A 57,671-nucleotide genomic window follows, 5' to 3' on the forward strand; every position below is an offset into this window, starting at 1 on the left:
CGAAAGATGAAACGCACCTTTCTTATGATCCTTTAGATGACACAAAAGTATGGGATGAACAGACGTATCCTCTCATACCAGTCGGGAAAATGGTATTAAATAAAAATCCTGAAAATTTTATGGAACAAGTAGAAAAAGTCGCCTTCTCTCCTTCTAATTTGCTAGAAGGCGCTGAGTTATCAGATGATAAAATGCTGCAAGGGCGCGCTAACATTTACAGTGATTCACAAAGAAGAAGAATTGGTCCCGAATTTCGCAAATTAACGATTAACCAGCAGCAAGATTGGACACCTGCTAATCAAATTACAACCGGTGAAGGAAGGTACGTTGAAGGTAAACTTGAAAGAGCTTCTATAACGAAACAGGATGACTTTACACAAGCTGGTGAATTTTATACGAAGTTACAGCCAATAGAAAAAGAACATCTCGCTGAAAACTTAGCTAGTGATTTGAAAGTTATATCCGATGATATTAGGGAGATCGTTTTGGGGTATTTCAATCAAGTATCAACTGATTTGAAAACAAGCATTGAGACAAAAATGAAAGAGCATTAAGAAGATTAAAACATGCTTTACGAATGAGAATTCAAATCTATATTAATTATTTTCTTATCAAAATCCAATGAGGTTATTTAATTTAAAAATATAAAGCCAACATATCCCTGTTCTAATTAGAACAGGGATATGTTGAATTAGTTTAATGTTTAACATTAAATACTTTATTTTGCTAAAAAATGTAATAAGTAGCCTTTCAAAACAAACTATAGTAAACTATTTTACTTGTACCGTATAATTCCCTGTTCCACCACCATACTTATATACACTTAAGTAATATTTCCCTGGCTTTGCATTATAATTTCCAAGCAATTTGTTTCCATCACGTTTTGTTGCATAAGCTACATAATTATTTAAATCTGATTCAGAATATAATACCCAGTTCAGTCCAAGATTTTGTTCGTTCGTAACAGAAATTTGTAAATCTTTTTGATCCTTTACATCAATAACAAATTTATCCCCCTGATCTTGATTGCTCAAGGTTCCTCTTAACAAAATATTCAAAGATAGTGGGTTTGCTGTTTCAAATGAATTATTTGGTTCTTTTTCTACAGCCGTACCTTCTTCCGTATTCACTCCGCTAAACACAACATCATATTCAAATTGCCCAGCATTATTTACACGGTAATTTACAAAATAAGCAGTCAATGTTTTATATCCAGTCCACTCTTTTCCTGAAAGACGTTTCAACATATCATTTGTTGCTTCATTCATCACTTTCCAGTCCTCAACTTCTCCTTTAGCCACACTTCCTGTATATGTACCCTGTAGTGTAAATGTATTAAAGAATTGTGATGTATTCTTTGTTACTTTCACATCTTTTAATTTCGCTTCATTCGTAATATCTGAAGTAACGTCCGAAAGCGATTTTGGATCATGCTGAGTTAAATACTCATCTGATACTTGTGGAATTGTATACTTATCGCGATTATCAATAAGCATTTGCATATAAGATTGATATTCTTCATTTAACTGATTATCTTTGCTTAATGTAGCACGGTATGCATCGTAACTTGAAACATCATTTGCACGAATTAAATCATGTACTTTATCGAACATTTCTGGACGCTTATTATACATATATGATTGCAGTGCAAACGAATAATTATAAAAATCCCACGTTCCATATTTCGCATTTAATGTTTGTGATGCTGTATAACGTTTTGCAGGATCATTAGATAACCCACCAATTATACTTTTTCGCGGTACTACACTATCTAATCGCGTTGCACCTGCAAAGAACTCTGCATTCCCTTCTTCAAACCATGTTAAACGTTCATTTTGATACATTTCCCCTTGGCCCCATAATCCCTGAACTTCGTACCTTCCCTGTAAGTAGTGCGTAAATTCATGGCGGAACAATTCTTCCAGACTATAAATACTTTGCTCTGGTGTACGTTCATATGTAAAGAAAGTCCCTGTCCCTTCAATATAAATCCCACCATTATTCGTTTCATATCCGTACAGTTGACGATTAAATTGATACTCATCTGGGCTATTATAAATAACCATCGTTAACACATCATCAGCATGTCCACTTTTCAAGTGGTTTATCGCTACCAACTGTACGATAAAATTGAGAACGCACCTCTTTTGCCGCCCAGTATAGACGTTTAATTTTCTCTTCGCTAACTTTATCCCCAGCTTTAAAGACAATTGCACCATCATCAAACGTATACGTTTTCGGTAAATATTTCTTTTTACCCTCTTCTCGAATTTGATCTAAATTTACAGTTTTTCCATTCGCATCTATTCCTCCATAATTTGTAGTAATTTGTTCTGCCGCAACAAAGTATTGCTCTCCTAAATATGGATAAATTCGCATTGCATCTGTAACAACTTGTTGTCCTTTTGTGGGCGTGCTATGAAGCTTGCCCAATCGGCCAGCATAGTAAATTCCATTATTAATTAACCATCCGTTTTTATTTGTTACTGTACCAAGTAGTGCAAAACGATTTATTTCATTAATAAAGTTATCAATATTTCGAAACCACATCGTATCTTTTGGCTCTTTTCCAGTCGTGTACATATCCGTCTGAATATCAAAGTCAATTCCCTTCATCAACTCATATATAGCGTCTCCTTTTGTTCGGTCTTCAATGAAAGTTGCAAGATTATCGTTATATTGTTTAAAAATTTCACCTGCATATAAAACCGTTTCAACATCTGCTGATGCATTTCCAATTAATTTTCCATATGATGCAATTACTTTATTTTGTTCTGATGTACCAAGTTTGAAATTTGGATTTTTTGCAATTGTTTTTAAAGCTGGTAAACATTTATCATGGTAGCTACGCTCATTTAGTTTGCTTAATTCATCATGGTAAAAACCTAAATAAAACGCTGCACGTAGAGCTTCTACTAATGTTTCAATCCCTTTTGAATCATCTTGCGTATAAGCTTGTCCTTGTTCTGCTAGTTTATTAATAATCGCTTGCATTCGGCTATCATCTTGATAGAATTTAAGACTATCACTATTAAACTGAAATAATTCTGGAATTTGATACCATTTAATTGTCACAAGAAGATCAGTTAATTGTTTATTATTTAATTGATTTAACTCAGCCATCGAATACTTTTTTTCTTCAGCTAACGGCTTAATATTATCGGTTGGTGCTAGTGGACGCTGCGATAAATCCGCTAATTTTAACCGTTTTGTAAAAGATTCATTTTCTTGTACTTTTGAAGGGTGCGCCAATTCATCAACAGATTTCTGTATTCCTACCGGCTCCATTTGTAATACGTTCTTCACATTTTTCTCTTTTGTCTCTGCTTGAATTTGCAAACCATTACATGTTATTGTCACTAGTCCAACACCAAGAATCCACTTAGAAATTTTCGAATATTTAACCATACCATTGCCCCCTAGTTATTTAAATGAAAATTCAGAATTTTAAAATCAAAAAAACCACTTATTTGTATGTATTTACAGTTCCCCTATAAATACAACTATGATTAATAATGCAATAGTAGCTTGTTTTATACTATTACGAGTACAGATTCCTTACATACAATCTCCCTTCCTTACATGTAATACAAGCAAAAACCGTGCCAATCATATTTCTTATGAATAGCCAACATTCTTTTATAAATACTGTAGAATAAAATATACATAGGTGTTTCGGCAATGTATAAATCATTTGACACAAAATCTAATGTTTATGAAGAACAAATTCATTGAATGTTATAAATTCATTAGGCAGTAAATAATCCCCAATTATTAAATCTCTCAAAAAAAGGTAAACAAACATATTCCATAAAGCTAATATGTTCGTTTACCTTTTTCTATTTCAAATCAACAGCAAAATATCGTTGAATAAAAACAGCATGAATAAGTATTTTGTTATTCATTTCTCTTTTTCATATAATCTTTTTCACATTGCAACGGCTTAAATTTCACTTTTTTCCCTTTCTTCTTTTTCGTTTTTATAACGAGCCATTCCCCTTTTTCAACGTCTAGTTTTAGGCGTTTCATTACATTGATATTATCTTTTTCTTTATAAAGTAAAAATGCTTCTTGTGCCCTCACAAATAAGCTGGGCTGTTCGCTAAATCCACCACTATCATAAATTTTAGTTAGCGAATTATAATAAGAATCATTTTCCTTTCCACCATACATCAAATGAGCAGCCTCCAGATCTCTTTTACTTACTTCCCAAAAACTATGTTCATCAATATTTAAATTAAATGTGGATTTAATGTCCTGTATTATATTCTTCACATGCTTTTCATCTCTAACTTTTCTTTCTTCGAGACAATCCGAAGATAATTCTGGTGCATCTGATTGGGAATGTACAACGTGTTGTATCGATACACACAGAATAAATACGCTTAAAATGTAAAATATTTTTTTCATATTTACATATCACCTCAAATGATTTAGATACTATATCATTTGAGGCTTACAATATTCTTATGCTAATAATAAGAAAGATCCTATAAAATAAAATTTTTATAGGATCTTTCCTTTTAATATTGCTTTATCAAATTCACGGGCGGGGCAACTACCTTACTACTTTTCACATCATATAATCCTATAGGTGTTACTCGTATAAAAGGCAAGTGCGTCGCAGAAAAGAATAAAATTGTAAATGCTGGATCATCATGCGCGTAGCCACGCTCTTGTAGTAATTTCACCATCTGTTTCTCTTCCTGTATTAATTCTCTCATTTTTAAATTAGACATAATCCCGAGCAATGGTAATGCTATTTCGTGTAATACTTCATTCTTTTCAGCTATTACCATTCCCCCGCCAAGCTCTTTTACTCTACGAAAAGCTGTAAGCATATCTTCTTTTCTTTTTCCGATAAGAATGATGTCACCTGTACCAGAATAAGAGCTAGCAAGCCCACCTAGTTCTTTCGCAAAACCTTTCACAGCTATATTCACTTGCCAACTGCCATCACGAGCAATCATCATAAAGAAACATTCATCATGATCTGTGGACAATTCATCACAGTCTATATTGATTTCACTAGTGTATGGTTTTGTAATAACGTTATTTAATAAGTGTATCCCCGTTTTATTAGAGAAAATCATATCCTCTTTTTCTATGGACCAATCTAATGATAATGGAGTTACTTTATGTTTACTCCAGTCTATATGTAATGCTTCATGTGTATTTACACCGTCACGCTTCACCCATTTCCCCTTTGCAAGGACACTGATTGGTACTGGGTTTTCTTTACTTTCTAAAATATTGATATTAGCAATTCTACCTGTCGCAATCGAACCATGTACATGTTCCATATTATAATAGCGAGCAATATTATAACTTGCCATATCGTATGCATCTATTACTGGTACTCCTTGTTTTATCGCGGTAGAAATCATAACGTTTGTCATTCCATTCTCATAAAACGAAGGATGTGAGCCGTCTGTTGTAAAAAAGAATCTATCAAACTGCTTTACGCCTAGTTCCAACAATTCTTTCAGTATAACTTCTAAATCTGGGCGGATTGAAGAATTTCTTAAGGAAACAGTGTAACCTTGCATAAGACGAGTGAAAGCTTCCTGCCCTGTCATCGCTTCATGATCACAATCTGTACCTAACAGTTTTAACTTCGCTAAAGTCGTTTCAGATGCACCCGGAAAATGTCCTTCTACTTTCTTTTGCAATCGCTTCGTTTCCTGCACCCAAGTTAACATTTCATCATCGCCATGTAATAGTTTTGGCCATGCTGTTAGCTCGCCACCTTGAAGAACCGCTTCATGCTGCAGCCACTCTATTATTTCTTCACTATTAAACAAAGATTCCCCGTTTTGCAATTCAGTCTGTCCGTCAAAACGGCACCACCAATACATACTTGCTGGAATCTTATTGAATTCATCTAATAAACGAAATGCTTCTTCACGCTTTAATGTGAAAAATAAAGTTAAATTATCATTAATAAAAGTTGTTGTCCCAAACTGCATCGCATGATTCGCTAGCGTCTCTGGGTTATACAACTGATACGGATGTGCATGTGGTTCTATGTAACCGGGTACGACATACTTTCCTTCGCAATCAACAACTTCACACTCCGTTAATTGCTCTGGCAGCTGCTCCCCTACGTATACAATTCGATCATTATATATCCAAATGTTCGCTGTCATCCACTCGCGCATATAAGAATTTAAATATGTTGCATTCTTTAATAATATGTGTGTGCTTCTCTTACCATCTAGTACTTCAACATGTTCTCGTAATTGTTTATTACTCCATTTATAATGATTTTTCCCCATTGTATTCAACTCCAAATCAACTCATAATTATTTTGATTAAAACGAGTAATATTTAACTAACTAAAGTATTTTCCATTCATAACTCCCCTATTGGTGCCCCTATATCCTTCATTATATGTAAAAATTTAAAAAATAACAATTTTCAGAACTATATGCATACCTCTTTTATCCATAATAAAAAGAATGTCATGTAACTGACATCCTTTTTTATTTTGTCGTAAGCATTAAGATTGACTTTCACTTTGGAATACACTTGATGTCATATCATAAATGCAACTACTGTCCATAGTTGCGAACTTAAAAAAGCACCTCTTTTAAATATAACTATAACAAAATTCCATTCACTTTCTTTTCATCTATTTATTAAATTCAATTTGCATCATTTTATTAAACTGCGGAACAATATCGACCCCACCTATAGAGTTGAGACTGATAGCCAATGTATGTTTGCCTCCAATTACTCCCCCAGCAAAAGTTGTAAATCCAGGAATTCCTCCTCCATGCCCCCAAACTGAAACACCGTTTGGAAGTTTAGTCTCATAGATTCCAAGACCGTATGCGTCACCAACCCCTTTTCCTTCTATAGGAACTGTAGTAAGCATTTCTTTTAGCTCGCGTTCCTTCAGTAACTTACCACCGAGTAAAGATGAAAAGAACTTATTTAAATCATCCGCATTAGAAATCATATCTCCAGCTGCATTAGCTAAACTCGGATTATAATACGTAATGTCTTTCAACTCGCCTGTTCCTTCCATTTTCACATATCCACGAGCATGATTCTTTCCTGGGATGACGGGTGAATTTCCTGGTAAAAACGTATTTGATAGGTCTAAAGGTTCAATAATTCGCTTTTCGATTTCTTCCGCATAACTATTTCCAGTTATTTTTTCAATAAGCATTCCTAGTATTACGTATCCTGTGTTTGAATACAACCAGTCTTTACCCGGCGAGAAATCTGGAGGCAGCGAAAGGCCTATTTTCACTATTTCTTCTGCTGTATACGTTTTTTTCGAATTCATTATGTCCGCGTCTTTTGACTTTAAGTATTCAGCGATACCACTCGTATGATTCAAAAGTTGTCGTATCGTAATTTGATTACCATCATACCCATTTCCTTGCACGAGACCCGGTAGCCACTTTTCAATTGGATCGTCAAGTTGTAAGCGATTTTCTCCTACTAATTGAAGAATAGTCGTGGCAGTAAACGTCTTCGTCACACTACCAATCCGAAAGCGATAATCCGAATTCACCGGTTTCTTTGTACTTAAGTCCGCCACGCCTGCAGTAAAACTATTAGTTTTTCCGTTATTAGACGCCTTAGCTAATATTCCTACAGCACCAAGCTGTACTGTTTCCTGCATTACTTGTTTCCAGCCATTACGATTCTTTTGATCATGTACTTGTGACGAACTAGAAATATTTTGGGTTGACTCTGCAGTCACAGTAAAACCAGGTGTGAATAGAGCAGTACCCGCTAATAAAACTGCAAAACTTGCTAACTTAATTGAATTACATTTTTTCATAAGGCTTTCTCTCCTCCATTAATATCGGATTGATTCAGGCTATACTTTCATCCTATATGATAAATCTCTCTTTTTTCTTATCCATTCCTTACGAAATACTTACGTTTAAATTTAAATAGGGTAAACTGAGGAAGAGTTATGCATGCAAATAAAAAGAGAACATGTTTTCATTTTTTATGTAAACATGTTCTCTTAAACATTTAAAATTCTATATCAACTTTTCATCCTATTCTTTACACAACTAATTTATATTCCTTTTTACCAGCCCGCACTAGCATTCATACCATTTCCAATAATAGAAAGTAATAGCGGCCATAATACTGGTCCCAATGTAAGAAATACATTTAGAAGTATGAGCATTCTATATCCACCGGTGAAATTGTGATTTTTACGATTAACAAATGCTAAACTGATTAATGATATTATAGTTGTTAAAAATAATACTAACATTAGCAACCAATACCACACCATTAAACTAAGACTCCATGGTGTTAATAGCTCATGTATGATACAAAATGAGATTCCTAATACAGAAAAACTAAAACTAGTCACCGCTGTTTTTATAAGCCATTTATTTATTTTTTTATCGTATGTATTTTTACAATATAAATCTATTAAAGTATATAAAGATAAATATGCCATTAATACACCTATCCAAGACAATAACCAGTCTCCGTCCCCTTTGAATAATACGTACAGTAACCAACACATACCTACTGCAGAAAAAACAAAGGAAATAAGTATGCTTTTTAATACCGATTTCATTACATTTTCACACCCTTAAAAAACTTAAAAATTAATTATAGTTTATAAAAATTAAGTATAGGTTAACATGTAATGAAGTATAAGTAAATAATGTTAATTTTGTTTACCTATTTAAATACGGTTTCATATAAGAAAATAATTCATGTTAATCAAATTTCCGTATAAAAAAAGAAAAGGTGGATATTTATGTATCCACCTTCCCATCTCCCTCTACCCACTTCATTATTTCTTTCACATCTAAATCCGTATACGTCTTTTCCCCATAACGAACAGACTCATATAACGAGATAATATCCCTTGTTCTACAAATTCTTTTTAACCATTGTTGCATCGTTTCATAGGACCTTCTCTGTTCATGAAATGGTAATGTTCTTTCCCATTCAACTAACGTTTTTCTTATCTTATCTGTCGGTAACGGCTGTTCTAACTGATGAATGACTTTTTCATTCTTTATGCTTCTTACCGCAGTTTGCTTTGTGATCGATTCTTTCTCCTGTACTATTTCTGTTTTCGTCAATTTTTTTCCTAATATACTTGTAGATGGCATATATTTATTGATATTGCGATTATCACATAAAAAACTATTGTAATCCATACATTTGAAAGAACAAAAAAGCACGTCATTCCATAGACCTTCTCTTTCGAAAGGTTTGAAATTTTTTACCCCGTTTTCGTTCTTATACCTGTATCTTCTACTTCTTCATATTCATCTTCATCTATTTTGGAATCATCAAAATTTTCACCTATACTAGTAAAGTCATAATTTCTTTCCGATATTGTCTTAGTCTTACTGAAAAAACGCTCTTTTACTATGTCTTGTACATACACAACACCTTGTGATAACGTTATCGCACTAATCGCAAAGAAAAGTATGATTAAAGTTCTTACACTCCATAACTTCACTTTCATATGCCGCTTTTTATTCACCATGACATAAGCCCCTTCTTATTCTTTCATTACAATCCATTTATTCGTTCTACTGTATTTCTTTGGTGAAGTACCAATAATTAAAGGAACCGCATCCAGTTCCTTTCGACGAAAGCCTGCTGTGTAAAAGTAAGAAGAAGATATAGGCGTATCTTGGTCTGATATCGAGGCAAGTACCTTTAATACATTTTGCAAATGTTTCCGATTATCCCCATTTTTTATATGTAGCAAACCGTTATCTTTTACACTATTGATCCATACTTCAAACGAACAGTTTTGCATAAGAAGTTGTTTGCATATACCTGCTGTTAATTCAATTAGTTCCTCTATATCATTTCGCAAAGAAACACCACTTTTATTTTGCAAGTTGAGATAAATCGCGTATTTATCACATTGTGTTCGCTCATACTTTTTCGCAATTATTGTCCCTGTTTTCGCTGTTGCACTCCAGTGGATGGAACGAAAATCTTCATTTTCATAAGACTTTACTCCCATTACTTTCGTTTCATCATATAAGGGTGAAGACATCGCTTTTCGAAATCCTCGTGACCATTCTTGTAATTCAGGAACTTGTATTTTCGGAACAGCTGGTAAAACTAAATAAGAGGGCGTATCAACTTGTTTATATGTTATATGGTTCGTTATAAATCCAAAGAGATCAGTAATAACAATTTCAACTTCTTCCCATTTCGCGATGCCTCTTTTTAACGCTACAGCTTGCAAATCAAATGAAACTGACTCCCTTCCTTTTAAATTAAAATTCATATAATAATTTGAACCTGTACTATGATTTTTGTTTATTTCATCATGATTCCAAGTTAGCTTATTTTCACATTTAAATCGAAATACGATATTAAGAATAGGAAATATCGACTTGTTTGAAATTTTCATTTTGCACATATTCGTTTCACCTATAAAAACATTCGAATTCCCTTGACTGTATTCCCATTCAACACGAGATACTTTACGTATATATACATGCATAGCACCTATTAAAATTACATATAAAAATACGAGAGATAAAAACAGTAGATTACTTGAAAATACACTTAAAATAACGGCTACAACTGACATAACCCCCATTACGAAAGGCTCCGCTAAAGGTGTATACACAAGCTGTTGATTCATCGTACATTCTCCACTGGCACACTAATCGTATGAAGAATTTCTTTCATAATTTGTTCTTTCGTCGTTTTCATCTCTCCCTCAATTGTTAACGTTAAACGATGAGCACAAACGGATGCAGTGAGCGTCTTAATATCATCTGGCGTACAGTAATCTCTTTCATTTAATATTGCCCGTGCTTGAATCGCTCTCATAAATGCCAACGTTCCCCGAGGGCTTACACCAATTTCAATTAACTCATGGTTACGAGTTGCTTCAATAATTTCAAGAAGATAATCTTGCACATCATTCCCTACTAACACTTCTCTTGCACGCTTTTGCATCGTAATAATTTCTTCACTTGAAATAATAGAGTGTAATGTTTCTAACGGATCATTCATTTGAAACCGATTCATCATTTCCTTTTCAGCTTCTCTCGTAGGATAACCTTGGCGAATCGTAAGTAAAAATCGGTCTAATTGAGCATCTGGTAAAGGAAATGTGCCCGCTGATTCGAGTGGATTTTGCGTTGCTATAACTAAAAAAGGTTCTGGTAATGAATGTGTCTGTTTCGCAATTGTAACCGTACGCTCTTCCATAACCTCAAGTAACGAAGATTGTGTTCTCGGTACAGCTCGATTAATTTCATCCACTAATACGATATTTGCAAAAATGGGTCCTAACCTTGTTTTAAAATCCGATTCCTTCACATCAAAGTATTCAAGGCCAATAACATCTCCAGGCAAAGTATCCGCTGTAAATTGTATTCTTTGAAATTTGGCGTCCACACTTTTAGCCAAACTTTTCGCTAATGTTGTTTTTCCTGTCCCAGGTACATCCTCTAATAAAATGTGTCCTCTTGCTATAAGAGCTATAGCTGCCAGTTCAATCGATTCGTCTTTTCCTATAATAACCTTCGAAATATTATTAGTAATTTTCTTTAAATGTACTCATATATTATCTACCACCTTTTAATTATCTAAAAATTAAGAATATATTTTTTCCAAATTTTAACATGTAATTCGAAGATGAAATAGAGTGAAAATGAATCTTTTATTTTTTCTTCATTGCACGCAAAAAAGCACCTATTGTCGTATATTGACAATGAGGTGCTTAACTCAATCCAACAGCCTTCTTTCCCTCTAATTTTTAGTAACAATACATCCTTTTTACTCCCACGCATACATTGTTTTCAATTAACTAGTAAAATGCATTCTAATATTACATATAATAAAAACCATTTCGATTTGTTCGTTATAGAACTTCCTCTACATCGACACTCTCAATCTTCACTTCATACATATTTGGGATGCTTGCTTCTTTTGGTACCCATGCATAATAATTTTGATCATTTTCTAATATAAATTGAACTAACTTTGTTTCTGAAACATTCCAGAAATTTTTAAGATTATCAATGTAGTCTTCTAAATCGTCTTTATAGTCCAGTTGTAATATATAATCTCTTACCGTCAGGGCAAACACAATTAAACTTCCTAATAGATTTTTTTGCTCATTTTCTTCTTCATACTCTTGTGGTAAGAACCACACTTGACCTATTCCTATCGTTTTTTTGTATTTTTCATAAAAACTACTATCATCCATATTCTCATAATCATGTATTAATTCATTGACCAATGAATGCCATTTTGGCGGAATAATATTTTCCAATGCAGGATTATGTTCAATTCCTTCTACTATATCCTCGATTTCTTCTGTCTCATCTTCATAGTGATATTCACTTAGGTCTATATGCTTGAATTTCATTTCATTTTTATAATGTGCCAAATCATATGGATAATGATTATTATCTTTTAAACTTGTATCATCAAGTCCGAGTATCTTTACTATTGCAGCTGTCTCAAAGCTCCAATACCCCACATATCCAGGTTCTTTATGTGCATTTTTCCATTCATAATCATAATGGCCTTTAAACCATTCTTTCTCCATGTACGTTTGCAATCTTTTAGACGCTTCTTTTTTATCTGTTTGTGCAAGTTCTATAATCTCTCTCGTTTTTGCATATGGATTTTCTTTATAATATCTATTCGTCATTTTTGTGTATCCAATATCACTAGCGCATAAGAGGAAATCAATTACTGCGTCGTTCATATTTTCCTTCTCAACTAGTTTAGCTAAACTTACAAGATTCTTTTTCTCCGTCTCTAATAAAATCCCTAGAGATATCATCCAAATTAGATTTAAATATCCAACTTCTCTTTCCCCTATATGCCCCAAATCAATGAGGGCATTCTCAAAATCTGCTTCCATTGTATGGATATTTTCTCCTAAAGAGTATTTCGCAATAATATCATCCAACGCATAATTAAAATTTGATAGATAGGTTCCTTCTATAATACTATTATTGTCATTAGGATACCTTTGAATACCATTTTTTTCATCTTCTTTTAAACTTTTAATTTTAACTCTATTTTTTTCAATAAACTTTTTATGATATTCTATTCCTTTTTTACATTTTTCTTCTATACATAAATGATCTCTCATATCATTCAATTCCCCCTAGTTTTTAAAATTATGGCCATTCTCCAATTATGTCTCCCTTTGTATCTATTCTAAATGTTTTCACATTCCCACTACTATCGACTTTTGATAGTACTCTTTCTACTGCACCGTTTTCCAATGCATCCTTAATCTCTTCTGCTAATACTTCATCTCCATCAACAGCCTTCAATATCCTACTTTTTCGCGTCTTCGCACCATTCAACCAATCATTTGACATTTGTCGTCCATCTTTAGTTTTTCCTAATTGTGAACTACCAAATTTAGCTTCATCTATAACGTATTTGATCTTTGATTCTGCATTTGTATTTTCGTATAATCCATCAATTCCTTTTACTATTTTATCATTTATGCCTGATGGTGCACTTTTTCCGACTGGCTTTAAATCAAATCCAGCTTCTTTTAAACTTTGATTATTCAATAAATTGTCACTAGATTTTATTTCACCATAATTACCTTTTTGCTTATTTGTAGCTGTTTTTGCATCAAAATTATCTACATTTGTATTTTTGTTACTGCTAGGTTTACCCTTACCACCATCTTTAGACTTCGCAAACTTATAATAAGCTTCTATTAATTCGCCTTGAGGTATTTTGGTTACGATAGTTCCACCAATACTAGAGAATGCATAGGAAGCCTCTCTCTTAAATGATTGTAACATTTCAAGCGTAGGCTTCAATTCTTTTGCTAGTTTTACTGCATTAGCAAATGTACTTACTCCACTTGATGCTTTTGCTCCTTTTGTGATATGGCCTACTTTATTTAGTGCCCTATCGCCTAATATTGTGGTAGCTACTTGTGTTAATCCATAGGTAGTCAATTCTGTACGACTCTCTGCATCTCCCTCTATCATATCTCGTTTTATTTTATTTGAAAATGCATGCCACATATTTTTTGCAGTTTCATCCAAATGGAAAAGTGCATAGGTTACATTAATAAAAGTTCCTATGTCCATATTACTTAAAGCTATTGCGGACTCGATTTCATCACCAATAGCTTTCCCCGATCCTCTTTGAATAGCTTCCCACATCTTTTTCGCTGTTTCAAACGTGCCAACTATACTGTCTGTCGCATCGTCCCAAGCATTTCTAACCGGAGATTTCTTCTCAATTATGTTATTTGTTTCTATATCATTAATTGACTGATCATTTTTTCGAGCTGTTTCTTCTATAATCCCCTGAATCGAACTCACCCAATCCATATTCAACCCTTGTGTACTAAACGTACCACTCACAGGACTAAATCCTTTCCCGCTTTGCACTTCAGCGAGTCCGGCTGTGATGCTAGCTGCTAATTGGAGAGCGGTGCTGTAGTTGTTGCTGGATGAATGATTGAATTCATATAAATGCTCTAGTTTTTCTTCCAGTTTTTTTCTCATTGCTCTTAATACCGTTACAATTGCACCTACTCCGGGCATTGGTGTAAGTACTTCTATTGCTTCTATACTTGTAATCGATTGATTAATTCCCCTTATTTGTTCTCTTATTTCTTGTTCAATCACATCTGTCGAAGCAACTTTCGCTTGGAACTCATTTGGAAATGCTTCGTTTTGGCGAATTAATTCTTCACATAAGCATATAATTCCTTGCGCTAATGGCCGAAATGTTTGGACAAGGTAGGATTTTGCACTACTGTATGTTTGTCCTTGTAATACTGTGTCTATCGCAAAGGCATCAATAGATTGAATGACTTGTTCCATACTTTGAATCGTAGCATTACATATAGCGTTCATACTTTGAGTTTGACTTTGTACTTCTCCCAAATACATGTTTAAACTCATGTATTGGCCTCCCTTTGTAGTTGCTGCTGTTCATAGGAAAGGTCGTTTTCTTTCTCACTGAGATGCCGTTTTTCTTTAAGCAACGTCTCTTTTTCATTTTCTAATTCGAATGTAAGTTTTCTTTCATACTGTCCGATTTCTTGCCGCATATTCGTAAAAAGGTGAAACACTTCTTTGTCGCCGTGCCAAGTTTCTAGTATTCGGTTAAATAAACGATTACTTCTATTTTTCCATTCATGAAAACTAGCCTCAGCTCGTTCTTGATTTTGCAGCGCGATTCGGTTTTCATTTTGTTCTTCAAATATAATTCGTAATTTTTGATTACATTGATTGATTTTCGTTTCAATTTCTTGACTCATCTTTTCCCCCTACCTTTTCCCCTTTACGTAGGTTGTTACATTATTGAAAAGTCTTTTGAAGTCCTGTATCCATTTTCTCAAATTCATTTGCTACGGAATGGATATTATCAATTGTTTGTTGAAAAGCAGTACAAAATTGTTTCGTGATCTGTAAATTTTGTTGATTTGCTTCTTGTGCCTTGAAGTTCACAGATAGTGTAGTACGCGTTGCCTTATTTATAGAGCGACTAGTAGCACTTTTCATTCTATCTGAAGCATTTCTCATTTTCGTTGCAAGTTGCGTTGCCGTATGCAAATTACTTTGAAATTCTCCCATTACTTGCTCCTCTCTACCTTTTATTTACAAGAAAATTATACCACGGAAAAATATCCCAATAAACCGAATGTTCGAATTTAACATACAATTCAGCACTGTTACTGAGGATACGAGCAACGCTTATCTATCAACATAACTGATTCCAAAATGGATTCTACTTATACAAAAAAGATGACTTCAGCCATATGCTAAAGTCATCTTTTTCTACCTTATTATTTTACTAACTCTCCATTATAAGCTTTTATATCAAGAGGAGCAGTTAAAAATTGTGCTGCTTTACTAACGAAAGATGTGAAGTGTTCACTCGTATTATGGCTCGCAACTGCTGCTTCATCTTTCCATACTTCTACCATCGTATAAACACTTTCTTTTTCTGTATCTTTATATAAGTCATAAGATACATTGCCACTTTCTTCTCTTGAACCATGAATGAGTGGCTGAATTTCTTCTAAAAATGCTTGTTGTTTTGCTGGGTCTACTTGAAATATTGCGTGAATAATAATCATGGTGCTTCCCCTCTCATCTTTCACTTATTGAAGTTCTTTTATAAAATTATTTCCACTCTGCAACTTTTTCAATTGGAAGACGTACTGATTGGTAACCACTGTCTGCAGCTTTCCCGATTGAAATTAACATAACTGGTACATAGCTTTCTTTATCTAGTCCAAATGCTTCTGCGATTTGATCTTTCTCAAATCCACCAATTGGACAAGTGTCATAACCGTGCGCACGAGCTGCTAGCATAAATTGCATTGCTACAAGACCACCGTCAATTAATACCGTATCTTTCATTACTTCTGGTGTAACCATAGAGAAGTAAGCTGAAAGTTTTTTCATTTGATCTTCTTTTACTTCTGCTGGCATAAGTCCACGCTCTACTGCTGTACCGTAAATTTCTTCTGCGTTATCAAAGTTGTTTAAATCACCAAATAAAGCAATCATTGCTGAAGACGTTTCTACTTGAGATTGATTGAATTTCGCAAGTGGCGCAAGTGTTGCTTTCGCTTCGTCACTTTCAATCACTACGAATCTCCATGGTTGCATGTTTACTGAAGATGGTGCAAGTGTTGCTTCTGTAAGAATTTCTGTCATTTCTTCTTTGCTAATTTTCACTGAAGGGTCGTACTTACGAATTGAACGACGTCCTGTTAAAATTTCGTTAAAATCATTTGTTTTTACTGAGTTAGTCATAGTTGTATTCTCCCTTTTTTATAATTCTTTTATATTTTCTTGAATGTGATTTAACATATTTAAAAGATTATCGCGTTCTTCCTCACTTAATCCTTTAAATGCAGATGCTGCAAAACGTTCTTTTTCTTCTTGAAACGCCTGAATTTTATTTCGCCCCTCTTCAGTAAGAGAAACTAACGTAATTCTGTTATCATCTGGATTTTTACGTCTTACAATCATTTCATTGGCCTCAAGCTGCTTTAAATGCCTTGTTATCGCAGCATTATCAATATTCACTTCTTGCTGAAGTGCTTTTTGACTAATTTCACCTACTTCAAATAATTGAAGTATAAGCTCTAATCGAGACTGGCTCATACCCGTACACCCTTCAAATTTCGAACTTACTTCTTTATTTAGAAAGTGTAATTTATATACAATAATCGCTTCTTTTGAGCATGAACTTGTCAAATTACCCCTCCTTTACAATCAAAATAAAAACATTTGATGTATCAATAGTTGATATGTCAATTAATATAATCTATATCGATTTAGAATGCAAGCATTTTGTTTTCATTTTATTTTTTCCAAATTAAGGCGCTTTGTAGCGTTACAAATAATGTTAATTGCACTATAATAGTAATAATTTAAATGACTGGAGAGTGATTGATAATGCGGCAATACACAAATAGAAATGAGGAAATGAAAATGGAAAATGAAATGAGGATATTCATAAATGACAACAATAAATATAGGGATTGTCGCGCACGTAGACGCTGGCAAGACGAGTTTGACTGAGCGTATTCTTTATGAAACGAATGTGATTAAAGAAATTGGCCGAGTAGATAGTGGTAATACACAAACTGACTCAATGGAATTAGAAAGACAACGCGGAATTACGATTAAAGCATCTGTCGTTTCTTTCTTTATTGATGATGTAAAAGTAAATGTCATTGATACACCTGGACACGCTGATTTTATCGCTGAAGTGGAGCGATCATTCCGCGTTCTAGACGGTGCGATTTTAGTTATCTCTGCCGTTGAAGGTGTGCAAGCACAAACAAAAATTTTAATGCGAACATTACAGAAACTAAACATACCGACTATTTTATTCGTTAATAAAATTGATCGTAGTGGCGCAAACACTGAAAAAGTTATGAAACAAATAAAAGAGGTTCTTTCAAATGAAGCATTCCCCTTCTATTCTGTTCTAAACGAAGGAACGAAAGAAGCCCAGATCATTGAATACAAATCATATGACGATTGTATGGAACTGTTAGCACCATTTAATGAATCGTTACTTGAATCATATGTAAATAACGAAATAATACCGGACGCACTATTAAGAGAAAAACTAGAACAGCAAATACAGCAAGCAAATGTGTATCCAATCTTTTTCGGTTCAGCAATGACAGGTATAGGAGTTTTTGAAATACTTGAAAAACTTCCGGCCCTAATGCCAGCTCTTACATCGGCACAAGAGGAACCATTATCTGGTGTTGTTTTTAAAATTGAACGTGAACCTTCTGGAGAAAAGGTTGCGTATATAAGAGTTTTTTCAGGTAGCTTACATGTTAGAAAATATGTTGATATACAGCGCGATGAGTCTCTACCACATAAAGAAAAGATTAAAAAAATGTGTATGTTTCATAGCGGAAATGCTGTTCAATCTACTATCGTTCCTAGCGGAGAATTTTGCAAAGTGTGGGGACTGAATGATATAAAAATTGGTGATATTATCGGTGAACGTACGGATTATATAAAAGATATTCACTTTGCCGAACCACAAATGGAAGCAGCGATTGATGCGGTACCTAAAGAGCGAATTCATGATTTATACGCTGCACTTATGGAACTCTGTGAAGAAGATCCACTCATTAAAGTGTGGAAAGATGATGTTCATAATGAACTTTATATTCGCCTTTTCGGTGAAGTACAAAAAGAGGTTATCGAAACAACACTTTATGAGAAATATAATTTGCAGGTTACTTTTTCAAATACGCGAGTTGTATGTATCGAGAAACCAATTGGCGTAGGCAATTCTGTTGAAGTAATGGGTGAAAAAGAGAATCCATTTTACGCAACAATCGGATTCAAAGTTGAACGTGGTGAACTTAATTGCGGCATAACATATAAATTAGGTGTTGAGCTCGGCTCACTACCTTTAGCATTTCATAAAGCGATTGAAGATACGGTATTTCAAACGTTAAAACAAGGATTATATGGATGGGAAGTTACAGATATTATCGTCACGTTAACACATACTGGTTATGCTAGTCCTGTTACAACAGCGAGTGATTTTAGAAACTTAACACCACTCGTACTAATGGGTGCTTTAAAGAAAGCTGAAACATATGTATATGAACCAGTAAACGAGTTTGAATTAACTGTACCGAAGCAGGCAATTAGTACCGCAATGTATAAGCTCGCTGCCGTTCCAGCAACTTTTGCAGAGCCTATATTATATAATGATTCTTACCAATTAACAGGATCATTACCTGTTGCGAAAACAGAGAATTTTAAACGCATGCTTCATTCATTTACAGAAGGAGAAGGCATATTTACAACGAAGCCAGCTGGTTTCACAAAGCTTATGGCTCCCTTCCCTACTCGAAAACGTGTTGATTATAATCCGCTGAATCGTAAGGATTATTTACTTCATGTTTTGAAGGCTTATTAAAGTAAAAGAGGTGCAATTCGCACCTCTTTTGCATGTATTAATAGGTTAGTTTGTCCTAACAACTTCTTTAAGTTTTCCTATTATTTTCGCTATAGCCTCAATTGAATTTTCCGTTTCATATCCCCCAACATTTACAGAATGATTTGCATTTTTGACAACTTCAATCTGTAAATTCGTTTTATGTAGCTGATCAACTTGATCTGCATTGTATTGATGATCTTTATCCCCCATAACTAAAAACCCTTCGTGATTACTATGCAAGATAGAATCAAAAATCGTATCAAACGTCAGTAACGGTGTCAGTAATATCATTTTCGACTGTAAAAACTCTTCTCTCTTCATTAAATCATTCGCAATTGGAATTGTTCCGAGTGACTTCCCTAAAAATATAGTATCGTTGTATTGCTCAGCTTTTAATACTTCCTTCATTACAGGATTAATATCATCCATCATTATTTTTGTTACTTCTTCCATTGGTTTATTCATTACTTGTTCGTCGTAAGAATAATGAATATGTACAACATCAATTTTATGTTCAAGCATAAGCATCGTCGCGTAATAAAATAACGGCTTATCATAATTGTATCCTGAACCTGAAAACATAAAGCAAACCGTACTAGAACCTTTTTCGATATGTGTGTAATAAATTACTTTGTCATTTATATGTATCTCTTTTTTAATCCCCTTCATCCTTTTCTCCTCCGAATACATTTAATCTTGTAAAATGATATGTTCTGTATGAACTGCTATATTCTTTACTTTCTCTTTTATAAATGCAGGCTGTAAATTATATGCATGTAACTCTTCTACCGGCACCCACTTAAACAAATATGTTCTATCCTCTTCTTCCAAAATATATTGATCCGCTCCATTTGCAGGTAATTCATGTAGCTCTACTTCATAATAAAAACTAATCTCATGAAACTTTTGCTCAGAAAGTGTAAAGAAATTTTCTACTGACCATATTAATCTCTTCCCTTTAATAGGAGCAGCTAGTTCTTCTGCAAGTTCCCGTTGTAACGCATCCTCACTGTTTTCTAACATTTTCACTCTTCCGCCCGGTACGTACCAAAAATCTTCACCGTCACCTTGCAGAATAAGTATTTTATTATCCTGTTTACAAATTGCTCCAACGCGGTAATTAAAACATGTTTCCTCAACTTTAAACGTAAGATCCATCCGTAACGCCCCCTTATATAAATATCGAATTATTACAAAACAATTATGTAATTACTGTACAAATAAGGTTACTAAATTTATCCACTCCATTCAATGGTTTTTGAATTTTCTAAACTATTATTTTTCATCATTACAAGTGTATATACATATGTTACAATCATATTGCACACTAGAAAACATTATGGGGGTACGGATGGAAACGTTATTAATCCAGCAAACTGAGAAATCAAATAAGTTTTGGAAAATCGTTGTGAAAGAAAAAGACTATGTTGTGTTTTACGGAAAAATTGGCACAGCTGGCAGTGTGAAAGCGAAAGAGTTTGAAACAGAAGAAGAATGTATGAATGAAGCTAATAAACTAGTTGCTTCCAAACGTAAAAAAGGATATATAGACCCGTTGCCTGGGGAAGATTACATAAAAGAAAAAACGATAACCGAAGAAGAATTTTGGGAGCTACTTCATCGTGCAAAAACGAAAGGTGAGGACCAAGAAGAACAAATAGAATGGCTTACTTCTCACCTTGCTAAACGTACAGTACATGAAATTGTAGCTTTTGATACGCATATGCATAGCCTTTTGAAAGACTCCTATACCTCCCGTTTATGGGCAGCAGCCTATATTATTATGGGTGGCTGTTCAGATGATACTTTCGATTACTTCCGCGGATGGTTATTATATCAAGGAAAAGAGACATACGAAGCTTGTATTGAAGATCCAGAACGATTAATTCCTGTATTAGAAAATTTGAGTGAGTATGACGTCCCAGAAATAGAAGAACTTTCTTTATATTTCGGTTTCACTGTATATGCAGAAAAAACTGGTGACGAAGATGATACTTACTTTACACTTTACCATGTCTTATCTAATGAAGAATTCGACGATGTAGATTTTGAATTTGACTGGAATGAAGACGATGAAGAAGGTTTAAAAAAGGTGTTTCCTAGGCTATGGGAGATGTATGGGGAAGAACCGATTGAGTGGTAGATTAATTATTCGTGAAAAAGTGCCTTGTTTCTTTAGTAACAAGGCACTTTTTTTGATACTATATTTAAATTATCATCTTTCCACTCTCCCACCACTCCATAAAAGTCTTTAAAGAAGGAGCAACCCACGTTCTACTATCATTTTCATGGTTCCATACATATATATCATCTCTTTGTACTTTTCCATTCAAAATAGAATAGCCAAACAAATCACCATTTCCCCCATCAGCAAAAAATAATAAACAGTCAAAAGGCATGTATAAATCCTTAAAATCAACTATATTTCTCATACTCATATTTTCAGTTTTAATTTTTGAAGCAGACCATATAAAGTCACCGTATTCACCTTCTATACCGTTTGTTTCCTGTAATAATTGATATAAATCATTCGGTAACTCCACATGTAAACATTTTTGTATATCAGTAAGTTCATCCTTCGTAGCTGGGTTTTTCAAGCTTAAATTTGATGAGATACTGTGAATGGTGTCTTTCCACATCACCTTTTCCTCCTTATGTGCAATCAAGCATATTCAAAGAACTCCGCTAAATTTATTGATACCATCTTTCTAACAATTCCTTCTCCCTTTCGCCTGAAATACCTGCTTTTAATTCCCATTCGTCTGTACTCTTCATCCACTCATACACGTCTGTAACTGTCTCTTCTATTCTTCTAAAAGTAAGCCCTTCTTTCACAGCATTCTCGATACTTATAGTAAACCCGCCTTTCCACGGCTTCGTTTCCCCTTCTAATGAAAAAATTTCTGGAAGCCATAAAGGCATTTCTGTCCAAGGCTGCACATTATGTTCATTCATAAACGATTCCTCTACCCAAACGAATTCAGCATCACTATTCATAACTTTTTTACACGTATTTAATAGCTCTTCCATCGTCAAATCATAATTTGGACCTGTTACATTGAATGTACCTGCATTTTTGTTTTCTGCCATGTTTAGTCCCCAATTTGCGACGTCTTTTATATCAACTATCTGCACTGGACGGTCTTTTCTTCCTGGAACTAACACCTTACCTCCTTTTGCTACACGCTGAATCCAGTATGGAAGTCGATCTGTATAATCAAACATTCCTGAAAGAAGTCCTGCTCTTACGTGTAATACACGCCCCGGCCAATACTTCTCTGCTTCTTTTTCACATAATACTTTCAGTGCACCATAATACTCATAAGGTGAAACTTCACCATTCTCTACAGCCTTTATTTGATCATCCGTCGGTTCAGGTTGTAATATATAGTCTTCTTTTATGTCATGCAGAATCCAATCTTTATATACGGAAAGGCTTGAGATGAATACATAGTGTTCAATATTATCATTGAGCACTTCTCCAACATTCCTAATATGATGTGGAGAAAATCCACACGTGTCTATGACAACATCCCACTTTCGATTTTTTAAACTTGATACATCGTTATTTCTGTCACCGATTAACTGCTCCACTTCAGGAAAAACTTCTTTGTTTGTTCCGCGGTTAAATAACGTAACTTCATGCCCTCTCTGTAAAGCCTCATCTACAAATGCTCTTCCTAAAAATCGTGTACCGCCTAGAATTAATATCTTCATAGTTCTCCCCCATTCGTGATTAATAACCCTTCCTAATGTTTAACGATTTTTTATTGAGGAAAGTTACGGGGAGCGTTTAAATTTTTCTACAAGCTCACCATTACTCTGTTAAAAGTATATACTCTTTGATTAATCTCCATCTATCATTTGCTTCTGGCACAACTTCAGAAGCCATCACCACCACCAATTCCTTCTCTGGAATACAACAAATCATATTCCCCCCATCACCCATAGCACAGTATGAAAAGATTCCATCTTCTTCTCGTAACCACCATAAGTAACCATATTGATTTTGGTTCATTTCTGTCGATTCTTTTATCCATGATTTTGATAGAACTTGTTTTCCATTATGAATACCTTCATTCAAATACATCTGTCCAAACTTAGTCATATCCCTAACCGTTAACGTTACTCCCCAGCCACCTGTCGAAATACCATTTGGATCGTGAACCCATCCTTTCACATCTTTTCCGAATAAGTCATCAAATCCAAATGCTTTCATATTGTAGTTTGGAATTTCTCTCATGCCGAGTGGCTGAAATAAGTATTCATTCGCAAATTCACGTGCATTTTTTCCTGTTGCATTCGTAATAATCGCTGATAGTACATGCGCTCCTGCAGATGAATATTTAAAAGCCCCAATTTCTCCGCCTTGTCCTATCCTATTTAACGTATACTGTACCCAATCTCGTTGCATACATAGTTCTTCTAACGGCTCCTGCCAGCCTACGAAAGGATGTGGAGCTGTCATTGTCAACAGATGTCGTACTGTTATTTCAGATGAATTAACGTTATATTCCGGGAAAAATTCTATTACTCTTTGATCAACGCTTTTTATATAGCCCTTATCTATACATATCCCAATTAGCGCAGAGATTATCGTTTTTGTGACTGACGCTATGTGAAATGCATCACCTGGACCGTAACCGTTATAATATTTTCCAAAAATAACATTACCTTTCTGCACTACTAACATACCATTCATATTTTCATATTCTTCTTTTATAATCTGATCTAACTTTTCAGCAGTTTTCATTATTCCTTCCCCTTTAACCTATAATTAAAAAGGTTCGATAGGTACATATATATCAACTATATGTTTATGCTTTGGATGCTGCTTTGGGTCATTTCTATATACTTCAAAAGGATACGAATCTCTCGGTTTATATCCGCTATTTGGAAGCCACTCACCGTATATAAAGTCCCATGCTCCTTTATATTCATCTTGGCATATTTCAAAATGTCCTACTGCATACTTTCCAGAAGGTATTACCATTATTCCAACGTCGTTCGTTTCTACTGTGGATTCATCTGAAATTGTTACACATAAACTTGTTCTTAAATGATAGTCCTCAGTAAATTCATGATGATCGTGGTAAATGGTTAATACTTTCGTATCCTCAAATACATGATAGTTTTGCTTAGCTGCGTAATGAAATAATTTCTCTATCATTTTCGGAAAAGCTATAGTTAACTCTTCATATGTACCGATATGTCTTATGTATGCGACGTTTATATTGTCTGCTGTTACAATTTCAACATTTCCTCGAACCTTCTTACATTCATTGTATTGAGGAATTCCCCTTACGTCTTTGCAATTCTTGCTATTGTCGTTTCGATATTGAGATGGACTTACGCCGTAATAATTTTTAAATGTTCGGGAGAAAACTGCTGAATCTGTGAATCCGAAGTGATACGCAATATCTGTAATCGTCATATCTGTCCGATATGTAAGTAGATGTGTTGCCCTTTCTAACTTCAATCGGTTTACATACCGTGATAATGACTCGTTTACTATCCCCTTAAAAATCCGATGAAAATGAAACTTTGAAAATCCTGCTACATCCGCTAACTCTTCAATTGAAAGTGAATCATTTATGTTTGATTCTATATAATCTTGCACTTTATAAATGCGTCGTAAGTATTCATTTCTACTTTGTTTACTCTCCATACTTTTAGCTCCTCACAACAAAAAGAACCATCCTAGAATACTTTTAGGACGGCTTTCTATTCGTAATAGATTCTTCCATATTTTATTGTTAAATCGATATAATTTCACTATATTTTTTAAGCTGATGGTAATGTGGCGTTATCCTAATTTAATTTAAAGAAATAACTATTTTTTTATAGCCCTACGCAAGTTAATAATATTATTGGGATTTAGCTCCCATTGTCTCATAAGTTCTCTTTGTCTTGTTTTTAAGTCTTCAAATGGTTCTTCCACCATGTCGATTTTATTAAATTTCCCTTCGAAAACTAAAGCATTTTTTATCTTTTTATATCCACCAAAACCTAAGTCATCATTTAGTAACCAGACTACTCTCTGTATTTTTGCAAATAAAATACCACCTGTACACATTGGGCACGGTTCCAACGTGCTATAAATAGTAAACCTCTCATTTTTTATTTTTGCATCAAACATTGCTTCCCCTGCATTGCGAATAGCGTCTAACTCTGCGTGAGCTGTTATGTCTTTTTCTGGATGCACTCTATTCCTTCCTCTTGCAATGACATTATTATTTCCATCAACAATAACTGCTCCTACTGGATATGTATTTTCTTTTAATGCCTTTTCTGCTTCTTCCAATGCCATCTGTAAAAAATATCTATCCCTCTCAAAATTCATATAGATCCCTCTTTTTTAGATGAAATTATGTTATGGAAATTCCTTTCGACTATCATACTAGCTTCTATCAAGCTAACAAAGTCAGCTATTCTTTATGCAACGGATAACATTTTCATATACATTTAACTCAGTGGGTTTTGGTAAAGCTTATTTTTCTACACATTTTTCAAAAATAAAACTCTACTACCGCCATTCCCATCATAATTTGTATGTACCGATACACCCTCTATCTCATCATCCCCAGCCTCAATTTGAAAGCCAATCTCCCTATGAAACTGTATCGATTTTTTATTAACTGGTGACGTGATTGCTTTTACAACTTTACGGTTATTTGCACGTGCGACATCAAAGAAATACGAATACAATGTCGATGCAATTCCTCTTCTTCTATACTTCGGATTGACACCGATAAAATGAACGTACGCTTCCTCTTTATGCGTTTGTGAGAAGAATCCGCATAAGAAACCTAACGTTTCTCCCTCTTCTTCAATAATAAAACTCGTTTCTTGAAAGTGAATGAAGAACAATTTTGGCAACATGACAGCCATGTCTCTCCCGCCCCACCAATCATTTAAAACAGAATAAATCTTTACATAATCTTCCCCTTGGATGTTTCTTACTCGCATATGTTTCTCCCTCTCACTCACTTCATTTTTTCATAAATTTTAATGACTGTTTCTACTAATAGGATGAATACCCATATCCCGCAAAATACGAGAACTGACTGAAATATAGAACCTAGCATAAAAATACTTATTAAACCTAATTCTGGCCCTGAAATGGGCATTTCATCAAATCCTATATTATGTATAAATGGACCAGTTGAAAAAGCCATTAAAATAGATCCTATTAAATAAATCACACTCATTATTTTGAATATTTTTATAGAAAGATACAAAGTTTGTTTTTCTTCCACTTGTGATAATTCTATTTCTCCACTCGCAATTCCTTTTTGTAAACAGTCCTCACATAGAAATTCTTCCTTAATTTTTTTACCACCGTGCAATGTACCTGTAATTTCTTTACAGCGCGAACACTTTCGATTTATCATTTTGTTATCACTCCAATCTCGTAAGATTATACTTATACAATTCTGTTTTTACCTTATTATTCCTTTTGTGTATTTTATAGAGAGGTGACGTGTTTTATGATATCTAAACTTATTTTTGGTTATAAAAAGCCTACTGAGCAATATGTATTACGGCCTAGTTGTTATGCAATTATTTTTAACTCAACTTCTTCAAACATTGCTATTATCCAAAAAGGAGACCGTTATTTTTTACCTGGTGGCGGTATGGAAGGTACCGAAACAAAAGATGAATGCTTACATCGTGAACTACTAGAGGAATTAGGATGGGCAATTGAAATTAATCAATATATCGGTGATGCAATGCGATATTTTTATGCGGAAAAAGAAGATACATATTATTTAAACAATGGATTTTTTTATATTGCGAACATGGTGCAGACACAAACTGAAAACTGTGAGGAAGATCATGTTTTGCGGTGGATGTCTCCTTTACTTGCTGTAGAGCTTCTCATTCATGATCATCAAAAATGGGCTGTTGAACAAGCGCTTTTATTACAAAAACCAAAAGGATCTCCTTCTATATGAAAGAGATCCTTTTTATTGTTAACTTACTTTTTTCAAATTGAGAGCTGGCTTTTGAATTCCACCCTTTTTTACAACATATAAGCCGATAAAGATTATAAGTCCGCCAACGAGTTGCATCATGTTGATTTGCTCTCCGATAGTTACTGCCGCGAAGATAACTGCGAACAATGGTACAAGATACATATAAACCATTACTTTCGTTGAGCCTATTTTACTAATACCGACATACCACATTGCAAGTCCGAAGATTGTCGCGAAGACGATTGAATATGCTAGAGACCCCCAGCTTGGCATGTCTACTGGCCACGTTAATGTATTTACGTTGAATAAACAATATACAACGAGAGGTACAATTCCAATTAAAGTTGACCAAGATGTGACTCTCATTGCGGAATATTTTGTTATAAGAGGTTGCGCTAATATTGGATACCATCCCCACGCAATCGCTGCGACTAATCCAATTATGTTTCCGAGCCACGCATATTCGTAAGTAGTTCCTCCTGTATGTCCTGTTAATAAAACGAATGCTGCACCAATAAACGCTACTATTGAACCAATTTGTACTTTCATCGAAAAACGTTCTTGTTTGTGCAATACTGCTAATATCCCTGTAAAAATAGGTGACATCGCAATTAATAATGAGGCGTTCGTTGCTGAAGTATATTTCACAGATAGCATAAACATCGTTTGATACATTGTCGTACCAACGATACCGACTGCTACTAATCGTAACCAATCTTTTCTGTCAATACGTAATGAGCGTTCCATTAAAAATGTAATAAGTAATAATACCGGTGATGCTACTAAAAATCGTAAACTATTAAATTGAATGGATGACATATATGCCACTCCATACTTTCCTATTGTATAATTTGCTCCCCATACTAATGCAACTGATACTAGGAGCCATTCCATTTGCCATCGTTTCATTCGAATCTCCCCTTCCCTATTTAGCATAGTAAAATTGGCTGGATATAACACCGTCCAATTGGCTGTTTTTTTACCCAGCCAATTTGCTATACTTGATGTATATAAGAGATACGGAGGCGTTTTTTATGGAATGGAAACTAGATAGTGACAGTAAAATCCCTATTTATCAGCAAGTTGTTGACTTTATTGAAAAACGTATTACATATGGAGAACTTCCTCCAGGAAGCTTCCTCCCTTCAGAACGGAAATTAGCTACGCAGTTAAATGTAAACAGAAGTACAGTAACGACTGCTTATAATGAACTACGTGCTATGGGAATTGTAGAGAGTACGACTGGTAAAGGAACACGCGTGAGTACACATATGTGGGGTGTTTCTCCAACATTAACGCCGAACTGGAGAAATTTCGTAGAAGGTGGTACTTTTTTACCAAACTTACCACTACTTCGCCATATTCGGGCAGAAGTACAACAAAATGAAAATATTATTGATTTTGCAAACGGAGAGCTCGGTTGTAATCTTTATCCCCACGATCAACTACAAGCGATTTTACGTGAACAACCGTTAACGCATTCATTAAGTTACGATCATCCGCAAGGCTATCTCCCGCTAAGACAAGCGGTCGTAAAATATATGAAGGAATATTTAAAAGTTGAGGCGACTGAACAATCCATTATGATTACATCTGGCGCACAGCAAGCACTTCACCTTATCGTGCAATGTTTATTAAATCCAGGTGATGCTGTTGCTTTCGAAAGTCCTTCACACTGTTATTCCCTGCCTCTATTCCAATCAGCAGGTATTCGTATTTTCCCATTACCTGTTGATGAACACGGCATTAACCCAGATGATGTACAGGAGTTATATAGAAAGCACCGCATTAAAATGATTTTTTTAAATCCAAATTTCCAAAACCCTACGGGGACGATGCTTCATCCAAACCGTAGAAAAAAACTATTATCACTTTGTGCAGACTTACGAATTGCGATTGTGGAAGATGATCCGTCTAGTTTACTTACGCTAGAAAAGAAACAACCTTGCCCTACTTTGAAATCAATTGATGAAAATGGAACTGTCATTTATGTACATTCTTTATCAAAAATGATTGCACCAGGCTTACGAGTTGGTTGGCTCGTTGCCCCGCAGTCTGTAGTAGAAAGGTTATCCGACGCAAGGCACCAAATGGAATTAGGTATGAGCATTTTCCCACAGTGGCTTATGCAACAATTTTTTGAAACTGTACCATTTCAGTCGCATATCGTACCGTTACGAAAACAACTAGCAGAAAAAAGAGACGTTATCGTCCACGCTCTAAACGAGCAACTTCATGATAAAATCTCTTTTTCAAATCCGACCGGTGGAATATACATATGGGGAAAATTAAAAGAACCGATAAACGAAAAACAACTTATTATGCAAAGTTTAAAACAAGAAATTGCTTTTATGCCAGGTAGTATTTTCGGCGCAAAAGATGGTTATATACGTTTATCTTATGGAAAAGTGAATATTAGTCAAATTGAGGAAGGTATTTCTCGTTTGCGGGAGGCTATTTTGGTTTGTGAAAAATAACGTGAGATAAAGCTTTCTCGTTTGACAAAAGAAAAATCTACCATTATTATCAACACGAACCTAGTTATAGGAGTGATAAAAATGAAAATTTACGTTGATGCAGATGCTTGTCCTGTAAAAGATGTAATTATTTTTGAAGCTACGAATGCGGAAATTCCTGTTACACTCGTTACTAGTTTTTCTCATTATTCTAATGCAGAGCAGCCGAAAGGTGTGGAAACAATATATGTTGATTCCGGAGCAGATGCTGCTGATTACCGAATTATGCAGTTAGCAAAAAAAGAAGATTTAATCGTAACACAAGATTACGGTCTTGCTTCGCTCGCTTTAGCAAAAGGCTGTATCGTACTACACCATAAAGGCTATAAGTATACGAATGATAACATTGAACAATTGTTACAAACACGATATTTAAGTGCAATGGTTCGAAAAAGTGGTAAGCGTACAAAAGGACCGAAACCATTTACAGCAGAAGATAAAGAGAAATTTAGAGCGCTCTTTAAAAGTATGATCGCACTTTAAAAATGAATCGTCTATTTGCTAGGAAAACTTCGCAAAACAAAGAAGAGAATATCCAAATGAACATTCTCTTCTTGAGGTTTACCCGTTTAAAATGAAGGTAAATTATCTAAGTTATTTTCTTTTATTCCATCCGGTTCACTACGTATAATATCTCTGCCATACTTATGAAATACGTCCACATGAGCTAACTTCCCTGATTTCGCTTCATTAAGAGCAGTCATATAATCTAACTCTCTCCCGCTACTTGTTTTAAAAGCAATCAAATCACCTTCATCATTTTTACGAACAGCAACAATTTGTTCTGCTCCTGAAGTAACTTCCTGAGCTATTTCAAATTGAGCTTGCTCTTCCCCTTGATGTAAATAATCATTATACACTTTTTCAAAATCTTTTTTGTCCATTAAACTCACCTCCAACACATTTTATTAGTATGGTTGGGAGGTATTGGTTTTATGTAATTTTCTCTAAACTTTAGTATTTTCAAATGAAAACATTGTCCCCTCACTATTTGATTGTAAAGTGTATTTTATATCAAACATCTTTGATATATCTTCAATATTTTTCAAACCAAGTCCTGTTCCTTTACTATTTATATCGAACCCAATCCCATTATCTCTAAAATAAACAATATCTTCATCTATAATGATTTTAAGTTTTTTAGCTTTTGAATGTTTAAGGACATTTTGAAAAATATTATCAAATAGCCTTTGAATCCATAACTCATTACTATTCCATATCAACTCTTTATCTTGTGGATTATATACTAATTCAATTTTATGAATGTTATACAAATAGCTCCATTTTTTAATCATATTTTCTATTAAATTATGTATATTCACTTCATCATGCACAATATAAGTATTCTCTAAGGTTTCGGTAGATTGCATATTAAATTCGTTAGTTAAATCACTTATATATTGTATCTGCTCATACAGTGATTCAAGTACTGGTGCTTGTTCCTTGTACTCACCTTCTAAATAATATAATTGTAATCTGACCGCTGTTAAGGGTGTATTAATATCATGCCGTAATTTATTTAATAGTTCCTTTTTTATTTGTTCCTGTTGTTGTAGTTCCAATTCTCGATAAGTTGTTCTTTCTATAAGCAAGTTTACTGATTTAATCAGTTCTCCCATTTCATCATCACTTTTAACATCTATTATATTAGGGATTTTTTTATCACTCGCCAAATCTCGAATTGTTTGATTTAATATATTAATTTTATTTAATACGGTGTTAATCGACCTTGAAAATACAAAAGCTAATACTAATAGTGATAACAAAAATATGATTAACATAGTAGGATATGCATAGGAGTCGTGAAAAGGGATGTTCTTATTTTTAGTTTTAAAGACAGCATTATAAATAACTGATACAAAGATACTAATCAACAACAATAACAGTGGTACGCTAATAATAGCGGAGAATAATAGTAACTGATATTTTTTCTTTAAGTTCATTTCTTCATATAGGTATTTAATCTATACCCTTCTCCATATATGTTCTGAATAATATCACCTGTTTTATCATCAATTTTGGTTCTGATTTTCTTTATATGTACGTTCATGATATTTTGATTTCTATCTTCGAGTTGCCATAGGTAATCATAGAAGTGCTCTTTCGATAAAATTCTATCTCTATTTTCATATAAATAGAAGAATATTTTACGTTCAATTGCTGTAAAAGCAACTTCATTACGCAAATCATTAATAAAAACTCTTTTATATTCTGCATCTATAAATACATGGTTAATTTGCGTGAACGTACCATATTGATTACCTAACATTTTCTGAATCCTTAACAACAACTCTCTAGGGTCAAAAGGTTTTATCATGTATTCTTCTCCAATAGTTAAACCTTTTAGTTTACTATCCATATCATTCCTTGCTGATAGAAATATAATTGGAATATTTAATCCTAGATTTTTTATTTTCTTTGTAATTTGATAACCATCTTCGCCTGGTAACATAACATCCATTACGACTAAATCTATTTCATGAATTATATCAAGAACTTTCCTTCCCTCTTTCTCCCAATACACATTATACTTCTCACACTGTAAAATTTTTTGTAATAAATCTCCTATAATTAAATCGTCTTCAACAATTAATATGTTATATACTTTCATTATGTAGACCTTTCATCACTAAAATAACAATTGCTTAGTTCTTCACTACTTTATTCTTAATAAAATCCATAGCAATTTTGTATATTTCATCAGGAGCATATAAATAAATACTATGTGTACCTTCAATTATTTTCACATCAGCTATTAATAACTTGCTAGCAAACTCCTTATAATCTTTGTTTTTTTGCTTTGTATACTTCGAATCTTTATATTGCCTAGCAATCGCATCTATAAATAACATAGGTGTTTCTTTTGGGATCGATAAAGAATTTGATTTTTTACCGTTATTGTAGCTTTGTAAAAGTTCTTGCTTCATATCATCATTAAAAGCCCGCTTATACGTAAGCGCTTTATAAACATCTTTTTCCTGTTCGTTTAAAAAGGATTGACGAATGACTTCGGGATTATAAGTAATAGAGGGAGCTAATCTCTGAAAACCAATTTTCGTTAAAATATTCATCCCTTTTATTTTTAATGAATCAACCATACCTATTTTATTAGTCACGTACTGTTTAGGTAAACCAATATCTAACGCAATAATCCCTTTTACTTCACTTGGATATTTTTGTGCCCAATAAATGGCCTCAATACCCGATAGAGAGTGTGGTACTAAGATGTATGGTGGTTTATTCCCACTTCGAATAAGCGCTTCTCTTGTTTGTTCTAGTATCGTATCAATATCTCTATCATCTTGAAAAACATCACTGTATCCATAACCAGCTCTCTCAATTACAGAAATCTTGTTTTCTTTCGAAAATTTACTGTATAAGCCTTTCAACTCATAAACAGGAGCGGCAATTCCAGATCCGGCCATAAATACAAACGTATCTTCCCCGCTCCCCTCATTATAAACATTCACTTTTTTATTATCGAAATTAACAAGTTCACCTTTATTGTTCATTAATTTCGATTCCATTTTTAATTGACAGTTATGATATATAAATACAGCTCCTGTTCCAAAGAAAATCATACTAATACATATTAAAAATATTATTTTCACTGACTTTAATAATTTTTTCATTTGACACCCCTTTCAGCCTATACTAAAAGGGTATAATGTAAAAATAAATTTCTAATAAATTTTTCAAAATGAACATGTATTCTTTGTTTCTAATTATGGATTATTTTAATATCTACGCAAACCCTTCAAAGTCTCCAATATATCATCTGTAAAGGCTGTACTACCCTCTGTCTCTAAAACTCTGAAATATAAACTTCTTAAGAACGATCTAATATTTTGTACTAAAATAGCATGCTGCGGATGTCGGATGTCCTCAACAGTTGCTATACTATGTAGCCAATTGCTCCACTCTTCTTCAGTTAAAAGCTTTTGGTTATGTAACGACATAATTGGCTTTACTAATCTCTCATCCTCAAAGTGTACATATACGTAATCACTCAATCGAACCTTCTGACGAACAGCCGCAAGAATCGCATATGAAAACTCACGATTTTGAATTGTACGTGCTAACGCATCGAGCGCATCTGCTGCATGTGCAGTAGAGTGTGCCCAGCCTTTTCCTTCTACGTAGCCCCTTACATCTTCTTCTAAATATACATATTCCAACACTTGTTCTGCCACACTGTACAATTGTTCTTCCGATAACAACGGTTCTCTTTCATGAACAGATAAAATAAGTGGTGGAATTAATACGGAGAATGCACGTTTAAATACAGAGTCTGTTCCCTTTTCACCAATTTTATAAAATAAATAATCAGGACTAATTGCTTGTAACATTAATCCTCTTAACTCTTTTTGTCTAAATACATCATTTGTAATCCATGTGTGAAGCGTACTATAAATTAAATCATCACGTAATTCAGCATCAGGTGATCCGATATAATCTAGCATCCATTGCGCATATGGATATGCATCTACGTCTTCTGGTACAGCATAATTGTTATTTTTAATTTGTAGTAGTTCTTCTTTTAGTTCGAGTACTTCATTCATTATATTTCTTGTCCCCTTTTTGCGTTTTTTATTGTCTTATCCCCTTTTATTTGCTTCATAAAATTAATTTAATTATAACAATAAACAAAAGGCTATACATATATTTCTGATTATGTATTACGCTCTTTCATGAAATATAACTTCTGGATTTCCTAAATCACTATTCTTAAATATAACATTCGCACACTCTTTTGGATTATGCTCATCTATATACATCTTACAGGCCGCATGATATCTGTTCAAAAACATCTTCTCTGCTTCTTCATAACTTCCAAAAGCTTCAGTTTCCCGCTTAGCACCACGTTTTCTCGCAATCTCAAAATTTGTATCTACAAAGATTTTGTAATCAAATAAATACGCAACGTCTTTTTTCAATAGAAACGTTCCATCTACTATTAATATCATATTTTGCGTGGCCAATAGCGGCTCATTATGTACAGGCATATCCGTTATTAAGTTATGAGAAATCGTTTCATACTGTAAATTTCCGTTAGGTCCTAAAGGCATTAATAATCTTTCTTTGAAAGCTGTATAATCGTGTGCATCTTCATAATACCCTCTTTCAGATTCTTTTCCTTTTGCATAGCGAATCACTCTTGGATTATGAAAATCATCAATGCTGGCGCGTGTTACTGGTAATCCTCGTTTTTTTATTTCTTCTGCTAATTCGTTTGCAAATGTTGTTTTTCCTGATGCTGTAATACCACTTACTCCAACTCTTGTTGGATAGGTTAAGTTTAGCTTTACAATATGATTTGCAATTTCTTTGATTCGTTGTTTTCGGTTCATGATATCTCCCTTTATAATTAGTTTACATAATATAATTATAAGTAACAATCCATGTCACTATTTGTCGGTAAATCGATATCCTTTGTCGAATCGTTGATATATTATTAGCTTACTTCCCCTTAAACCCCCGATATAAGGCCGTCCGTAACTCTTGCTTATACTCTTCAATTTCTGGCATTTCGAGTTCTTCTGCTAATCTGATAGCTAATTCAATATCATACGGTACTCGTACAAGTTGAATAGAAAAGCTCGCCGCTTCTTTTTCATTATATGTTCCTTCAAATATTAAATAGGAAGCTTGCGTTATTTCAAGTGGGTTTCCTACGCTACCGGCATTACATAACGTTTTCCCTCTGAAATTTTGAACGAACGCTTGGTGAACATCGCCGTAACAAACGACATCTGGTTTTCTTTCTCCTTCTATATTTTCTGTCAGATCACTATTTTCGAACATACTAATACGTTCTTCTCTTGAAGCGTGTGGTTGAATTCTTTCATATAAACTTCTCGGTGAAGCGTGAAACATACGAATGAGTTTTCCACTCATAAAAAATTCGATTGAAAATGGTAAACTTCTTAAATAATCATTTTGTTCTTCCGATAATTGTTTTTGATGCCATTTTAATGCTTCAAATTCAGTCGGCTTTGTAATAAAATCATCCCAGTTTCCCATTACGACTACTTCACATTCTTTACGAATGATTTCAATTGCTTCACTGGAATGAGGTCCTTTTCCTACTAAATCTCCAAGACAAATAATGCGCTCGATTCCTCTTAATTTAATATCATTCAAAACGGATTCTAATGCTTGAATATTACCGTGAATATCTGAAATTACTGCTATTTTATCCATATAAATTACTCCTTTATTTATTAAATTCGCTTGATTGATACCATTTTGGAATATAGGATGAAAAATCATTATGATCTTCTAAAATTCCATTTAATCTTTCCTTCATATCATCTAATAAATATGGTGTGCTTCGGTTTGTCCATACGATATCAGCCGGGAATATCATTGCTGCATATAATGAGTACAGTTTCCAAAAATGTAGATCAGGTTCTCCTCCGCAATAACCGTGAACTTGTCCAACCGCAAATGGTTTGCTTATATTCGTTGTAAATAGTGCTACTTTATAAAAATCATGAATAGGATCACCAATATCGAATCTAGCAAAATCAATGACAGCCCGAAACTCATTTTGGTCAATCATTATATTAGCCGGATGAAAATCGTCATGTAAAAATACGATGGGACGATTTTTTAATAAATCTTTATGATTTCCTACAAAATCTATCACTGTATTTAAACGAAAAAAGTCTACTTCATATTCTTTCAACGCTTCTAAGTATCTCTCATATTTACTCCATATAGACATTTCCCATGAATTACTTTTATCTTCTTTTTCAACTAAATGAATCTTTTTTATTACTTCTCCAGCCTTTTTTCCAGCCCTATACTGCGTTTGTGTAGACAACGTTCTTAAGTTATCTTCACCATCTAATCCATCAATCCATTCAAAAACTTGTACACATTTATTGAATTTAGTAAGACTAATAAAATGAATTAATTTTGGCATAGGAATATGTAAAGAATCTAGCTGCTGCATATATTCATATTCTTCCTGCTTCCGTTCAAAATATGATGAATCGCATACTTTAATAAAATACGAGGCCCCACTCTCTAATTCAATTTTATATTTCTCATCGAATGAAAAGCCTTTTGAAATAACAGTCGCTTTTAACATACGAGGCCATTCTAGTATTCTCTCTATCTCTCTAAGCATTTCTTCCACAACGTTCACCTCTATTAATATATGTACAAACTACCTAGCACTTCATGCTCTCGTTTATTTCCACCTTTAAACTCTACTGCAAATGGATTTTCACCATTCTTATTCAAATGTTCTAGTACTAGCCCTTCTCCAATCGGTTCACAAAACTGCACATGAATATCTCCAAATACTACACTTTGACACTCGGCATTCCATTTTTCAATTTTCACAACTGAGCTTGTAGATAGCTCCATTACTTCTTTCCATTTCCGTACTGTTTCTCGAACATTTTTTACTGCGTAATGAATCGTTTCAATTTGTTGCACTTTGTTTTTATGTTCAGTAATCGTCCCACTGTTACGTAAATCGTTTCTTCTTTCTTCGTCCGTTTCATTCCACTGTATAAAGAAAGGTAATTTCGGTCCGTTCTCTTCTTGCTTAACGAATAACATTTTCCATTCTAAAAGTCGGCCATCTTTTCTCATGCGTTTCCCTTCAAATGGCCCTATCGTATGTAAGCCGTACTTATTAAAGTTAACTGCTAGCTCCTCAATTGCATCTGTTCGGATCGCGATTTGTAGCATTCCTTCTCCATTTTGTAGTTTCACCACTGTTTCTTGTACTAATGGATTTTCTGCTTCTTTCGCTTTTTCTTCATATTGAACTGCTAAAAATTCTATATATGATAAATCAAAATAACTTAAACTATTCCAAGTACCCCAATTCGTATGCTCTCCGCCTAATACAGTATGAAATCCAAGTTCCTGCATTTGTTTTGCCGCTTCCTCCGGGGTACCATGAACTGCGTGAACAAGATGATCAAATCGTAACATGTCTTTCTCCCCTTTCTCTCCATCCTTTTATTGTATATTTTATTTTTCTTTCATTCAATTCAAAAACTTTAAAACCTAGTTGATTTATACGATTAATATGTATTATAATGAAACAAATTTAATTATTGCTGATTGGAAAAACCAAAGGCACTTTTCTCATACGGGAAAAGTGTCTTTTTCATTTATTATTACAGGGGGATTATTTATGCAGAAATTAATTGTCTTTGCTATTATTGGATTTTTCGCTCAACTGATCGATGGAGCACTCGGAATGGCGTATGGGGTAACGTCTACTTCACTATTATTAATGTTTGGTATTGCACCGGCTGTAGCTTCCGCATCGGTTCATTTAGCTGAAGTCGTTACAACTGCAGCTTCTGGCGCATCTCATATCAAATTTGGAAACGTTGATAAATATACAGTTTCCAGGCTTACATTACCTGGGGCAATCGGCGCATTTGTTGGGGCATGTTTTTTAAGCAATTTACCTGGTGATGTAATTAAACCGTACATTTCCGTATTTTTATTTACTTTAGGGGTTTATATTTTATTACGATTCATCATTCAAAAACAAATTGTCACTTCAAATAAGCGTATGTCTGCAAAACAACTTGTGCCGCTTGGTTTATTCGCTGGATTCGTTGATTCAACTGGTGGCGGTGGTTGGGGGCCGATTACGACACCTGTTCTTCTAGCAAGAGGAAATGAAGCTAGAAAAGTTATTGGATCTGTAGATACGAGTGAATTTCCTGTTTCACTCGCTGCAACAATCGGCTTCTTCATCTCACTTGGCTGGGAACAAGTAAGCTGGGTTTGGGTATTTTCTCTCATGCTCGGTGGTATCGTAGCGGCACCAATCGCGGCATGGCTAGTTCGCATCGTTCCTTCTCATTTACTTGGCGTATTAGTTGGTGGTCTTATTATCTTTACAAACATTCGTACACTGCTTACTACATTTAAAGTGGATCCAACTATTATTTCACTTTCTTACGTTGCAGTTGGTCTTGTCGTTATTATTTCTATTTTCATTGCTGTTCGTAATCATTCCAATCGTCCTAATACGTCAACGGCTGAGTATCCGAATGATCAGAAGCAAATGCTACCATAACTATAAAAAATACCGCTCAATTTAGAGCGGTATTTTTTATTTTTCTATTTTCCAATTAATCATCATTTCTGTAGCATTTACTCTCTTCATATGTAACTTTTCTAAAACACGCATCGAACTATAATTATCTAGAAGTGTCTCTGCAATTATTGTTTCTACCTCACCTGTTTTGAAAGCCCAATCGATTAGTTCTTTTACAGCTTCTGTTGCATAGCCCTGATTCCAATATTTCTCAATGAATCCATAGCCAATTTCTACTGTTTGATTCTCGTTTGGTTTCCCTTTAAACCCAATATCACCTAAAACGCTATCATCTTCTTTTCGAAGAACATACCACGCCCCCCATGGTAATAAAGCCTCATCTTGTTTCACATTCTCTACATGCCCTACAATATGCGGACCGCTATTATATCCTTGCTCGTTAGCGACTTGAATCCTCTCTTCTGTACACGGCACTATATAGAGCCTTTCTGTTTCTAATTTCATTTTGATTTCCCCTTTTTGCTTAAACGTTACTCTAATTATAACAAATAATATGACTTTATTATGAATGTCGAATTATATTTTTCTGAATTTTCTTTTAATTTAGAGGGTTTTTCAATATTTTTTGCGAAACATTTGTATAACAAATTTTTTCTTTGCTTATTGCTACATAATAGTAGGTTCGGGTGGAGTTTTGCAAGCGTTTCCTATACAATAACCGATATTTTTTGACTTTTCCTAACAAAATATCTTGCAATATATTCAGAAAGTCATTACAATTGCCATATATTAAAAATCTTAGCAATATATAAATCCTCATCAATCCGATGAGGTAGAGGTTGCGACTTTTAAGAGTACGACGGACGAGACACAGAGAATGTCACCGACTCCGTTTGAAAGGAAAAGTTGCCGAAGTTTATATTTCTTCTCTGGAAATATGAGCTGGGGCTGTCTCCGAAAGGAACAGAACTGTCACGTTTACAAAATTACCGTGTAAACGTGGGGTGCTATCTTAACGGAAGGGTATGATGGGGTGGTTATTTGTGAAACGTTCCGCCAAATTCCTTTGGCGGTTTTTTGTATTTTTCTCCCCCGCTCCTTCCTAACCTACAAGAAAAGGAGTGTTGAACATGAATAGCGCAACAAATCAAGCTACCTCTAAAACAGAAACTACACAAGGAAAAGGTGAATTAAGACGCGGTCTAAAATCAAGGCACCTTACGATGATTTCTCTCGGTGGTACAATTGGTACCGGACTATTTCTTGCCAGCGGTGGTGTCATCCATTCAGCTGGACCTGGTGGTGCATTAATTGCATACGCCGCAATTGGAATTATGGTTTACTTCTTAATGACAAGCTTAGCTGAACTCGCAGCTTACATGCCTGTTACTGGATCTTTTAGCACGTACGCAACAAAATTTGTTGATCCATCACTTGGCTTTGCACTTGGATGGAACTATTGGTATAACTGGGCAATTACGATTGCTGCTGAACTAGCTGCTGTAACATTAATTATGAAATTTTGGTTCCCAGATACCCCTTCTCTTATTTGGAGCGGATTATGTTTAGCTATTATTTTCCTTTTAAACTATTTATCTGTTAAAGGGTTTGGTGAATCTGAATATTGGTTCGCACTTATTAAAGTAGTTACGATTATTATCTTTTTAATTGTTGGTTTCATGATGATTTTTGGAATTATGGGCGGCGAAACGGTTGGCTTCAAAAACTTCACTGTTGCAGATGCACCATTTAACGGCGGTATCATGGCAATTATCGGTGTGTTTATGGCAGCTGGTTTCTCATTCCAAGGTACTGAACTATTAGGAGTAGCTGCTGGTGAAACATCTGATCCAGAACGTAATATCCCAAAAGCAATTCGTTCAATCTTTTGGCGTATTCTTTTATTCTATATCCTTGCGATTCTCGTTATCGGTTTATTAATTCCTTATACAACTGAAAGTCTTGCTGCAAGTGATGTAACAGTAAGTCCATTTACACTTATTTTCGAAAAAGCGGGCGTTGCCTTTGCTGCTTCTGTTATGAACGCTGTTATTTTAACGGCAGTACTATCTGCTGGTAACTCTGGTATGTATGCATCAACTCGTATGCTTTGGGATTTAGCTCGCCAAGGGAAGGCACCAAAGTTTCTTGGTAAATTAGATAGCCGCGGTGTACCTGTTAACGCATTAATCGTAACATCGATTGTCGGTAGTATTGCTTTCATTGCTTCTTTATTCGGTGACGGTGTTGTATACATTTGGTTATTAAATGCATCAGGAATGTCTGGCTTTATCGCTTGGGTCGGCATTGCAATTAGTCATTACCGTTTCCGTAAAGCGTATATCGCACAAGGAAAAGATTTAAATGACTTACCATATAGAGCAAAATGGTTCCCCTTCGGTCCAATCTTTGCATTTACACTTTGTATCATCGTAATTTTAGGACAAAACTACGGGGCATTTATGGGTGAGTCAATCGACTGGAACGGTGTACTCGTTTCTTACATCGGTTTACCACTCTTCTTAGTACTATGGTTAGGTTATAAATTTACGAAAAAAACAAAAGTGATTCCACTTGATAAATGTGAACTAAAATAAAGTGAAACGAGCAAACAAATTTGTTTGCTCGTTTTTTGTTGCAAACCTCTTTACTTCCCTATTGCTCCTGTTTTTGCAATAATAAAGGAAATATAAATAAAGGTTGGGATACAATGAACATTCGCATTACTGATGAAGCAAAAGCAGCTATACATAGATTAGAACTTGAAGATAAAAAGATTGTTCGCATTAGAGGAACAATGACGAACTCTTGTAGTATTTTCGTTGATGTCGATTTAATTTGGGATACATATAACGCAGATGATGTTGTATATGAAGATGCAGAGCTTATCGTACAAATGGATTCATTCACGAAAGACTACACTGGTGATACGGTGAAACTTGATTATAAGACGACAGGTTTTAGTATTACGACTCCGAGTGAGACTTTGGTTTATGGATTGTCGATTAAAAAATAAAAATTGTTTTCCTTTGACCACCGAGGTGAAAAAATGGGTAAATATGTTCCGTTAAAATTTTTATTTAATGAAGAATTAGCAGAAAAAATAGCTGATTCTATTTGTAAACACGATCCTTATTTCTCTAAAAACATCTTTGTAGATTCTGTAGCTTGTAAAGTTGAAAATTTAGAGTTAAAACAGCGTATTGAAGTAATTGCAGATGAATTACACAATGCTTTACAAAAAGATTTTAATGAAGCAATACATATATTACTAAAAACATTAGGCCCAGAAAATACAACAGAAGTAGGCACATTTACAAACGGATATATGTACATGCCTCTTGCAAAATACGTTGAAAAATATGGACTTAACGACTTTGAAACCTCATTCAACGCCATGTATGAAATAACGAAAAGAAATACTGCTGAATATGCCATTCGGCCTTTTCTTGAAACATACCATGAAGACACACTAAATATATTACAACAGTGGATTTATGACGAAAACAGCCACATTAGAAGATTAGTTTCTGAAGGTACAAGACCAAGGCTTCCTTGGGCTAAAAAAATAGGAGCTCTAAAAGATGATTTTAAGTACAATTTACAGCTTCTTGAACCATTAATGAATGACTCTTCTAAATATGTTCAAAAATCTGTAGCCAATCATATTAACGATATTACGAAAGAAGATAAAGAACTCGTTTTTCAGTGGTTACAGCAATTACGTGATAAACAGCATCCTATTAATCCTTGGATTATAAAACATGGGTTACGAACAGTTATTAAAAATGGTACTTTACCAAAAGATTTTTGTTTTTAAATATTTTAAACAAAGCCGCTTATGCTTCAAAAATGAAGTATAAGCGGCTTTCCTTTTGAATACAGAAATAACAAACGTAAAAAGCACTTTAAATTTCTTCTTTATATCATTATTTTACTAGCTCTTCTATGTTATTACTTTCCTTAATTTTTTCGGATGATAGCCAGAGTGAATAACTTGTTCCATCCTTGTTCCTTAAATATATGTTAAATTCCTTATTATATAGTTCTTCTTTAAGAATAGTGACTACCTTTCTCAAATCATCTATTACATATGGATCATTTCTATATTTTATCTCACTGTCATTGAAAACTAATGTCAATTCATACTCTAGACAATTGCCGTCTTTCGGGTGTGGACAAGTAATATCCTCAATTTCAAAACGATCATTTTGAATTTCATTTAACCTTACGCCTACTTTTGTTTCAGTTTGAACCAAATATGTCCAATAACCGCTTACTGTGTTTTTCATTGTTAAAAGCAGTTCTTCTTTCGTTATAGCTTTTTGCACATTTTGAAAAGGCAAGCCTATAGATTCACCATTATAATCCTCAATTTCAAGTGTTGTTATCTTTCTATTACTCTTCTGAATGAATTGGATTAGAGCATATAAACGATCTAATTCTTTTGATTCAAATTGACTGTAATCAATCTTGTCACTCGTTTTTAAAGTTAATAATAACGTATCCGTTGGTTTCTCCTCTATATCATCATCCACTATATATTGAAAAACATTTTTATTTTCAGGTTCCACGTAACCTAATTTTTTAATTTCTTCTAGCATTGGTTTAAATTTCTTATATTCCTCATATGTTTTTTTTCCGTATTGATATTCATCACCTTTTATTCTTGAATATAAGAAGCCATCTACCTCTACTCTAAATTGAATATTTTTGTTATTTTTTGCTTGAACAGTATGATATGTATGCCCCATATTCCCTTCGTTTATAGCACCCCAATGTGTTACAATCACATCAATTCCGTGCTTTTTTTTCACATATTTTTTCACCTGATCGTCATCTTTATAATTACACCCACTTAAACATAAGAAACATAACAATAGTAACATTACATTTTTCATTCTTTTCATATAGCACCTTGCCCTCTTTTCGCATAAACAAAATATTCCATATATAAAGAATACTAAATCGCTGAATGTTTTCAAAGAATTAAAATATTTTTACACTCGGTTTATATATCTATTTCTTTTATTAATGGCTCTAATAAGTTTTAATATTGATAATCGAATATAATAAAAAGAAACCTAAATTTAAGTTTTCCCATTTTTACCAACAATTTAAATTTTAATAGATATTTTTTAGCCAAGTAATAATTCGTAGTACCTGAAACGACTCAAACCAAGTAATGAAAAACAGGAGAACAAAGAAAGAGATAAGTGATATGAATTTTAATCTTCCATCTTCACGTCTAGCAATCGCTATAATACTCAGAACCACTCCAATTAAAAAAGAAATATACCCTAATAGGATAATAGGCTCAGAATAGCTATCTATTATCCTATTTAATCCAAATAATAACATTCCAAAAGTCATCAATGTTATTGAAAATACACTAAATTTTTTCATAATTCAACCTCCAATATAATTTTACTATTTTATGGAGAGAATAATTTTTTTATGCGTATGGATGAACAATTACACTATAAAATTAGATAACTCAATTTATTTTTTCATTAAACAACTGCCTTCTTTTATACCCTCAAAGGATTCCCACTCGATTATCCCGAATATATAAATAACCATTCTCACAAGGAGCAAATTTATATGAATCTATTCGAACACGAAACGTAAAACCGCTTCTCTTTCATGAGAGGTCCTCCCGTTCTCCGTTCTCCTTTCTCATCATATCATTCATTGAAAAATAGGAGGACATAATTATGAAACGTGATCCATTATTTTTAACTTTATTAGAAAGTGCAAATACACATTTTAGCGGTTGGGATTTTTCTTTCATTTCAGAAACGGGCCGAATGAAGAGCGAGCCTTTATCATGGTCGTACGGCAGCATTGCTTTCCTGCTTATGCAACGTGCAAAGTCAATGCTCGATATGGGTACTGGCGGCGGAGAGTTTTTATCTATGTTACAACCGTTCCCGTCAACTATTTATGCTACTGAGGGTTATGCTCCAAATGTGCCAATTGCTCGGAAGAAATTAGAGCCTTTAGGAGTTACAGTCGTCAAAGTGATTAATGATACTGTATTACCATTTCAAGATGGGCAGTTTGATTTCATTATAAATCAACATGAATCCTATGCTGCCTCTGAGGTAAAACGAATTCTTTCTCCACATGGCGTTTTCCTTACACAACAAGTTGGTGGTCTCGATTGTGTGGAACTTAATGAGCAATTTAACGCACCGCTAAATAACGAATTTGCAAGTTGGTCACTTGAAGCAGCATGTAGTGAGTTAGAGGAAAATGGATTTACTATCTTAGATGCAAAAGAAGAATTCCCTTTCCAACGCTTTTATGATATTGGCGCTATTGTCTATTATTTAAAAGCGATTCCGTGGCAAATTCCTGATTTTACTGTCGAAAGGTATTATAAGGAACTATATCGTATACATGAAATCATCTTGCAAAAAGGATATTTTGATGTGAAGCAACATCGATTTATGATTAAGGCGATTCACAGCTAACAAAAAGGGGGCGGCAAAGCCACCTCTTTTTTGTTCCGTTTACGTATGTTCTCTACGCTTTCACCATAAGAAAAGTTATATCATACATATTACAATTCTGACCAATAAATTGTATTTCTGAAACATATAATCACTTCGTATATATAATGAGAACAAAACGTGATTTTTCACTATCCTCTTCTATTGAGAAATGAGTTGTTTTTCATATCGCTTGTTCGCATCATCTTCTGTCAAACATGCAGTTGTGTAATTAATAATATTCCGGTTATCGTACGTGAATATATGTTTTAACTTATTTTCTTCTGTTATTACTGTCGGTAAGTATTTTGGTAAGTTGCTAACTACACCTCTATTATCACCATCTAATATCCAATCAATTTCTTTCCATTCTAATAATCCTTCAGCCGTACGTAATGGTGTATTCATTTGCATTCCATCTGGAAAATCAGCAACGAACACATACATTCCTTCACTAGCCTGGGGCTCATCTTTACCTTTAAAAACAACAGTCCCTTTATACGTTACACTTGAAAGTTCTATACCCGTTTCCTCAAACGTTTCTCTAATTATTCCTTCGTATGGCGTTTCATTCTCTTCTATTTTTCCTCCAACACCATTCCACATCCCCATATTCGGCTTTTTATTTCTATTTAATAGCAGTATTTTATCGCTTTTTCTAATAAAACAAATTGTGTATTTGTACATACGATCATTTCCTTTCATTTTCCACATGAGTTATTTGGCTTATTTTCAAGTAAAAACACTCGCCTTACAATTCCTTACTACATAATATATAGTACAACTTTCATGCGTAAACACTTTACGTCAAACGAGAGAATCCTTTTTAGAAAGGAGAATTTAAAATCGATAATATAAGCAATGAATTTCTAAACCAATATTACAACAGCCTCGTGTGGTTAAACGATACACACTGGTTCGGGGTTCCAATCTGTAAACTTCCCTCTGATCTCTTTTTGTATCAAGAAATTATTTATGAATTAAAGCCCGATTTAATTATTGAATGCGGGACTTTTCACGGTGGTAGTGCACTGTATTTAGCTTCTATGTTAGATTTAATTGGAAAAGGTCACGTACTTACTATCGATATAACTCCGCAGCCAAATCGGCCATCACATAATCGGATTACGTATTTAACAGCATCTTCTGTTTCTGTGCAGGCCATCCAAACAATTGTAAGCATGCGCAAACCTGATGATGTGGTTTTAGTTATTTTAGATTCTGATCATAGTAAAGAACATGTTTCCAAAGAACTATTACTATATAAATCTATCGTCACTACTGGCAGTTATATGATTGTAGAAGATACCTCCATTAATGGAAATCCGCTTCTTCCCGATTGGGGTCCTGGCCCGATGGAAGCTGTGGATGAGTTTTTAACTAAAAATAATAACTTCATAATCGACGAGTCTAAACATAAATTTTTCATATCATTTAATCCAAAAGGTTTTTTAAAGAAAATAAAGTGAAACTTTAATAAGTGGGGTTTTGCTCATCCCCCACTTATTCTATCATTTTCATTTTTTGAAAAAGGATAATATACAAATTCCACCTTGCCTATTATGTTATCTTCTTCAATATATCCTAAGCCATTTCGACTATCTCTACTTACTTCGCGGTTATCTCCCATTACAAATAACTTATTTGGCGGAATTTTTGTCTTTTGAAAATTATAAAACACTTGTGTGTTGTTAAATAAATCTTTGTTTGTATATGGTTCTTCTTGCTTTTTATCGTTCACATATACCTTTCCGTTCGTTATGTTAATTACATCACCAGGAAGCCCTATTACACGTTTCACATAATATTTCGATTCATCCTCTTCTTTTATAATGACAATTTCTCCGTGTTGTAAATTAGAAAGACGTACTACCGCTTTATTTACAAATACGTAGTCTTCTTCATATAAAGTCGGCTGCATCGATTCCCCTTCCACCTTACATAAAGTAAAAGAATGGTAGCCTATGACTATCACCAATATAAATAGTATGTACTTTCCCCAGCCTCTCTTAATCTCCTTTTTCATATCCATTCCCACCTTATAAAGCGCTTTTTAACTCAAAAAATATATCACTGCACAATATGTTTCCATGCAGTGATACTATTTTTACTGTGCCTTGTTCGGTTGTTCTACTGGAATTGAATTTGCATTTGATCTATTTGTTTTTAATTCAAAATACGCATCCAAAATCTCTTTACCAATCGCAGAATTAATTCCTGATTTATCATCATTCACCCATGGTACAACAACTGAAAAAGCTACTTCCGGATCAGCATCATATGGTGCATAACCGGCAAGAGTTAAATTATAACATTTTTTTCGGTTGTTGTTCTCATCTCTTCCAATATCACTTTCTCCACCATATACTGTCTCAGCTGTTCCTGTTTTTCCCGCTGGTTTATATGGTAGACCTTTAAACGTTCCGGTACCTGTTCCGTCAGCTTCTTGAAAAACTCTTCTAAATCCTTCTTTTACATGATTAATGTACGAAGTGTCCATATCCACTCTATTTAATACAACTGGTTCAATCGACCGAACGACTTTTCCTACATCCTCTGGTCTATTCGGTTGCTCTCTAACTTCTTGTACAATTTGTGGTTTCATTCGGTAACCGCCATTTGCAATGGTTGAAATATATTGTGCAAGCTGAAGCGGCGTATATGTATCATACTGTCCAATCGCGTAATCAAGTAAAAATCCGGGTATGTTATCAGTTCTACCTACTTGACCAATTGATTCATTTGGCAGGTCAATACCAGTCGACACACCTAGGCCAAATTGTCTAAAATAGTAGCGCATTTTATTAAATGTTTCTTGTTTAATGTCTAATGGATTGTTTGGGACATAATTAATGCCTGCCATTTTTAAAGCCGTATTAAACATATAAACGTTCGATGACACTTGCAAAGCTCTTAAATCATCAATATCCCCAAATTCTTTCCACGATTTCTTCGGCTTAGAACTTCCTTTAAAATACATTGGCGCATCAAAGAAATGTGTATACGGCTTAATCGCTTCTGTTTGATATCCAGTTAATAAAGTAGCCCCTTTTACAGTTGACCCTAACTCATAAGAACTTGTCATCGTTCCTAATGCATAATCTTCTATTTGCATACCGCCATCTTTATTTACAATTTTCTTTCCTGCCATTGATAAAATTTGACCGTTTTTCGGATTCATCATTACTACGAACGCACGATCCATCATCGGCTCTGCAGCATGAAAGGCTCGTAAATTCTTTTCAAGGCTGCCCTCTACTCTTTTCTGTAAATCCATATCGACTGTTAACATCAAGTTATTTCCACTTTTTCCTTCAGTCACTTTTTCTGTTCGAACAATCTTCCCTGCTTTATCCATAATATTTTTAGACTGTTCCTTCGTTCCATGTAGTGCATCTTCATATTGTTTTTCAATGTAACTTTTACCAATACGGTCGTTTCGATTATAATCACGAACTAAATAATAATCTAATTGTTCTCTTGGCAATCCTTCATTTTCATTAGAAACGCTACCTAGTATAGAGCGCAGTATTTTATCATTTGGGTATTCACGTTCCCAATCTACTGTCGTATCTACCCCTGGTAAGCTTGCCAACCTTTCACTAACGACAGCATATTCATTTTGACTTACATCTTTTTTAACGATTTGCGGCGTCATTTTATATCCCGCATTCATTTTGCTTTTAATTACTAATACTTCTATATCTTCCTTTGAAAGCTCATTTAGTTCTTCTTGTGTAATTCTTTCCCGGCGCAGTTCTTCTACTTTTTTATCTAACTCTTTTCCTTCTATTTCTTGCTTTCTAAATTTACTCTCATCTTCTTTCGTTACTTTCGCCGCTGCCCGCTTTTCATTTAACTGCATCCAAAAATCTTTCTTATCTGTCTCTGTTAACTTATCCATGTCCTCTTGCGACATTTCAATTAGCTTAGCTAAATCTCTTGCTACTTGTAAAACTTCTTTCGAGTCTACTCCTCTCATTTTCGTATATGTAACGGTTCGTAATGGTTTATTATTTACAATAACGTGACCTTGCCGATCAAACATTTTCCCTCTAGGAACGGGAGTACTTACCGTTACATCTTCCTTTTTGTTTACTTCATTTCTATACGTTTCTCCATCAATGATTTGTACTTTACCTAATTGAATTATAATAGCTGAAAATAAAAGAAAGACAATAAAAAATAGTACATTTAACCGAAATGGAATATGAGTCTTTTTCTTTTTCGATTGTTTTTTCTGCTCCTTTTTCTGTCTCATTTCGCTCCCTCGCTTCATTCTATTAACATTTCTACGCAAAATCATTATGTATCAAATTTATTTATATGATATATATAGAATTTTATATTAATTATAAAAGAAATAAAAGATTTAATTTTCAGTTTTTTGTTTTTTACATCCTATTTATTACCATTCCCTTAATGCACAATAACATGAATATTATTCTAAAAGAAAAATGGGGCAAATTGATTTTTATAAATTATAGAGATGTTGTTACTACGTTATCAAAATGTTTTCATATGGCTTAAAACAGTGATTACTCAAATAAAAAACTGAGGCAGATACCTCAGTTTTTTCGATAACTTATTTCATTGAAGATAACCCTTCAACAAACTCACCAATCTTATTTTGAAAAACAAAATCAAAGTTATATTCCTGTCCTGTTAACTCTTCATTTACTAAAATAGTTGTTGCTCCTACTTCCCTCTTTGCAATTTGCGGGAATGAAGCGACAGGCTGTACTTTTAGTGATGTTCCCATAACGATAAGCACATCTGTTTCATATAAACGTTTGATAGCATTTTGATATTGCGGCAGTGTATCTCCGTATAAAACAACGTCTGGATTTAAAATGAAATTACACTTCTCACAACGCGGTACTTCATGATCAATCATATACTGTAAATCATAGCCTGATTTACATTTTGGACAATGTGCTGTTTGAAGTGTTCCATGTAAATCAATGACATGCTTACTGCCACCTAATTGATGTAAACCGTCAATATTTTGCGTTAAAATCGTAATATCTTTCCCTTGTTCTTCTAGCTCAGCTAAAAAGCGATGGCCACGATTTGGTTTATATTGATGGAACGTATTAATTTGAAAGATTTCTTTATAATGCTTCCAAAATTCTTTCGGACTTCGGTTATAGTACCCTCTTGATAAGTACATCTCCACATTCGCATCAGCATACAATCCATTTGCTGAACGAAAATCTGGAATACCACTTTCCGTACTTGCACCAGCGCCTGTTAATACTGTAATTTTCTTCGCTTTTTCTAAAATTGAACGTACTTCTTCAAATTGTTGCACAAAAATCACCTCTATGTATTTTCCTATTCTTATTATACCAGTTGTTTACAGGAGGTGTTGTACAATTCATTTTACTTAATGCGTTGCGCCCCCAACCTCTACAATATCTACCTTAACTGTCGTCGTTACTTCGATTGCCAATTCTATCCCCTTACGAATAGTAGAAAGTGACATACTCGGTTGCCCTGGATAATTACTCGCTTGTTCTGGTAAAAACGGAATATGAATGAATCCGCCTTTTATTTTCTTATCATGTTTCTCTAGTTCATGCATAAGTCCATAGAATAAGTGATTACAAACGAATGTGCCTGCCGTCTGTGAAACAGATGACGGTATACCCTCTTCGCGAAGTTTTTTCACGATTGCTTTCATCGGAAGTGTAGACCAATATGCAATCACTCCTTCTTCTACAACTGGTACATCTACCGGCTGATTGCCTTCATTATCAGCAATTCTTGCATCATCAATATTAATTGCGACACGTTCTATCGTAATATCTGGCCTGCCCCCAGCTTGTCCAATGCATATAATAATTTCCGGCGCTAGTTCTTCTATATACTCTTTTAATACGCTTATTGATTTATGAAATACAGTTGGTACTTGTTTGCTTATTATCTTGTATTCTCCAATTGTTTTTTCATGCAAACCTTTTGCTACTTCCCAAGCTGGATTGATATTTTCTCCGCCGAACGGATCAAACCCTGTTAATAATACTGTTTTCATAGTTTTATCCTCCTAATTAGAAACGATATACTAGGCCGTACATAATAAACATATTTATGATAAAAATTGAAAGAGCAATTGGTACTTGCGCTTTAATAACCGCATTTTTATCCTTTAGCTCTAAAAGCATCGCAGGTACGATATTAAAGTTTGCTGCCATTGGAGTAAGCAGCGTTCCGCAATATCCAGCAAACATACCGAGTGCTGCCATAATTGCTGGGTTTCCGCCGTGCATTTGAACTATTAAAGGTAAGCCAATTCCGCCAGTAATAACAGCAAACGCTGCGAATGCATTTCCCATTACGACTGTAAATAGCATCATGCCTAAACAGTACGCCATAACGGCAACGAACGGATACTCTGTCGGTAGCACTTGTCCGACTAAGTCTGAAACAACTTGTCCAACGCCAGACTTCGCGAATATACCGCCAAGTGCTGCTAACATTTGTGGTAAAATTACAGCCCATCCAACAGCTTGTAATAGTCTGCTTCCTTCTTGTACAGGTGTTGTTATTTTTGATTTTGTAATACGCATCGCCGCAACAAATGCGAGTAATGCACCAAGCGCTAGTGCAACTAATGTTACTTTATCTGGATCAACAAGAGAGACATTTCCCCATTTAATTTTCCCTAAGGTCAACGTACCGATAATTGTAAAAATAGGAATTAATAGTGCAGGCATAAAAATTTTATTTTTTAATTTCTCAGCATGTTTCACACGTTCTTGTACTGGAACTTCTTTTTCCTCTGATTTTGTTACTTTATTTAGCGAGGCTAAAACGACCATAGCGAGCACGATACAGCCAACGTAAAACGAAGGAATTACATTTCCAAATAAAAATGTAACTGCAAACAATGCCCAAAATAAACTAGAACCGAATCTGTTTGGATGTTTACAATCGAATGCGATACGAACAGCGATAAAAGCAACGATTATCCCTAATACATAATAGATTGTATCCATTGTGATGATGTTCATATTAGATTGCCTCCTTCTCTTCTTTTCCTTCTGCCTTCATTGTTTTCTCTATATATTTATCAAACCTTCTAAATCTAATCCAGCTTACAATAAGTGCAGATATTGCTGTCGGAATGCCCCAAAGTGCCATATCCCATACTCCGACATGCATACCTACTGAATCGAAGAATCCTTTCATTAATAAAATAGCTCCAGTTGCGATGAAAATATCTTCTCCGAAAAACCAAGCTGTATTTTCCGCAGCCGCTGCGTTTGCTTTAATCTTTTCTCTTAATTTTCCAGGAAGTTTACCGTATTTACCTTGCGCGGCCCCTTCTGCCATCGGTGCAACGAGCGGCCTTACTGTTTGCGCATGCCCACCAATATTAAGCCCTAGTGCTGCTGATGATTCTCTTATCGTAAAATATGACATTAATACTCTTCCAGTTGTTGCTCCTTTTGATTTCGTTATAAGTGCTTCGGCTCTTTCTTTTAAACCGTAACGCTCTAAAATTCCGATTACCGGTAAAGTTAATATAATTGGCATAGACATATATCTATTCTCTATGAAAAATTTACCGAACATGCTGATCACATCATAAAAACTTAATCCTGAAACCATACCAGTAACAATACCTGCAACCATAACTACTAAAAGTGTATTTAATCTAAATAAAAAGCCCACTGCAACAAGTAGTATTCCGATTAATTTAATCATTTCTAGCACTTCCCCCTATTTTTTATTTCGGTGCACAAATAGAAATACCATTGAGTTTGAATGTTCTGTATATTCTTTCTGCAAATTGTACTGCTTTTTCCCCATCACCGTGTAAACAAATCGTCTGCGCCTGAACTGCTACTTTCTCACCATTCACCGAATTTACATAGCCTTCTTTCACCATTTGAAGTACTTGCTTTATCGCTTCGTCTTCATCTTTTATAAGCGCATTTTCTTCTGTACGGCTCGTTAATGTACCATCTTGCTTATATGTACGATCCGCAAAAGCCTCTTGTACAAGAGTTACTTTGTATTTTTCTGCAGCCTGTATAAACGCCTCGCTATTTGCTAATCCATAAAGTAATAGACTTGGATTTATATGATAAATTGCCTTTGCAATTGCATCTGCAATTTCCGGATTAGACGCCGCCATATTATATAAGGCACCGTGCGGCTTTACATGCTGCATTTTCCCGCCTGCCGCTTTCACAAATGCGTCTAATGCGCCTGTTTGATATAGAACATAATCGTATACTTCACTTGCTGAAACATTCATGTTTCTTCTACCAAATCCAATTAAATCAGGAAATCCAGGATGCGCCCCTATTGCTACGTTATGCTCCAAAGCTTTTTCAACAGTTTGACGCATAATAGACGGATCACCCGCATGAAAACCGCAAGCAACGTTTATAGAGGAAACGAACGGAAGAATCTCATCATCATTCCCCATTTTATAAGCGCCAAAACTTTCTCCTAAATCACAGTTTAAATCGATTGTAGTCATAATGTATTCCTCCTAATTTCAGCTTCGTAAAGCGATGAATTTCTTTAATAAATTCATATTTACTTCTTGTTCTATGTACAATTGTTCCGCTTCTTCAAGCGTAATTTTCTCAAAAGAAACATAGTCCCCCGGCTTTAGCTGGGCAAGAAGAGGTAAATCTACTGAAATGATATTTCCCATTCTCGGATAGCCACCTGTCGTTTGCCTATCTGCCATTAATATAATCGGCTGTCCACCATTAGGAACTTGAATGGTTCCAAATGTAACAGGACTCGATAAAATCTCTTTTTCTTCATTCCTATTTAAAACCTCTCCCTCAACCCTATAGCCCATACGGTCAGCATAATTAGATACCTTATACTCTTTCGTAAAAAATGCCTTTCTACTTTCTTCTGTAAATTGATCGTATTCAAAGTCAGTTATGACACGAAGCTTTGGATGTTTCTTATACTTTGGTAGTACGCTGTTGCTAATTGCCCATTTCGTTTTTATTCTCGCATCTTTTTGTAAGTCTAGAATGAAACGACTCGCCATTTCTGGTTGTGCACCAATTTGGAAGTAGTCACCCTTTTTCAGCATTCTTCCTTCTATACCACCAATCGCAGCACGTATGTACGTACTTTTGCTTCCCATTGTACGCTCAATATGTATACCACCCGCAAAAGTTACATACGCTCTGCAACCACTTTTCACTTTTCCAAAACAAAGCATACTACCTTCTTCCGCTAAAATGGGACGCCATAACGGGATACGTTCTCCATTCAATAACGGTTCCATATCTGCTCCGCCAATCGCAAGTAAAGTCGTTTTCTTTATTAACAATTTAGGTCCCATAATCGTCATTTCGAGTCCCGCTTCATTCTCTTCATTACCAACTAACATATTGATCATCCGAAGTGCACTTTGATCCATCACCCCGCCAACTGGCACACCGTATTGTTGATAATGAGATCGCCCTAAATCTTGGACTGTTGTAAACATTCCCGCATGCAAAACCTCTACATCCATTTTTTAGCCCCCTCAAGCGATACGTACTCTTCCTTCGTTATTGGAATAAATCGTAAATACATACCACTTTGAATATATGTTGGTATTTCTTCTTCCGGATTAAATAATGAAATAGGAGTTCGGCCGATAATATTCCATCCTCCTGGTGTTTCAAGCGGATATATACCTGTTTGATTTCCGCCAATACCTACTGAACCAGGAGAGATTTGTAACCGTGGTGTTTCTTTTCTAGGTGTTTCTAATTCTTTTGAAAGTCCTCCTAAATACGGGAACCCTGGTGTAAAACCTAGCATATATACAAAATATGTAGTTTCACTATGTATTCGAATCACATCTTCTACTTGTAAACCGTGATAATGCGCGACTTCTTCTAAATCAGGTCCATATTCTCCCCCGTAGCACACTGGTATAGAAATATGTTTCACATCCTGTTTTACTTCTTCTTTATAAGAATCACACAGCTCCTTTATATACTGGCGAACGTAATCATGTGACCTTTCACTTCTCTCATTTCCCTTCCATACTTCGTATACATTGTAGTAAACAGCTAATGAAGTAAACGACGGAACGCACTCTATCATTCCTGCAAACGGATGTTGCTGCAGTGCTTGAAATAACCGCTGTACTTTCTCATATATATCCCTCTTAATTTCTTCACCAAATGTAACAATAATTGCTTGATCCCCTAACGCAGAAAATTTCATCCTACTCCCTCTTTCTATGCCAAAAAGCCGAGTTCTTTCGAAATGCGATGCGCTGTTTCTTTCACCTTCGCAATAAAATATGAAATGTTACTTTCGTTGTACTCAATTGCTAATCCCGAAATACTAATGCCTGCTACAACCGTTCCATCGCTCGCGAAAATGGGTGCTGCTATCGCGGCTGTATGATTTTCTAACTCAGAATAACTAATGGTGTAGCCTTCCTTTTTTGCCATTTGCAACACTTCTAACAATTGTTTCTTATCCACGATTGTTCCATCTGCAAACTGTTTTAAATCCACTTCCTCTATGTATCTCCGTTTCTCTTCCTCAGAGAAATACGATAGTAAAATTCTTGGACATGCGCCAGCATAAAGCGGTGCTCTTCTTCCAACCGCCGTATACACGCGTACCGGCTGAACACCTTCCATTTTTTCAACATAAATTGCGTCATTTCCATCCTGAATTATTAAATTAACTGCCTGTCCTAAACTATCTCTAAGTTCTTTCATATAAGGAATTGCTATATTTCTTACTGATAATCGGTGTGAAACAAGTTGACCGAACCGTAAAAATACGACCCCTAAACGATATTTCCCCTTTTCGTTTTTTTGTAAAAACTCCATCTCTTCCAACGAACCAATTAAACGATAAACAGATGTCTTCGGCATATTTGTAAGCTGAACCATCTCAGTTAAACTTAGCTCTTCATGCTCATAAAACAACTCTAAAATATCCATTGTCTTAACTGCCGTTTTATTTATACTCATTCTATCTCCCTTTCGTTCCGAATTACGGAACTTAAATTCCGTTTTTCGAAACAAACATATAATTTAAAATTATAAAATATTCTTTCAATTCAATCAATAGATTTTAAGCAAATAAAAAAGTATGGAAGAATATCTCTCCCATACTTCACCACACTTTATAACGCTCTTACTTGTTCCAACGGCCAGAAAACAGCTTGTCCTTTTCCGACAATTTCATCTTCTGAAATAAAGCCAAACATGCGACCATCCTTAGAAACTTCACGATTATCCCCTAAAACAAATACTTGGCCTTCTGGCACTTTCGTTTTCCCAGTGATTTGTTCTAGCGTAAAGTCTGGAGTTAATACACGGCCTACTGCTTTTTCTTTAAACTGTTTTAAATATGGTTCTTCCATCGCTTTTCCGTTTACATATAAAACATCATTTTTATACTCAACTGTATCGCCTGGCAAACCAATTACTCGTTTTACTAAATCGTATCCTTCTTTCCCGTGGAAGACGATAATATCAAAGCGATCTAATCCACTTATACTATAACCAATCTTATTCACGAGAACTCTTTCGTTATTTTTTAAAGTGGGCATCATTGATTCACCTTGTACTAAAGAAGGTGTAAATAAAACACCGCGAATAATAGCAATTAATACAAGGGTAAAACCTATCGTTTTAGCCCAAGAGAATAATTCTTTCTTCGTATTTTCCTTCATCGTTTCTCCTCTTTCTTAAGCACTTATTTTATTATTTCAACTAATTCTTGTACTAAATTAGGATCTATTTCAGAAAAACATGATTTTCCTTCTCTTACCGCTGTACCGACATGCGCCTGCGTGATTCCAGTTTCATCTAGCAATCGCTTTATATTTTCTTTCGTCACGCCAGCTCCAGCTACAAGCTGAATTTGACCCTCACTTACCTTTTGCATTTCTGTAAGCACCGGAATATTCTCTACTATATTTCCTTGTCCACCTGAAGTTAAAACGTGAGTCACTTTATGAAACTTCTTTAAAGTGCTCATCGCTTCTACTGGATTTTTTATATCATCTATCGCACGGTGGTACGTTACATTTATTCCATCTACAACAGATAGTAAATCCGCTAATTTCTCTTCATCCACTTCATTTCGTTCGTTTAATACGCCTAATACTACCCCAGCTGCTCCTAACTTCTGTGCAACTATAATATCTTCTTTCATCATTTCAATTTCTTCTTCCGTATAT

Annotated in this window: 59 protein-coding genes, 3 pseudogenes and 1 riboswitch (2 of these 63 running past the window's edge); of the genes and pseudogenes, 12 read left to right on the plus strand and 50 right to left on the minus strand. The window is 34.6% G+C overall.

All coding sequences use genetic code 11. The features are described 5' to 3' along the window. On the plus strand, positions 1 to 554 hold the 3' portion of the coding sequence (locus BC_RS15060; protein WP_001003614.1) for a catalase. Its footprint begins 826 nt before the window's first position; only the last 554 of its 1,380 coding nucleotides appear in the window; its start codon lies beyond the left edge, outside the window; its stop codon occupies positions 552 to 554. A 216-nt stretch (positions 555 to 770) separates the two neighbouring features. On the opposite strand, the pseudogene colA reads toward BC_RS15060, so the two are convergent. From colA to BC_RS15135, 15 genes and pseudogenes are all read right to left on the minus strand, one after another. Continuing rightward, a pseudogene (colA, locus tag BC_RS15065) lies at positions 771 to 3,408 on the minus strand (collagenase ColA). Positions 3,409 to 3,897: 489 nt separating this feature from the next. Next, a complete protein-coding gene (locus tag BC_RS15070) occupies positions 3,898 to 4,410 on the minus strand; it encodes a hypothetical protein (RefSeq protein WP_000719373.1) in 513 nt (170 codons plus the stop codon). A 113-nt stretch (positions 4,411 to 4,523) separates the two neighbouring features. After that, positions 4,524 to 6,278 carry an adenine deaminase gene (locus tag BC_RS15075; RefSeq protein WP_000517627.1) on the minus strand — a complete coding sequence of 585 codons (1,755 nt, stop codon included), beginning with the start codon at positions 6,276 to 6,278 and terminating at the stop codon, positions 4,524 to 4,526. A gap of 356 nt (positions 6,279 to 6,634) precedes the next feature. Continuing rightward, positions 6,635 to 7,801, minus strand: coding sequence for a serine hydrolase domain-containing protein (locus BC_RS15080; RefSeq protein ID WP_000710628.1), 1,167 nt, complete (start codon positions 7,799 to 7,801; stop codon positions 6,635 to 6,637). Between the two features lie 258 nt (positions 7,802 to 8,059). Further along, positions 8,060 to 8,566: a DUF3902 family protein gene (locus BC_RS15085; RefSeq protein WP_000843831.1), complete on the minus strand. Its 507-nt coding sequence runs from the start codon at positions 8,564 to 8,566 to the stop codon at positions 8,060 to 8,062. 184 nt (positions 8,567 to 8,750) lie between these two features. Next, positions 8,751 to 9,496 (minus strand): annotated as a pseudogene (locus BC_RS28335) (signal peptidase II). A 15-nt stretch (positions 9,497 to 9,511) separates the two neighbouring features. Then, positions 9,512 to 10,621 (minus strand): DUF58 domain-containing protein, encoded by a 1,110-nt coding sequence (locus BC_RS15095; RefSeq protein WP_001075939.1) that lies wholly within the window; start codon positions 10,619 to 10,621, stop codon positions 9,512 to 9,514. Beyond that, positions 10,618 to 11,532 carry an AAA family ATPase gene (locus tag BC_RS15100; protein WP_164928346.1) on the minus strand — a complete coding sequence of 305 codons (915 nt, stop codon included), beginning with the start codon at positions 11,530 to 11,532 and terminating at the stop codon, positions 10,618 to 10,620. The genes BC_RS15095 and BC_RS15100 overlap by 4 nt, the downstream gene beginning before the upstream one ends. A 319-nt stretch (positions 11,533 to 11,851) precedes the next feature. Next, positions 11,852 to 13,099, minus strand: coding sequence for a PoNi-like cognate immunity protein (locus BC_RS15105; RefSeq protein WP_001204628.1), 1,248 nt, complete (start codon positions 13,097 to 13,099; stop codon positions 11,852 to 11,854). Between the two features lie 28 nt (positions 13,100 to 13,127). Further along, on the minus strand, positions 13,128 to 14,894 hold the full coding sequence (locus BC_RS15110; RefSeq protein ID WP_000056125.1) for a T7SS effector LXG polymorphic toxin: 1,767 nt from the start codon (positions 14,892 to 14,894) through the stop codon (positions 13,128 to 13,130). Continuing rightward, entirely contained in the window at positions 14,891 to 15,253 is a 363-nt protein-coding gene (locus tag BC_RS15115) for a DUF3958 family protein (RefSeq protein WP_000076584.1), read from the minus strand. Before BC_RS15115 ends, BC_RS15110 begins: the two co-directional genes overlap by 4 nt. A 40-nt stretch (positions 15,254 to 15,293) precedes the next feature. Then, positions 15,294 to 15,569, minus strand: a complete 276-nt coding sequence (locus tag BC_RS15120) for a TIGR04197 family type VII secretion effector (RefSeq protein WP_000503635.1) — start codon at positions 15,567 to 15,569, stop codon at positions 15,294 to 15,296. Positions 15,570 to 15,781: 212 nt separating this feature from the next. Next, positions 15,782 to 16,075 carry a putative quinol monooxygenase gene (locus tag BC_RS15125; protein WP_000583804.1) on the minus strand — a complete coding sequence of 98 codons (294 nt, stop codon included), beginning with the start codon at positions 16,073 to 16,075 and terminating at the stop codon, positions 15,782 to 15,784. A gap of 46 nt (positions 16,076 to 16,121) precedes the next feature. Beyond that, a complete protein-coding gene (locus tag BC_RS15130; protein WP_000185393.1) occupies positions 16,122 to 16,760 on the minus strand; it encodes a nitroreductase family protein in 639 nt (212 codons plus the stop codon). Between the two features lie 18 nt (positions 16,761 to 16,778). After that, positions 16,779 to 17,207, minus strand: coding sequence for a MarR family winged helix-turn-helix transcriptional regulator (locus tag BC_RS15135; protein WP_000204183.1), 429 nt, complete (start codon positions 17,205 to 17,207; stop codon positions 16,779 to 16,781). Between the two features lie 265 nt (positions 17,208 to 17,472). Here BC_RS15135 and BC_RS15140 point away from each other — a divergent pair, with 265 nt between their 5' ends. Then, on the plus strand, positions 17,473 to 19,416 hold the full coding sequence (locus BC_RS15140) for an elongation factor G (protein ID WP_000207808.1): 1,944 nt from the start codon (positions 17,473 to 17,475) through the stop codon (positions 19,414 to 19,416). Between the two features lie 45 nt (positions 19,417 to 19,461). On the opposite strand, the gene BC_RS15145 is transcribed toward BC_RS15140, so the two are convergent. Beyond that, positions 19,462 to 20,106 (minus strand): hypothetical protein, encoded by a 645-nt coding sequence (locus tag BC_RS15145; protein WP_000676199.1) that lies wholly within the window; start codon positions 20,104 to 20,106, stop codon positions 19,462 to 19,464. Positions 20,107 to 20,127: 21 nt separating this feature from the next. After that, entirely contained in the window at positions 20,128 to 20,595 is a 468-nt protein-coding gene (locus tag BC_RS15150; RefSeq protein ID WP_000366244.1) for an NUDIX hydrolase, read from the minus strand. 193 nt (positions 20,596 to 20,788) lie between these two features. Here BC_RS15150 and BC_RS15155 point away from each other — a divergent pair, with 193 nt between their 5' ends. Further along, entirely contained in the window at positions 20,789 to 21,580 is a 792-nt protein-coding gene (locus BC_RS15155; RefSeq protein ID WP_000449124.1) for a DUF4240 domain-containing protein, read from the plus strand. A 64-nt stretch (positions 21,581 to 21,644) separates the two neighbouring features. On the opposite strand, the gene BC_RS15160 is transcribed toward BC_RS15155, so the two are convergent. The 7 genes from BC_RS15160 to BC_RS15190 form a co-directional block, all read right to left on the minus strand. Next, entirely contained in the window at positions 21,645 to 22,076 is a 432-nt protein-coding gene (locus BC_RS15160) for an SMI1/KNR4 family protein (protein WP_000265342.1), read from the minus strand. A gap of 52 nt (positions 22,077 to 22,128) precedes the next feature. Further along, positions 22,129 to 23,154, minus strand: a complete 1,026-nt coding sequence (locus BC_RS15165; RefSeq protein ID WP_000697701.1) for an SDR family oxidoreductase — start codon at positions 23,152 to 23,154, stop codon at positions 22,129 to 22,131. A 100-nt stretch (positions 23,155 to 23,254) separates the two neighbouring features. Further along, entirely contained in the window at positions 23,255 to 24,190 is a 936-nt protein-coding gene (locus BC_RS15170) for a serine hydrolase domain-containing protein (RefSeq protein WP_000844656.1), read from the minus strand. 24 nt (positions 24,191 to 24,214) lie between these two features. After that, the gene (locus BC_RS15175; protein ID WP_000444280.1) at positions 24,215 to 25,105 is read right to left on the minus strand and encodes an AraC family transcriptional regulator; all 891 of its coding nucleotides are present in this window, start codon (positions 25,103 to 25,105) and stop codon (positions 24,215 to 24,217) included. Positions 25,106 to 25,270: 165 nt separating this feature from the next. Next, positions 25,271 to 25,780: a nucleoside deaminase gene (locus tag BC_RS15180; protein ID WP_001008618.1), complete on the minus strand. Its 510-nt coding sequence runs from the start codon at positions 25,778 to 25,780 to the stop codon at positions 25,271 to 25,273. Between the two features lie 155 nt (positions 25,781 to 25,935). Then, positions 25,936 to 26,406 (minus strand): GNAT family N-acetyltransferase, encoded by a 471-nt coding sequence (locus BC_RS15185; RefSeq protein ID WP_001266071.1) that lies wholly within the window; start codon positions 26,404 to 26,406, stop codon positions 25,936 to 25,938. A gap of 17 nt (positions 26,407 to 26,423) precedes the next feature. Next, positions 26,424 to 26,831 (minus strand): DUF3980 domain-containing protein, encoded by a 408-nt coding sequence (locus BC_RS15190; RefSeq protein ID WP_000610487.1) that lies wholly within the window; start codon positions 26,829 to 26,831, stop codon positions 26,424 to 26,426. Positions 26,832 to 26,927: 96 nt separating this feature from the next. Here BC_RS15190 and BC_RS15195 point away from each other — a divergent pair, with 96 nt between their 5' ends. Further along, positions 26,928 to 27,395: an NUDIX hydrolase gene (locus tag BC_RS15195; protein WP_000623963.1), complete on the plus strand. Its 468-nt coding sequence runs from the start codon at positions 26,928 to 26,930 to the stop codon at positions 27,393 to 27,395. Positions 27,396 to 27,413: 18 nt separating this feature from the next. Here the strand turns inward: BC_RS15195 and BC_RS15200 are convergent, their stop codons facing one another. Next, positions 27,414 to 28,325 carry a DMT family transporter gene (locus BC_RS15200; protein ID WP_000832962.1) on the minus strand — a complete coding sequence of 304 codons (912 nt, stop codon included), beginning with the start codon at positions 28,323 to 28,325 and terminating at the stop codon, positions 27,414 to 27,416. Between the two features lie 125 nt (positions 28,326 to 28,450). Here BC_RS15200 and BC_RS15205 point away from each other — a divergent pair, with 125 nt between their 5' ends. After that, positions 28,451 to 29,893, plus strand: a complete 1,443-nt coding sequence (locus BC_RS15205; RefSeq protein WP_000454916.1) for a PLP-dependent aminotransferase family protein — start codon at positions 28,451 to 28,453, stop codon at positions 29,891 to 29,893. 81 nt (positions 29,894 to 29,974) lie between these two features. Next, on the plus strand, positions 29,975 to 30,415 hold the full coding sequence (locus BC_RS15210; RefSeq protein WP_000708761.1) for a YaiI/YqxD family protein: 441 nt from the start codon (positions 29,975 to 29,977) through the stop codon (positions 30,413 to 30,415). A gap of 86 nt (positions 30,416 to 30,501) precedes the next feature. Here the strand turns inward: BC_RS15210 and BC_RS15215 are convergent, their stop codons facing one another. The 9 genes from BC_RS15215 to BC_RS15255 all read right to left on the minus strand — a co-directional run bounded on the left by BC_RS15215 (position 30,502) and on the right by BC_RS15255 (position 37,891). After that, entirely contained in the window at positions 30,502 to 30,816 is a 315-nt protein-coding gene (locus BC_RS15215; protein ID WP_000358161.1) for a DUF3892 domain-containing protein, read from the minus strand. A 63-nt stretch (positions 30,817 to 30,879) separates the two neighbouring features. Continuing rightward, entirely contained in the window at positions 30,880 to 31,875 is a 996-nt protein-coding gene (locus tag BC_RS15220) for a sensor histidine kinase (protein ID WP_001049577.1), read from the minus strand. Further along, a complete protein-coding gene (locus BC_RS15225; protein ID WP_000870354.1) occupies positions 31,872 to 32,543 on the minus strand; it encodes a response regulator transcription factor in 672 nt (223 codons plus the stop codon). Before BC_RS15225 ends, BC_RS15220 begins: the two co-directional genes overlap by 4 nt. Before the next feature lie 34 nt (positions 32,544 to 32,577). Beyond that, complete coding sequence (locus tag BC_RS15230; RefSeq protein WP_000734905.1) at positions 32,578 to 33,564, minus strand: alpha/beta fold hydrolase; 987 nt, start codon at positions 33,562 to 33,564, stop codon at positions 32,578 to 32,580. Between the two features lie 105 nt (positions 33,565 to 33,669). Then, positions 33,670 to 34,494, minus strand: a complete 825-nt coding sequence (locus tag BC_RS15235; protein WP_001006686.1) for a DUF2785 domain-containing protein — start codon at positions 34,492 to 34,494, stop codon at positions 33,670 to 33,672. Positions 34,495 to 34,611: 117 nt separating this feature from the next. After that, positions 34,612 to 35,283 (minus strand): uridine kinase, encoded by a 672-nt coding sequence (locus BC_RS15240; protein WP_001080568.1) that lies wholly within the window; start codon positions 35,281 to 35,283, stop codon positions 34,612 to 34,614. Between the two features lie 109 nt (positions 35,284 to 35,392). Further along, entirely contained in the window at positions 35,393 to 36,136 is a 744-nt protein-coding gene (locus BC_RS15245) for a metallophosphoesterase family protein (protein ID WP_000357656.1), read from the minus strand. Between the two features lie 13 nt (positions 36,137 to 36,149). Continuing rightward, positions 36,150 to 37,079 carry an aminoglycoside phosphotransferase family protein gene (locus BC_RS15250; protein WP_000392079.1) on the minus strand — a complete coding sequence of 310 codons (930 nt, stop codon included), beginning with the start codon at positions 37,077 to 37,079 and terminating at the stop codon, positions 36,150 to 36,152. A 14-nt stretch (positions 37,080 to 37,093) separates the two neighbouring features. Beyond that, the gene (locus tag BC_RS15255) at positions 37,094 to 37,891 is read right to left on the minus strand and encodes a VOC family protein (RefSeq protein ID WP_000943353.1); all 798 of its coding nucleotides are present in this window, start codon (positions 37,889 to 37,891) and stop codon (positions 37,094 to 37,096) included. Positions 37,892 to 37,988: 97 nt separating this feature from the next. Between BC_RS15255 and BC_RS15260 the strand changes: the two genes are divergently transcribed. Then, on the plus strand, positions 37,989 to 38,999 hold the full coding sequence (locus BC_RS15260) for a sulfite exporter TauE/SafE family protein (protein WP_002024365.1): 1,011 nt from the start codon (positions 37,989 to 37,991) through the stop codon (positions 38,997 to 38,999). 36 nt (positions 39,000 to 39,035) lie between these two features. Here the strand turns inward: BC_RS15260 and BC_RS15265 are convergent, their stop codons facing one another. Beyond that, positions 39,036 to 39,485, minus strand: coding sequence for a GNAT family N-acetyltransferase (locus tag BC_RS15265; RefSeq protein WP_000764601.1), 450 nt, complete (start codon positions 39,483 to 39,485; stop codon positions 39,036 to 39,038). A 321-nt stretch (positions 39,486 to 39,806) separates the two neighbouring features. After that, positions 39,807 to 39,999: riboswitch (Lysine riboswitch) on the plus strand. Between the two features lie 112 nt (positions 40,000 to 40,111). Here BC_RS15265 and BC_RS15270 point away from each other — a divergent pair. The 3 genes from BC_RS15270 to BC_RS15280 all read left to right on the plus strand — a co-directional run bounded on the left by BC_RS15270 (position 40,112) and on the right by BC_RS15280 (position 42,801). Continuing rightward, positions 40,112 to 41,578 (plus strand): amino acid permease, encoded by a 1,467-nt coding sequence (locus BC_RS15270; protein WP_001083376.1) that lies wholly within the window; start codon positions 40,112 to 40,114, stop codon positions 41,576 to 41,578. Positions 41,579 to 41,691: 113 nt separating this feature from the next. Further along, positions 41,692 to 41,997: an iron-sulfur cluster biosynthesis family protein gene (locus BC_RS15275; protein ID WP_001026167.1), complete on the plus strand. Its 306-nt coding sequence runs from the start codon at positions 41,692 to 41,694 to the stop codon at positions 41,995 to 41,997. 33 nt (positions 41,998 to 42,030) lie between these two features. Further along, positions 42,031 to 42,801: a DNA alkylation repair protein gene (locus tag BC_RS15280; protein WP_000521698.1), complete on the plus strand. Its 771-nt coding sequence runs from the start codon at positions 42,031 to 42,033 to the stop codon at positions 42,799 to 42,801. 109 nt (positions 42,802 to 42,910) lie between these two features. On the opposite strand, the gene BC_RS15285 is transcribed toward BC_RS15280, so the two are convergent. Then, positions 42,911 to 43,891: a hypothetical protein gene (locus BC_RS15285; RefSeq protein WP_000827149.1), complete on the minus strand. Its 981-nt coding sequence runs from the start codon at positions 43,889 to 43,891 to the stop codon at positions 42,911 to 42,913. 214 nt (positions 43,892 to 44,105) lie between these two features. Beyond that, positions 44,106 to 44,387, minus strand: a complete 282-nt coding sequence (locus tag BC_RS15290; protein WP_000714730.1) for a hypothetical protein — start codon at positions 44,385 to 44,387, stop codon at positions 44,106 to 44,108. Between the two features lie 311 nt (positions 44,388 to 44,698). Here BC_RS15290 and BC_RS15295 point away from each other — a divergent pair, with 311 nt between their 5' ends. Then, a complete protein-coding gene (locus BC_RS15295) occupies positions 44,699 to 45,460 on the plus strand; it encodes a class I SAM-dependent methyltransferase (protein WP_000817566.1) in 762 nt (253 codons plus the stop codon). A gap of 180 nt (positions 45,461 to 45,640) precedes the next feature. Here BC_RS15295 and BC_RS15300 read toward each other — a convergent pair whose 3' ends face one another. Beyond that, positions 45,641 to 46,165: an NUDIX hydrolase gene (locus BC_RS15300; protein ID WP_002182860.1), complete on the minus strand. Its 525-nt coding sequence runs from the start codon at positions 46,163 to 46,165 to the stop codon at positions 45,641 to 45,643. Positions 46,166 to 46,323: 158 nt separating this feature from the next. Between BC_RS15300 and BC_RS15305 the strand changes: the two genes are divergently transcribed. After that, the gene (locus BC_RS15305) at positions 46,324 to 46,947 is read left to right on the plus strand and encodes a cephalosporin hydroxylase family protein (RefSeq protein ID WP_265736937.1); all 624 of its coding nucleotides are present in this window, start codon (positions 46,324 to 46,326) and stop codon (positions 46,945 to 46,947) included. A 34-nt stretch (positions 46,948 to 46,981) separates the two neighbouring features. Here BC_RS15305 and lepB (BC_RS15310) read toward each other — a convergent pair. From lepB (BC_RS15310) to BC_RS15365, 12 genes and pseudogenes are all read right to left on the minus strand, one after another. After that, a pseudogene (gene lepB / locus BC_RS15310) lies at positions 46,982 to 47,504 on the minus strand (signal peptidase I). An 81-nt stretch (positions 47,505 to 47,585) separates the two neighbouring features. After that, on the minus strand, positions 47,586 to 49,739 hold the full coding sequence (locus tag BC_RS15315; RefSeq protein WP_001249191.1) for a peptidoglycan D,D-transpeptidase FtsI family protein: 2,154 nt from the start codon (positions 49,737 to 49,739) through the stop codon (positions 47,586 to 47,588). Between the two features lie 324 nt (positions 49,740 to 50,063). Then, entirely contained in the window at positions 50,064 to 50,792 is a 729-nt protein-coding gene (locus BC_RS15320) for an NAD-dependent protein deacylase (RefSeq protein WP_001183803.1), read from the minus strand. Between the two features lie 75 nt (positions 50,793 to 50,867). Then, positions 50,868 to 51,515, minus strand: coding sequence for a pyroglutamyl-peptidase I (gene pcp / locus BC_RS15325; RefSeq protein ID WP_000859710.1), 648 nt, complete (start codon positions 51,513 to 51,515; stop codon positions 50,868 to 50,870). A gap of 16 nt (positions 51,516 to 51,531) precedes the next feature. Next, on the minus strand, positions 51,532 to 52,494 hold the full coding sequence (locus tag BC_RS15330; RefSeq protein WP_001021642.1) for a DUF979 domain-containing protein: 963 nt from the start codon (positions 52,492 to 52,494) through the stop codon (positions 51,532 to 51,534). 1 nt (position 52,495) lies between these two features. Further along, positions 52,496 to 53,191: a DUF969 domain-containing protein gene (locus BC_RS15335; protein ID WP_000593396.1), complete on the minus strand. Its 696-nt coding sequence runs from the start codon at positions 53,189 to 53,191 to the stop codon at positions 52,496 to 52,498. A 22-nt stretch (positions 53,192 to 53,213) separates the two neighbouring features. Next, the gene (gene pxpA, locus BC_RS15340; protein ID WP_000207320.1) at positions 53,214 to 53,975 is read right to left on the minus strand and encodes a 5-oxoprolinase subunit PxpA; all 762 of its coding nucleotides are present in this window, start codon (positions 53,973 to 53,975) and stop codon (positions 53,214 to 53,216) included. 18 nt (positions 53,976 to 53,993) lie between these two features. Beyond that, positions 53,994 to 54,983 carry a biotin-dependent carboxyltransferase family protein gene (locus BC_RS15345; RefSeq protein WP_000382245.1) on the minus strand — a complete coding sequence of 330 codons (990 nt, stop codon included), beginning with the start codon at positions 54,981 to 54,983 and terminating at the stop codon, positions 53,994 to 53,996. Continuing rightward, positions 54,974 to 55,687 (minus strand): 5-oxoprolinase subunit PxpB, encoded by a 714-nt coding sequence (gene pxpB, locus BC_RS15350; protein ID WP_000672280.1) that lies wholly within the window; start codon positions 55,685 to 55,687, stop codon positions 54,974 to 54,976. The genes BC_RS15345 and pxpB overlap by 10 nt, the downstream gene beginning before the upstream one ends. Positions 55,688 to 55,701: 14 nt before the next feature. Further along, positions 55,702 to 56,454, minus strand: a complete 753-nt coding sequence (locus tag BC_RS15355) for an IclR family transcriptional regulator (RefSeq protein WP_000026361.1) — start codon at positions 56,452 to 56,454, stop codon at positions 55,702 to 55,704. Between the two features lie 155 nt (positions 56,455 to 56,609). Next, a complete protein-coding gene (gene lepB, locus BC_RS15360; RefSeq protein ID WP_000662501.1) occupies positions 56,610 to 57,161 on the minus strand; it encodes a signal peptidase I in 552 nt (183 codons plus the stop codon). A 23-nt stretch (positions 57,162 to 57,184) separates the two neighbouring features. Beyond that, positions 57,185 to 57,671: the 3' portion of a copper homeostasis protein CutC gene (locus tag BC_RS15365; protein ID WP_000895121.1), read on the minus strand. Its footprint extends 191 nt past the window's final position; only the last 487 of its 678 coding nucleotides appear in the window; its start codon lies off the right edge, out of view; the stop codon is at positions 57,185 to 57,187.

This window comes from Bacillus cereus ATCC 14579 (assembly GCF_000007825.1).
In the GTDB taxonomy this organism is placed as follows: Bacteria; Bacillota; Bacilli; order Bacillales; family Bacillaceae_G; genus Bacillus_A; species Bacillus_A cereus.

Excerpts from the sequence above, each read along its gene's own strand:
- BC_RS15125 (WP_000583804.1), bottom strand. The coding sequence starts at position 16,075 with ATGATTATTATTCACGCAATATTTCAAGTAGACCCAGCAAAACAACAA.
- BC_RS15225 (WP_000870354.1), bottom strand. The coding sequence starts at position 32,543 with ATGAAAGTATATAACATATTAATTGTTGAAGACGATTTAATTATAGGA.
- BC_RS15180 (WP_001008618.1), bottom strand. The coding sequence starts at position 25,780 with ATGAATTTTGAGAGGGATAGATATTTTTTACAGATGGCATTGGAAGAA.
- BC_RS15280 (WP_000521698.1), top strand. The coding sequence starts at position 42,031 with ATGGGTAAATATGTTCCGTTAAAATTTTTATTTAATGAAGAATTAGCA.
- BC_RS15120 (WP_000503635.1), bottom strand. The coding sequence starts at position 15,569 with ATGGGAGAATTTCAAAGTAATTTGCATACGGCAACGCAACTTGCAACG.
- BC_RS15080 (WP_000710628.1), bottom strand. The coding sequence starts at position 7,801 with ATGAAAAAATGTAATTCAATTAAGTTAGCAAGTTTTGCAGTTTTATTA.
- BC_RS15235 (WP_001006686.1), bottom strand. The coding sequence starts at position 34,494 with ATGAATGAAGTACTCGAACTAAAAGAAGAACTACTACAAATTAAAAAT.
- BC_RS15105 (WP_001204628.1), bottom strand. The coding sequence starts at position 13,099 with ATGAGAGATCATTTATGTATAGAAGAAAAATGTAAAAAAGGAATAGAA.
- BC_RS15245 (WP_000357656.1), bottom strand. The coding sequence starts at position 36,136 with ATGGATAAAATAGCAGTAATTTCAGATATTCACGGTAATATTCAAGCA.
- BC_RS15140 (WP_000207808.1), top strand. The coding sequence starts at position 17,473 with ATGACAACAATAAATATAGGGATTGTCGCGCACGTAGACGCTGGCAAG.
- BC_RS15165 (WP_000697701.1), bottom strand. The coding sequence starts at position 23,154 with ATGAAGATATTAATTCTAGGCGGTACACGATTTTTAGGAAGAGCATTT.
- BC_RS15215 (WP_000358161.1), bottom strand. The coding sequence starts at position 30,816 with ATGGACAAAAAAGATTTTGAAAAAGTGTATAATGATTATTTACATCAA.
- pxpA (WP_000207320.1), bottom strand. The coding sequence starts at position 53,975 with ATGACTACAATCGATTTAAACTGTGATTTAGGAGAAAGTTTTGGCGCT.
- BC_RS15285 (WP_000827149.1), bottom strand. The coding sequence starts at position 43,891 with ATGAAAAGAATGAAAAATGTAATGTTACTATTGTTATGTTTCTTATGT.
- BC_RS15085 (WP_000843831.1), bottom strand. The coding sequence starts at position 8,566 with ATGAAATCGGTATTAAAAAGCATACTTATTTCCTTTGTTTTTTCTGCA.
- BC_RS15230 (WP_000734905.1), bottom strand. The coding sequence starts at position 33,564 with ATGAAAAAATTATTAAAGTCAGTGAAAATAATATTTTTAATATGTATT.
- BC_RS15175 (WP_000444280.1), bottom strand. The coding sequence starts at position 25,105 with ATGGAGAGTAAACAAAGTAGAAATGAATACTTACGACGCATTTATAAA.
- BC_RS15275 (WP_001026167.1), top strand. The coding sequence starts at position 41,692 with ATGAACATTCGCATTACTGATGAAGCAAAAGCAGCTATACATAGATTA.
- BC_RS15355 (WP_000026361.1), bottom strand. The coding sequence starts at position 56,454 with ATGAGTATAAATAAAACGGCAGTTAAGACAATGGATATTTTAGAGTTG.
- BC_RS15075 (WP_000517627.1), bottom strand. The coding sequence starts at position 6,278 with ATGGGGAAAAATCATTATAAATGGAGTAATAAACAATTACGAGAACAT.
- BC_RS15220 (WP_001049577.1), bottom strand. The coding sequence starts at position 31,875 with ATGAACTTAAAGAAAAAATATCAGTTACTATTATTCTCCGCTATTATT.
- BC_RS15295 (WP_000817566.1), top strand. The coding sequence starts at position 44,699 with ATGAAACGTGATCCATTATTTTTAACTTTATTAGAAAGTGCAAATACA.
- BC_RS15150 (WP_000366244.1), bottom strand. The coding sequence starts at position 20,595 with ATGGATCTTACGTTTAAAGTTGAGGAAACATGTTTTAATTACCGCGTT.
- BC_RS15200 (WP_000832962.1), bottom strand. The coding sequence starts at position 28,325 with ATGAAACGATGGCAAATGGAATGGCTCCTAGTATCAGTTGCATTAGTA.
- BC_RS15345 (WP_000382245.1), bottom strand. The coding sequence starts at position 54,983 with ATGGATGTAGAGGTTTTGCATGCGGGAATGTTTACAACAGTCCAAGAT.
- BC_RS15110 (WP_000056125.1), bottom strand. The coding sequence starts at position 14,894 with ATGAGTTTAAACATGTATTTGGGAGAAGTACAAAGTCAAACTCAAAGT.
- BC_RS15210 (WP_000708761.1), top strand. The coding sequence starts at position 29,975 with ATGAAAATTTACGTTGATGCAGATGCTTGTCCTGTAAAAGATGTAATT.
- BC_RS15290 (WP_000714730.1), bottom strand. The coding sequence starts at position 44,387 with ATGAAAAAATTTAGTGTATTTTCAATAACATTGATGACTTTTGGAATG.
- BC_RS15145 (WP_000676199.1), bottom strand. The coding sequence starts at position 20,106 with ATGAAGGGGATTAAAAAAGAGATACATATAAATGACAAAGTAATTTAT.
- BC_RS15160 (WP_000265342.1), bottom strand. The coding sequence starts at position 22,076 with ATGTGGAAAGACACCATTCACAGTATCTCATCAAATTTAAGCTTGAAA.
- BC_RS15070 (WP_000719373.1), bottom strand. The coding sequence starts at position 4,410 with ATGAAAAAAATATTTTACATTTTAAGCGTATTTATTCTGTGTGTATCG.
- lepB (WP_000662501.1), bottom strand. The coding sequence starts at position 57,161 with ATGAAGGAAAATACGAAGAAAGAATTATTCTCTTGGGCTAAAACGATA.
- BC_RS15170 (WP_000844656.1), bottom strand. The coding sequence starts at position 24,190 with ATGAAAACTGCTGAAAAGTTAGATCAGATTATAAAAGAAGAATATGAA.
- BC_RS15095 (WP_001075939.1), bottom strand. The coding sequence starts at position 10,621 with ATGAATCAACAGCTTGTGTATACACCTTTAGCGGAGCCTTTCGTAATG.
- BC_RS15185 (WP_001266071.1), bottom strand. The coding sequence starts at position 26,406 with ATGCGAGTAAGAAACATCCAAGGGGAAGATTATGTAAAGATTTATTCT.
- BC_RS15255 (WP_000943353.1), bottom strand. The coding sequence starts at position 37,891 with ATGTTACGATTTGATCATCTTGTTCACGCAGTTCATGGTACCCCGGAG.
- BC_RS15115 (WP_000076584.1), bottom strand. The coding sequence starts at position 15,253 with ATGAGTCAAGAAATTGAAACGAAAATCAATCAATGTAATCAAAAATTA.
- BC_RS15330 (WP_001021642.1), bottom strand. The coding sequence starts at position 52,494 with ATGAACATCATCACAATGGATACAATCTATTATGTATTAGGGATAATC.
- BC_RS15315 (WP_001249191.1), bottom strand. The coding sequence starts at position 49,739 with ATGAGACAGAAAAAGGAGCAGAAAAAACAATCGAAAAAGAAAAAGACT.
- pxpB (WP_000672280.1), bottom strand. The coding sequence starts at position 55,687 with ATGAAATTTTCTGCGTTAGGGGATCAAGCAATTATTGTTACATTTGGT.
- BC_RS15190 (WP_000610487.1), bottom strand. The coding sequence starts at position 26,831 with ATGATAAATCGAAAGTGTTCGCGCTGTAAAGAAATTACAGGTACATTG.
- BC_RS15240 (WP_001080568.1), bottom strand. The coding sequence starts at position 35,283 with ATGAACCGAAAACAACGAATCAAAGAAATTGCAAATCATATTGTAAAG.
- BC_RS15270 (WP_001083376.1), top strand. The coding sequence starts at position 40,112 with ATGAATAGCGCAACAAATCAAGCTACCTCTAAAACAGAAACTACACAA.
- BC_RS15155 (WP_000449124.1), top strand. The coding sequence starts at position 20,789 with ATGGAAACGTTATTAATCCAGCAAACTGAGAAATCAAATAAGTTTTGG.
- BC_RS15130 (WP_000185393.1), bottom strand. The coding sequence starts at position 16,760 with ATGACTAACTCAGTAAAAACAAATGATTTTAACGAAATTTTAACAGGA.
- BC_RS15300 (WP_002182860.1), bottom strand. The coding sequence starts at position 46,165 with ATGTACAAATACACAATTTGTTTTATTAGAAAAAGCGATAAAATACTG.
- BC_RS15265 (WP_000764601.1), bottom strand. The coding sequence starts at position 39,485 with ATGAAATTAGAAACAGAAAGGCTCTATATAGTGCCGTGTACAGAAGAG.
- BC_RS15260 (WP_002024365.1), top strand. The coding sequence starts at position 37,989 with ATGTATTATAATGAAACAAATTTAATTATTGCTGATTGGAAAAACCAA.
- BC_RS15205 (WP_000454916.1), top strand. The coding sequence starts at position 28,451 with ATGGAATGGAAACTAGATAGTGACAGTAAAATCCCTATTTATCAGCAA.
- BC_RS15335 (WP_000593396.1), bottom strand. The coding sequence starts at position 53,191 with ATGATTAAATTAATCGGAATACTACTTGTTGCAGTGGGCTTTTTATTT.
- pcp (WP_000859710.1), bottom strand. The coding sequence starts at position 51,515 with ATGAAAACAGTATTATTAACAGGGTTTGATCCGTTCGGCGGAGAAAAT.
- BC_RS15195 (WP_000623963.1), top strand. The coding sequence starts at position 26,928 with ATGATATCTAAACTTATTTTTGGTTATAAAAAGCCTACTGAGCAATAT.